A 43,621-nucleotide genomic window follows, 5' to 3' on the forward strand; every position below is an offset into this window, starting at 1 on the left:
TCAACTTCACGGATGATGCCAAAACGGTCACCCGTGAGGAAGTGTTGGGTTCGAGTGCCGTGGACAATGCTCCACCAAACATCCGTTGTCATTCGACATCGGATTTTTTATTTATCAGAATTTGTTGAATGGAAAACGCAGCGGCATGGAATGGAATGCCGCTGCGTTTTTCTTGTTTGAGATCAGGCGGTGCTGCCCCGAAAGAGTGAAGACGTAAAATTTTATCGCGGAATTTTGTGCAGGGTGATAAAATTGAACTGCGGGCATGGAATCCTCCAAAAGGAGAGGGAGGATATGCTATAATGAAACTGATTTATGGGATGTCGGATGTGGGCGCTGGGCGCTCACGAGAGGAGGCGGCAGCGGATGGACCTACATTCGGAGCGACTGGAAGCAAAGCTGAACGCGGTGGACTGGGCGGTGCGGGATGTGCTGGTCGGGACGGTGCGCAGCCCGCAGCAGCTGGATATATGCCGGAGGCACCGGTTCTATTATATCCCGGCGGAGCATCTGGGAGACGAAGCCTTTTCGGTCCGCATTGTCGCCCTTTACCAGTCCCAATATGTATTCGGCCCGCAGGCAGGCGTCCAGAACTACGGCGAGGTCACGAAGTGCAGCCCGGTCTGCCGGGGCGACATCACGGAGCTTCGGGCACGGAAGGGGACAGAGCAGAACCTTTATTATCGCTTTGAGATCCGGGAATGGAAGCGGCTGAACCGGCCCATTGCGGCACGGGAGAGCTGCTTTGTAAAAGGCCTCACCAGTCGGTTCCAGCTGGAACACAGTGCAGAAACGCCGGAACTCTGGCTTCGCTCGCAAGAGGAATACCGGCTCTGTCTGAACCTGAGACAAGCGCTCGCCGACACCTCCATCAACGAGGCAGACAACGACCTTGGCTTTGCGTTCCGGGATTTCGCGGTGCGCTTCGAGGGAGGAAAGATCCTTGTTTCGGACAAGGGATGGGTCTTCGCGCAGTACGAGACCGCCGATTTCCTCCAAAATGCGGAGGGCGTGCTCCGGAAGCTGTACAGGGAGTGCGTCCAGAGGGATTCCATGAATGAACTCTCCAAAATTTGAGAGAGGACAGCAGCGTTATTTCTGCACACCGGCGGCGCACTGCTCGATGAACTGCTTGGCGACGCGGGGGCTGCGGCCTCCGGCCCGGATGGCGAAGGCCTCGGCCTTGGTCAGCAGCTGGTCGTGGGGCATCTCGATGCCGTGCTGCTTGGCCAGCTCGGTGAGGATGACTTCGAAGCGGGCTTTTTCGGGCCGCTGGAAGGTGACGGTGAGGCCGAAGCGGGCCGAGAGGCTCATCAGCTCCTGACGGGTGTCGGCCTCGTGGATGTCGTCACCCGAGCGGTCGGAGAGTGTTTCCTTGATGAGGTGGCGGCGGTTGGAGGTGGCGTAGACGGCGATGTTTTTGGCCCGTCCGCCTACGCTGCCCTCGAGGATGGCTTTCAGGGCCGCGAAGTTATCGTCGTTGGCCGTGAAGCTCAGGTCGTCGATGAAGAGGACGAACTTCAGCGGGTTCGCGGCCAGCTTGTCCATCAGGTCGGGGATCTGGTAGAGCTGATTTTTCTTGACCTCCACCAGCCGCAGGCCGTCGGCGGCAAACTCGTTGGCGATGGCCTTGACGGTGCTGGACTTTCCGGTACCGGCGTCGCCGTAGAGCAGCACATTGTTGGCGGGCATTCCGGCCAACAGGGCGCGGGTGTTGGCGATGACCTTCTCCCGCTCCTGCTCATAGCCCGGCAGCTCGTCGAGGCGCTGGGGGTCGGGGTAGTGCACTGGCACCAGTTGTCCGTTCTCAACGGTAAAGACGTGGTGCTTGGCGAACATCCCATAGCCCTTTTTGCCTACCTCGCTCATCCGCTGGGCGTAGGCGGCGCGGAGGTCGATGTCCTTCGTCTCCCACCGGGGCAGGAAAGGCAGCGTGTCGGCGGCGTCGGCAGCTTCCAGCAGACCGTCCAGCGTCAGGCCGCACAGCTGCTGCAAAAAGTCCAGCTCACCGTCCAGCGCCTTCTGAAGGACGGGCGGCACCTTGCTCACCGCTGCCTGCCGGACGCAGACCGTTTCGGCTTCGAGGACGGCGGCGGAGAGATATTCGCCGAAGTTGGTGGTGTGCTCGAAGAGGGCGGATTCAAAGGAGGCTGCAGCACCGCATACTGCCCCTGTGCTCCGGGGGGCTGCCGCCATCCGGTCAGTGAGGTCTACGAGCTTTGCAATGACGTCATCGTCCAGCAGTGTGCGGAAGATGACCAGCCCGTGGAGACGGGCGTTCCATTCGTTAAGATTCATAATGTATCCTCTTTTGTTATACAGTCTCTTGAAATGTGGCAAGGCTCTCCCTTTGGGAGAGCTGGCGCGGGAGCGCCTGAGAGGGCAGGCTTTGCACGATAGAGCCGCTGCACAGCGATCGAAAGCGGCTTTTGTCAGAGCGATGCTATCGCTGCGTCTATGCCTCTCGGCGAGCGACCTTGCCCTCTCCGTCACCTTTGGTGACACCTCTCCCAAGGGGAGAGGCTTTTGCTCGCGTGCAGGCCGCAGCCTGAAAATTAAGCGCGTACTCCCAAAGTATACAGCGATGTAAGTCCCTGTGCAAGATGGTGTTTAATTATCTTCATCTTTGCCGTGATTCACGTTACAAATCGTCGATTGACAACGGCCCGATTTATAGTATAATTGACCCAACAAATGCACAGATGGGAAAAAGTAACGCAGGACACCTGCTTTTCAGAGAGCTGCCGGGGGATGCAAGGCAGCAGGCAGACCATGCGCGAAATCCTCCCGGAGCAGCCTGCTGAAGGACGATTTATGGGACGTCTGCTAAGCAGCGCCGGTGGCAGCCGTTAGCGTGCAGGGCTTTGATGGAAGTCCGTGAGAGGGCGCAGTTGCGTCAACGAGAGTGGTACCGCAGAGAGCTTTTGGATTCATTCCGGGTCTTTGTCTCTTGGATAAGGGGACAGAGACCTTTTATTTATCAGGTGCTGCCCCTGGAGAAGCCGTTTTCTTAGGCGCTGCACGGGCAAGCTCCCTCGTCGTCCGGCGTACCCTGCTCACGGAAACAGCTTCTGAGCGTGTTGGGAAAAAGTGTGTAAAGTGGAAATTGGAACGGAACAGGAGAAACTCACCATGCAGTTGAACGGTTCTCAAATCTTTGTGGAGGTGCTCTGTGAGCAGGGGGTGGACACCATCTTCGGCTACCCCGGCGGCGCAGTGCTGAACCTCTACGACGAGCTGTACAGAAATACCGACCGCATCACCCATGTGCTGACGGCCCACGAGCAGGGCGCCTCCCACGCGGCGGACGGCTACGCCCGCGCAACGGGCCGTACCGGCGTGGTGCTGGCCACCAGCGGCCCGGGCGCAACGAACCTCGTCACCGGCATCGCCACCGCTTACATGGACTCGGTGCCGATGGTGGCCTTCACCGGCAACGTGACCACGGCGGGTCTGGGCAGCGACAGCTTTCAGGAGGCCTATATCGAGGGCATTACGATGCCCATCACCAAGCACAACTTCACGGTGCGCCGGGTCGAAGACCTCGCCGACACTATGCGCGCGGCCTTCCGCATCGCTCAGAGCGGCCGCAAAGGCCCGGTGCTGGTGGACATCCCGAAGGACATTACCGCTGCGGTGTGTGAGTTCACCCCGAAAAAGCCCGAACCCATCCGCACGGTGGTCACATTCGACGAGCAGCAGGTCAAGTGGGCGGCAGACATCATCAACGGTGCCCAGCGGCCTCTGGTCTACTTCGGCGGCGGCGTCCGCTCGGCGGCCAGCTGCCAGCCCCTGCGGGATCTGCTGAAAAAAGCGGAGATCCCCGCCACCCATACCCTGATGGCCGCAGGCGTCGTGCCCTACGGCGACCCGATGAACATCGGCATGGTGGGTATGCACGGCTGCTACACCTCGAACCGGGCCGTGGCGGACTGTGACGTCCTCATCGCGGTGGGCACCCGCTTCTCGGACCGTGTGGCCCTGAACCCCAAGACCTTTGCTAAGAATGCGACCATCATCCAGATCGACATCGACGCCAGCGAGCTGGGCAAAAACGTGGACGTGGACCTGTCCATCGTGGGCGATGCCGCCTATGTGCTGAACGCCATGCTGCCGCTGGTGGAAGAGAAAAAGCACCCCGACTGGATGAGGATGATCCACGAGTGGCAGGCGCAGGATTACCACCCGGTGTCCGACGCCTCCCGACTGATGCCCCATCAGGTCATCGGCGAGGTCTGCAACCAGTGCGGCCCCGAGGCCGTCTACGTCACCGACGTGGGCCAGCACCAGATGTGGGCAGCACAGTATATCCGCCACGCCAAGAGCCGCGGCTTCATCACCAGCGGCGGTCTGGGCACCATGGGCTTCGGCTACGGTGCAGCCATCGGCGCACAGATGGCACTGGGCCGTGACCAGCGGGTGGTCATGTTCACCGGCGACGGCTCCTTCCATATGAACCTCAACGAGGCCTGCACTGCCGTCAGCTACGAGCTGCCCATCATCACCGTCATTTTCAACAATCAGGTGCTCGGCATGGTGCGCCAGTGGCAGACCGCTTTCTACGGTAAGCGCTTTTCCCAGACCGACCCCCACCGAAAGACCAACTTCGTCAAGCTGGCCGAGGGCTTCGGCCTCAAGGGCTACCACTGCGAGAACCTCGCCCAGTTTCAGGAGGCTTTCGCCGACGCCCTCAAGCAGAAGGGGCCGACATGGATCGAGTGCATGATCGACAAGGACGAAAAAGTCCTGCCCATGATCCCCGGCGGCGGCGACATCAACGACATCATCATGAAATAAGGAGGACACAGCGACATGGAATCCAATCAGCGCAGGGTCATCAGCCTGCTGGTGGACAACCAGAGCGGCGTTCTGGCCCGGGTGTCCAACCTGTTCTGCCGCAGAGGCTTCAACATCGACAGTCTGACCGTCTCGGCCACCAACGACCCCACGGTCAGCCGCATCACCGTATCCGTCTCGGGCACGGAGAAGGAGCTGCAGCAGCTCATCCTCCAGACCGAGCGGCTGGAAGTCACTCGTCAGGTCTTCGTGCTCAACGAGTCCACCGCCCTCGAGCGGGAGCTGCTCCTGCTCAAGGTCGTGGCGAACGTCACCAACCGCGCCGAGCTGCGGGAGATCGCCGGTATCTATAAGGCAAAGATCATCGACCTGTCGCCGGACAGCATGGTCTTTGAGCTGACGGGCCGCCCTGAGAAGATCGACGCCTTCCTGAAGCTCATGACCGACTACCAGATCCTCGAGCAGTGCCGCACCGGCGTCACCGCCCTCGAGCGGGGCGGGATGCATCAGCATATGCAGAAGCCCTCGCAGGAAGTCCGGGCCGCGCAGTTCCCTCTGCCGGGCACGCGGTGCCATTAAACCTCTCCGTCAGCGCTGACGCGCTGCCACCTCTCCTATCGAGGAGAGGCTTTGGCATTCCGGAAAGCTTCGCCTCTTCGCCAGAGGCTCCCCTCGGTAGGGGAGCTGTCGAGCGAATGCGAGACTGAGAGGTTGTCTCAGCTTTTCCGCTCCCCAGTGAGCGAAAAATATACGATGCTTACATTTATCCTACACTGAAATAACGACATCAAAAGGAGAACACTATCATGGCGATCAAGAAATACTACGATTCCGACTGCAACCTCGGCGTGCTGGACGGCAAGACCGTTGCTGTCATCGGCTTCGGCAGTCAGGGCCACGCTCATTCCGAGAACCTCGCCGAGAGCGGCGTCAACGTCGTCGTCGGTCTGCGCAAGGGTTCCGCTCACTGGGAAAAGGCTTCGGAGTTCGCAGCAACGCACGAGAACTTCAAGGTCATGGAGGTCGAGGAGGCTGCCAAGGCAGGCGACGTCGTCATGATGCTGGTCCCCGATGAGCTGTGCGCTGACATCTACAACAAGCAGGTCGCTCCTTACATGACCGAGGGCAAGGCTCTGGCCTTCGCACACGGTTTCAACATCCACTTCAAGACCATCACCGCTCCGAAGAACGTCGATGTCATTATGATCGCTCCCAAAGGCCCCGGCCACATCGTCCGCCGCCTGTACACCGAGGGTGAGGGCTGCCCCTCTCTGATCTGCGTCGAGCAGGACTTCACCGGTAAGGCAAAGGACATCGCTCTGGCATACGCTTCCGGCATCGGTGCCGGCCGCGCAGGCATCCTCGAGACCACCTTCAAGGAGGAGACCGAGACCGACCTGTTCGGCGAGCAGGCAGTGCTCTGCGGCGGCGTCTGCGAGCTGATCCACGCAGGCTTCGACACGCTGGTCGAGGCTGGCTACGAGCCTGAGATGGCCTACTTCGAGACCTGCCACGAGATGAAGCTGATCGTTGACCTCATCAACGAGGGCGGCTTCTCCAAGATGCGCTACTCCATCTCCAACACCGCAGAGTACGGCGACTACCGCACCGGCAAGCGCCTCATCACCGCCGAGACCCGCAAGGAGATGAAGAAGGTCCTGACCGAGATCCAGGACGGCACCTTCGCTTCCGAGTTCCTGACCGAGATGAGCCCCAACGGCGGCCGCAAGGTTCACTTCCTCGCTCAGCGCCGCATGGAGGCCGAGCATCCCATCGAGAAGGTGGGCGCAGAGCTGCGCAGCATGATGAGCTGGCTGAAGAAGTAAGAAAATCAGCAAAACCTCTCCGTCAGCGCTGACGCGCTGCCACCTCCCCTAGCGAGGGGAGGCCTTGGCATATCGTAAAGCCTCATCTCTTCGCCAGAGGCTCCCCTCGGTAGGGAAGCTGTCTGCGAAGCAGACTGAGAGGTTGAGTTTTTGAGCGTCGGTTTTAGCAGAAAAGCTGCTGATTCTGGCGCTTTTTGCATCAGGAGGATAAAATGAGAAGTGACAACGTGACCAAAGGCTCGGAGCGCGCGCCCAACCGCAGCCTGTTTTACGCTTTGGGCTACACCCCGGAAGAGCTGGACCGCCCCCTCATCGGCGTGGTGAGCGCCTACAGCGAGATCGTCCCCGGCCACATGAATCTGGATAAGGTCGCCGAGGCCGTCAAGGCCGGTGTCCAGATGGCAGGCGGCACCCCCATCCTCATCCCGGCCATCGGCGTCTGCGACGGCATCGCCATGGGCCATGTGGGCATGAAGTACAGCCTCGCCTCCCGCGAGCTGATCTGCGACAGCGTGGAGACCATGCTGATGGCCCATCAGCTGGACGGTCTGGTGCTGGTGCCCAACTGCGATAAGATCGTCCCCGGCATGGTCATGGCCGCCGTCCGGATGGATGTGCCCGCCGTGGTCTGCTCCGGCGGCCCCATGCTGGCCGGCACCTACGGCGGCGAGGAGGTCAGCCTCTCCAAGATGTTCGAGGCCGTCGGTGCCTATAAGGCCGGCATGATCTCCGACGAGCAGCTGGAAGACTGCACCTGCAACTGCTGCCCCAGCTGCGGCAGCTGCTCCGGTATGTACACCGCCAACAGCATGAACTGCCTGTGCGAGGCCATCGGCATCGCCCTGCCCGGCAACGGCACCATCCCCGCCGTCTACTCCAAGCGCCTCCAGCTGGCAAAGCACGCCGGTATGGCCATCATGGAGATGGTGAAGAAGGGCATCACCGCCCGCCAGATCATCAACGAGCGCTCCATCCGCAACGCGCTGACCTGCGATATGGCACTGGGCTGCTCCACCAACACCGTCCTCCACCTGCTGGCCATCGCCTACGAGGCCGGTGTGCCCATCGACCTGAAGCTCTTCAATGAGATCAGCGCCAAGACCCCGAACCTCTGCCATCTGGCCCCCGCAGGCCCCACCCATATGCCCGACCTCTACGCCGCTGGCGGCATCCCCGCCGTGCAGGCTGAGCTGGCCAAGAAGGGCCTGCTGGACCTCGATGTCCCCACCGTCACCGGTAAGACCCTCGGTGAGAACATCAAGGGCGCTCATATCCTGAACGACAAGGCCATCCGTCCCATCGAGGATCCGTATTCCCCGACCGGCGGCCTGCAGATCCTCTGGGGCAACATCGCCCCCGACGGCTGCGTCGTCAAGCGCAGCGCCGTCGCCCCCGAGATGCAGGAGCACTCCGGCCCGGCCCGCGTCTTCAACAGCGAGGAGACGGCCATCGCCGCCATCTATGCGGGCAAGATCGTCCCGGGCGACGTGGTGGTCATCCGCTACGAAGGCCCCAAGGGCGGCCCCGGTATGCGTGAGATGCTGAATCCCACCTCCGCGCTGGCCGGCATGAAACTGGACAAGACCGTGGCCCTCATCACCGACGGCCGCTTCTCTGGCGCTTCCCGCGGCGCGGCCATCGGCCACGTCAGCCCGGAGGCCGCTTCCGGTGGCCCCATCGGCCTCATCGAGGAGGGCGATACCATCCACATCGACATCCCCAACGCCAGCATCACGCTGGAGGTTTCGGATGAGGTGCTGGCCGAGCGCAAGGCCAAGTACGTCGCCCCCGAACCCAACATCAAGACCGGCTGGCTGTCCCGCTACGCCCGCATGGTCACCAGTGCAAACCTCGGCGCAGTGCTGAAGTAAGCACGCCGTAGAACCAGACAGCTACAGAAAAAGCGCCCTGCCGATGACCCGGCAGGGCGCTTTGGTCTGCTATGATATTCCAGCTTACTTGGTGCCGTAGATACGGTCGCCTGCGTCGCCCAGACCGGGGACGATGTAGCCATTCTCGTTCAGGTGGTCGTCCTGTGCGCCGAGGTAGATGTCCACATCGGGGTGTGCCTCGTGCAGGGCCTTGATGCCTTCGGGAGCAGCGATGAGGCCGATGAACTTGATGCGCTTTGCGCCGTGCTTCTTGATCTGGGTGATGGCGTCGATGGCGCTGCCGCCGGTCGCCAGCATCGGGTCAAGCACCAGAACGTCGCGCTCGGCGATGTCCTGCGGCAGCTTGCAGAAGTACTCCACGGGCTGCAGGGTGGTCTCGTCGCGGTAGAGGCCGATGAAGCCCACCTTTGCAGCGGGCAGCAGGGTCAGCATACCGTCCAGCATACCCATGCCGGCGCGGAGGATGGGCACCAGAGCCAGCTTGCGGCCTGCGAGGACCTTGGTCTTTGCCATCGTGATGGGAGTTTCGATCTCCACCTCTTCCAGAGGCAGGTCACGGGTAGCCTCGTAGCACAGCAGGGTTGCGATCTCGCCCACGAGGTCACGGAACTCCTTGGTGCCGGTCTGCTTGTTGCGTAGAATGCTCAGTTTGTGCTGCAGCAGCGGATGCTCAACGATCATAGGGGTCATAATACACGCTCCTTATATTGTGAATAAAAATATGGAACACGAAGGGATAACCTCTCAGTCTCGCTCGCGCTCGACAAGGCCGGGACGGAGAGGTTAACGGTTTTCAATGGCCATCAGCTTGGCGATGCGCTTTTCGTGGCGGCCGCCCTCGAACTCGGTGTTGAGGAAGAGGTCTACCAGCTGGCAGGCGAGGCCGGGGCCGACGACGCGGCCGCCCATGCACAGGGCATTGGCGTCGTTGTGGCGGCGGGTATACTCACAGCTGAAGCTGTCAGAGCAGCAGCAGGCGCGGATGCCCTTGACCTTGTTGGCCGCCATGCTGATGCCCACGCCGGTGCCGCAGAAGAGCAGCGCCTTGCTGCACTGGCCGCTCACCACAGCGTCGCAGGCGGGCAGGGCCATGTCGGGGTAGTCCACGCTGGCGGTGCTGTGGGTGCCGAAATCGATGTATTCCAGCCCCAGCTCGTCCAGATGTGCCTTGACGGCCTCTTTCAGTTCAAATCCGCCGTGGTCGGCGGCAAGTGCGATGGGTTTTGCCATTGGTGTCAATCCTTTCCCTTTGCAGTATCTTCGGGTGTTTCGGTACGGGCGGCCTCTGCGGCCAGACGCTCGGCCCGCTCCCGCTCGGCCTGACTCAGCCGGTGGTAGTCCGGCAGCAGGGCCTCGGGCAGGACGGCTTCGCCCCGCTGGGCCATCTGCTTTGCCACATAGGCCACCGCAGCGGCGCGGCCATTGCGGAGGGCCGGGGGCACGCAGAGCACGCCCGGGACGCCGCTGTATTTATTATAGCACAGAGCCGCGCCATCACCAACAAAAAACAGGGGCTTTTTGCAATTTTCTACGAACTCTGCAAGGTCTGCCACGGCCCGGGCGTCGTCGTCCAGCAGGCGCTCATGGGTCTCGAGGTCAAAGGCGGCGCTGTATACCTGCGCGCGGCGGGCGTCCAGCGCACAGAGCACGGTGCCGCTGCCGGTGTGGGCCGCTGCCAGCGCTTCCAGCGTGGACACCGGGGCACAGAGGGTCTCCCGGGGGAAGGCCAGCCCCTTGACCGCCGCCAGCCCGATGCGCAGCCCGGTGAAGCTGCCGGGGCCTGCATTGACGCCGTAGAGGTCGATGTCCCCGCAGCCCATGCCGCAGAGGCTGAGGCAATGATCGACGAGGGGCATCAGGGTCTCGCTGTGGGTCATGCCCGCGTCGAGATAGCATTCGTAGAGCAGGCGGTCATCCTGCAGCAGGGCCACGCCCAGCGTCTTGCCCGCCGTATCCACGGCTAAGATGTTCATACTTCTGCCCCCTCGATGGTGATGCGGCGGGTGGTGTCGTCCACACGCTCGATGTTGATGCGGATGGGGTCTTCCAGTGCCAGCAGGTCGGCGAAGTTCTCGCTCCACTCTGCCGCCACCACAGCGCCCTCATCCAGATAGTCGTAGAAACCGGCCGCGCACAGGTCGTTCTCCGTAGAGATGCGGTATAGGTCAAAGTGCGCGAAGGGCCGCGGCCCTCGGTAATAATTCACGATGGCGAAGGTGGGGCTGCTGACCGGGTCGGTACAGCCGAGGCCTTTGGCCAGACCCTCACAGAAGGCCGTCTTGCCCGCGCCAAGCCCGCCGGTGAAGGCGATGAGCGCGCCGGGTGCAAGATGCTGTGCCAGCCGCTCGCCCAGCGCCACCGTCTCCTCGCGGGAGTGGGTGATAAATTCAGACATGGGTATCCTACCTCATATGTTCCGATGTAAAAAGGGATGGCATATCACTGCCATCCCTTAGTATAAACGATTTTCATCAAAAGTGCAACGCTCAGGCGGCACGATCCAGAACTTCTCCGAGGATGTCGTCCACGGTGATCTCGTCCGCACGCTGGGCCAACGAGTAGTTGGCCGGCACGTTCAGGCGGGCGTTCGGGTCGCCGTAGAGCACCAGATAGGCCGCTGCGGCGTGGGGGCGGCGGCCGCCCTGCTCGGTGTACCAGATGATGTCGTTCTCGCCGTAGGTGTCCTTGGCGTGGGTCACGGCCCCGCCGATGGTCATTCCCATGCCGAGATGGTTGACGGTGTCCCAGAGCATACTGCGGGAGTAGACGGTGTAGACGTTGTTCACATAGCCCAGCACGGCCCGTGCGCCGCCGGCCAGCAGAGCCTCGGCCATCGACTCGTCCACGCTGCCCGTGACGCCCAGAAACTCGCAGGTCTCGGAGTAGACGATGGTGCTGCTGAGCTGGCCAGCGCGGTAAGCATTGCGGAAGAAATCCGCTGTGGCGCAGTAGAGGCCGTTCATCTTGATGACCCGGTGGGACAGCAGCTCGAAGCTGTAGATGATGTCCTTATAAAATGTGGACTCCTCCGTCAGCAGGATGATGGGCTCGGTGCGGGTGCGCTTCCAGAGGGCACCGTAGCTGTAGGTGTAATAGGCACCGTGGGCGCTCAGGATGCACAGGTCGTACCGGTCCATCCGGCGCAGGTCAGCCAGCGTCACCCGGGTGTTCATGGTCGTGCGGATGCCCATGCCCTCCCAGAAGCCCTGCATATAGGAATAATAGGGAAAGCGGGAGCTGTTCACCGTGTTGTCAAAGGCGTAGTAAATGGCAGCGCGGCCAATGGTGTCGGGCAGGGCGTTTTCGTCGCTCTGCCGGGCGTTCTGCCGGGCCGCTGCAGCCTCCCGGACGTCCTCCGTCAGGGGCATCTCCGCACAGGGGGAGGCCTCGGCGAGGCCGCGCGGGGGGCGCAGGCCGTTCTCCCCGGCATCAAGGGTCATCTCCTCCAGCTCGTCGGCGGGGGTGAACAGGATGCCGCCCAGCACGCCGCAGCTGTAGGTGAAGCTGACGATGCCGTTCTCCTCATCGGTGCGGATGGAGCTGCGCCGCACCAGCCCTTTCCGGGCCAGCCCGTCCAGCTCATCCAGAGCCGCAGCGCGCCGCTGCTCCCGGGACATCTGCTCGTATTCTTCGCTGCCGGTGAGGGCTGTGACAGCGGCGTCCGCCTGCTGCATCTGGGCGGCATCGGCGGCAGTGAGGGTGGTCTTTGCCTCAGCCTGTGCCTCGTCCGCCCCCTCGGCTGCCCACGCAGCAGGGGCCAGAACGGCCGTCAGCACCAGTGCCAGTGCGCAGACCGCGCACAAAAATCGATGGCGTTGTTCCTTCATATATAATATTTGTTCCTCCAAGAACGCCGGACAGCGGCCATCTGCCGCCCCGGTATGTCTCATTGTAGAGGCCCGGTCTGCCTTTGTCAAGCGTTCTGCGCCGATTTTGCAAAGCTGTCACAACCGGCCATCTTGCGCCCCCTCTCTGCCTGCTGTATAATAAAGCAGAGGGATATTGCGCCCGGCTGTGAGGCGGGGCTTTTGAGATACCAGAAAGGTGGTGCTTTTTTGGAAAGCATTCAGCGATATTGGAAGCGGACGGACAAGGTCTATCTTCTGCTCTGCCTGTTCAGCAGCGGGATGGCCGTGCTGGCACTGGCATCGTGGGCCGCAAAGCAGGGAAACGGCTTCGCCGTGGATGGTCTGACCGGCCAGATCACCGGCGTCGGCGACTACCGCCGGGCCATGGTGCAGGCGGGCGCGGCCGCCATCGGCATCGTGGTGGCCATCCTCCTGTCCAACATCGACTACCGCAGCCTCGTCAATGTCTGGCCCGTCCATGTGGCCCTTACGTGGGGCCTCGTGCTGCCCACGCTGGTCATCCGCAACGTGAGCATCGGCCCGCTGACCATCGGCTACAACGCAGGCGACACCGACAACTACTCGTGGTATAAGCTGGGCGGCTTCACCTTCCAGCCCACTGAGCTGGCGAAGATCAGCTTCATCCTCACCTTTGCCATGCACCTGAACAACGTCCGCAGCCGGCTCAATGAGCCGAAGGAGCTGGGCAAGCTGCTGCTCCACCTCTTTGTGCCCATCGCCATCATCCACATTCAGGGCGATGACGGTACGGCCATCATCTACGGCATCATCGGCTGCTGTATGCTGTTTGCAGCCGGTCTGAGCTGGAAGTATATCGTCGGGGCGGCGTCCGCCCTCGCGGCGGCGATGGCCGTGGCCTTCGCCTTTTTCAGCGACAAGATCGGCAAAGGCTACCAGTGGTACCGCATCCTCGCGGTCATCGACCCCAACAATGAGACAGGCTGGGCACCCAGTGAGACGGTCTGGAAGAACATCATCTATCAGCAGCAGCGGGGCGAGATCGCCATCGGCTCGGGCGGCATCTTCGGCAACGGTTTTTTCGAGGGCCGCTACTACAGCGTCCCCAACGCCCACAACGACTTCATCCTTTGCTGGATCGGCAACGCGGCGGGCTTCGTAGGCTGCTGCGTGGTGCTGGGCGTCCTGCTGGCCATCATCATCAAGACCTTCGCCACCGGCGCAGGCAGCGAGGATATGCTGGGTTCCTTCATCTGCGCGGGCATCGGCGGCGCGCTCATGGCCCAGATCTTCGTCAATGTGGGGATGAACCTTCGGGTCCTGCCCGTCATCGGTGTCACCCTGCCCTTCTACTCGGCGGGCGGCAGCTCGGTGCTCATGCTGTATATCTGCGTGGGTCTGGTGCTGTCGGTGTATATGCACAACACGAAAAAGCTGTTTGGGTAACGCACTCGCAAAAAAAGCAGGCGCTGGTTCACAGTGCCTGCTTTTTCGCGCCCTTATTGCCCCAGAAGCCTTGTAATACGACGAAAGTCGTGATAAAATGTTCGAGTATTTTATCTATATTTCTTGACTTTTTCAGGAGGTCTCCATGAAGCGTAACTCTCTTTCTAAGCTGCTGCGCCGCATCGCCTGCGCGCTGGCGGCACTGGTCATCGCGCTGGCCGTCGCCGTGTTCGCCCTCTGGCACAACGAGCTGACGACCCTCGCCTCGTTCCAAAAGCTCTCCGACCGGGACGAAGCCCACCGCGACGGCGCGGTCTACCAGATCAACTTCTCGGGCGATTACTTCTTCGATGAGTTTCTGTCGCAGGGCGGCGCATCCAACGATGCGGAGCTGATCTCTTTCGTCACCCGGAGCATCACCAAAGGCATCATTCCCATGCACATCAAGACCAGCAGCATCGCCTGCTCGGCCTTTACAGCGGACACCCAGAGCGGCGACCGGGTCTTTGGCCGCAACTACGATTTCTCGGCCACCAATACGGCCATCGTCTATACGGACCCCGGCGAGGGCCGCCATGCCTCCTACTCCACCATCGACCTGAGCTTCCTCGGCCTCGACGCGGACAAGGACGTGGAGACCATCGGCCAGAAGTTCCTGACCCTCGCGGCTCCCTATGTGCCGCTGGACGGCATCAACGACGCAGGTGTGGCCTGCGGCATCTTCATGTCCTATCAGGGCGAGGGCAAGGGCACGCCCACCGATACCCAGACCGACAGGCCCGACATCACCTCCACCACCCTGCTCCGCCTCATCCTCGACTATGCGGACTCGGTAGAGGACGCCGTGGCGCTGGCCCAGCAGTACGACCTTCATGACTCGGCCAGCAGCTGCTTCCATTATATGGTCGCCGACTCCACCGGCCGCAGCGCCATCCTCGAGTGGGTGGGCACCGACGCAGACCACGACGTCGACGGCGCACAGCGCCAGCTGAACGTCCTCTGGAACGACACCGACGCCCTCTCGGATTCCGTCGACTGGCAGGTCGTGACCAACTTCATCAAGACCCCCGGCTACTACGACGGCACGACCGCAGAGAGGAAGGGCCTCGACCGCTACGAGCACCTCACCGCAGCCCTGCGGGAGACGGACGGCATCGTAGCGGACAAGGACGCCGCAATGGACCTGCTGGCCTCGGTGGGACGCCGCACCTGGGACAACGACGACTCCAACAGCAACACCGTCCACAGCGTGGTCTATGACCTTACCGACAAGTCCGTCCTCTGGGTGGGCAACGAGCATTACGGCGAGGAGGCCTACACCTTCGAGTTCCAGCTGGGCAGATAAAGAGCCGCTTATCGGCGGCGCTTTAAGATCTCGTCCAGAATGGCGTCTGCCACATCGTCCTTGCTCATCAGGGGCAGCTCCCGTGCGCCGTCCGGGGTGATGAAGGTGACGACGTTGGTGTCCACGCCGAAGCCGGCACCGGCCACCTTCAGGTTGTTGGCCACCACCATGTCGAGGTTCTTCTTCTCGAGCTTGGCCGAGGAGTTGGCCAGCATATCCCGCGTCTCCATCGAGAAGCCGCAGAGGAACTGTCCCTTCTTTTTGGGGCCGATGGTGCCGAGGATGTCGGGCGTCCGCTCCACGGCGATGGAGAGGTCGCCGTCCTTCTTCTTGATCTTGTCGTCGGCCACGGCGGCGGGACGGTAGTCGGCCACGGCAGCGGCCATGACCAGCACGTCCATCTCGTCAAAGCGGCTCGTCACAGCCTCGTACATCTGCTGGGCCGTCGTGATGGGCACATCCTCCGTGAACCGCACCGGCTGCAGGGCCGTGGGGCCGTGGATGAGGGTGACGGCTGCGCCCCGCATCGCGGCGGCGCGGGCCACGGCGTAGCCCATCTTGCCGGTGGAGTGGTTGGTCAGGTAACGCACAGGGTCCAGCGGCTCCTGCGTGGGTCCGGCGGTGACAGCGATGCGCAGACCGGCCAGATCCTTCGGCTTTGCAATGGCCCGGAAGATATAGTCCAGCAGGACGTCCTCCTTCGGCAGGCGGCCGCTGCCCACATCCTTGCAGGCCAGCACGCCGCTCTCGGAGGGGATGACCGTGAAGCCGTAGCGCTCCAGCGTGGAGATGTTGTCCTGCGTGATGGGGTTCTCCAGCATCCCGGTGTTCATGGCGGGGGAGACCAGCTTTGGGCACTTCGCAGCCAGCACCACCGTGGTGAGCATATCGTCGGCGATGCCGTGGGCCATCTTGGCGATGACGTTGGCCGTGGCCGGGGCCACGAGGATGACGTCGGCCTTCTTTGCCAGCGAGATGTGGGTGACTTCGAACTTGAAATCACGGTCAAAGGTGTCCACCATGCACTTGTGGCCCGTCAGGGTCTCGAACGTGATGGGGGTGATGAACTGGGTGGCGTTTTTGGTCATGATGACCTCCACGTCGGCCCCCAGCTTGCGCAGTGCGCTGGCCACGTTGGCCATTTTATAGGCGGCGATGCCGCCGCTGACGCCCAAAAGGACGCATTTTCCCTTCAGATCCATCCAGATGCCTCCTATAAACAGGGATGATATAGCTACAGTATAATGCAAAAATGCTCAGAGCACAACAAAATCTTTGGTTGGGGTTGTATCTTGGCTCAAAATGCGGTAAAATACAGCTTGACTTATCAATAGAAAATCTCTCCGTCGGCGCAGACGTATGCAGGCCTCTCCCAAAGGGGGAGCCTTTCAGGGAGAGGTTCGACCCTACGAGGAACTGAATTATGATTTTAGCCATTGATATAGGCAACACCACCGTCGCCCTTGGGGGCATCCGGGACGGACGTGTATGCTTTGTGGCCCACATGGACACGGTGCGCACCCGCACGGCGGCGGAGTACCGCGCCGAGATGGAAAAGGTGTTCGCCCACCGGAGGCATCCGGAAAAGCCCATCCGCTTCGAGGGCGCTGTCCTCACCAGCGTCGTCCCCCAGATCACGGGGGCGCTGGCCGAGTGCGCCCGCTACTACACCGGCAAAAAGCCGGTCATCGTTTCGCCCGACATCCGCACCGGACTGACGATGGGGGTGCCCGACCCCCACGCCGTCGGCAAAGACCGCCTCGTGGATGCGGCCTACGCGGCGGCGAACTTCCCGCTGCCGGTGGTCACGGTAGACCTCGGCACCGCCACCACCTTCAACGTGGTGGATGAGGACAAGGTCTTCCGGGGCGGCGTCATCTGCCCCGGCCTTTCCACCGGTCTGCGGGCGCTGGGGGAGAGGTGCGCCCAGCTGCCACAGGTGCATCTTTCGTCCCCCAAAAGCGCCATCGGCGTCGATACCGAGAAGTGTATGCTTTCCGGCTCGGTGCTGGGGGCGGCTGTCCTGCTGGACGGCATCACCCAGCGCATCGAGGAGGAGCTGGGCCGTCCGGTCACACTGGTGGTCACGGGCGGTCTGGCAAAGTACGTCATCCCCCTCTGCCGCCACCCGCTCACCTACGACCCTGAGCTGCTGCTGAAGGGGCTGGCCCTCCTGTATCAGCTCAATGCCCCCCAGCATGAGCACCGCCATGAGCCGCGGAACGAGGGAGAGCACCGTCGTCCCGGCCCCCGCCCGGCGGGACGCCGCCCCCACAGCGGAAGCAGCCCCCGCCGCCATGGCCGCAGCGGCCGCCGTCCCCGCCGGGACGGTGAGGCCAAGGCGGGCTAAGACTGAAAAGGAGAAACCTTATGATGAAATTAGGCATTCTCGGCGCAGGCATGATCGTCCGGGAGTTCCTGCCTTGGCTCACAGGGCCGGAAAGCCCCTTCAAGGTCGAGGCCCTCTGCAGCACTGAGCGGAGCGCTGAGGAGGCGCAGGCCCTCTGCGGTCAGTACGGTGTGGCCCGCCACACCACCCGCTACGACGAACTGCTGAGCTGGGTAGACGTGGTGTATATCGCAGTGCCGAATGTCCTGCACGTAAAATACACCCGTGCCGCCCTCGAGGCCGGACGCCATGTGATCGTGGAAAAGCCGATGGCTCCCACGGCGGCACAGGCCGAAGAGCTGGCCGAGCTGGCCCGGAGCAAAAAGCTCTTCCTCTTCGAGGCCGTCACCACCCAGTATCAGGACAACTACGCCAAGCTCCGTGAGATGCTGCCCAAGGTGGGCGCTGTCACCATGGTGCAGTGCAATTTCAGCCAGTATTCCAGCCGGTATGACGATTTCTGCATCGGCAGGGTCTGGCCGTCCTTCGACCCGGCCTGTGCCGGCGGCGCGCTGATGGACCTCGGCGTCTACAACGTCAGCTATGTGGTGGGCCTTTTCGGCGCACCCAACAAAGTCCACTACGCGGCCAACATTGCCCGCGGCATCGACACCAGCGGCGTGCTGACGATGGAGTATCGCAGCTTCAAGGCCGTGAGCATCAACGCCAAGGACAGCAGCTCTCCGGCCCGGTACATCATTCAGGGCACCAAGGGCTATCTGCTCCAGAAATCCACCGCCAACTTCTGCGGCGGCGTCACCTTCCACCCCTATAAGGGCAGGGAAGAGCACTTCAACCTCAGCGCAGGCCGCCCCCGGCAGGCGGCAGAGTTCCACGCCATCGCCCGCGCCATCGAGAGCGGGGATCAGGAGCTGTGCAGCCGGATGCTGGACACCTCGGTGGCCGTCAGCCGTGTGCTGGAGACAGCCCGCCGCGACGCGGGCATCCGCTTCCCCAGCGAATTTTGATGCTATCCCCGGGAGTTCCCTGACACAACGACCGGTATATTTTAGATTCGATTCAACAAAAGACCCCGTGTGATTCACGGGCAGGTTTGCGCCGTATCCGATAGTTAAGGCGGAACGGCAGCAAGGAGGAAAACTGAATTATGAAAAACAACGATCTTCGCACCCTCACCCGGCTGGCACTGCTGGTCGCCATTGAGCTGGTCATGAAGGCCATCGGCCTCGGCAGTGTGCCCGTAGGCCCGCTTTACATGAGCTTTTTGACCCTGCCGATCGCTGTGGGTGCCATCACCATGGGTCCTGCAGCAGGTGCCATCCTCGGCGGCGTGTTCGGTGCGGTGAGCTTCTATGACGCTGTCACCGGCGCCTCTGCCATGACCGGCGCGCTGTTTCAGGTCAGCCCCGTCAACACCTTCATCCTCTGCGTGGGTATGCGTGTGCTGATGGGCGTGTGCGTCGGCCTCATCTTCAACGCCATCAAGGGCCTCGACAAGGCCGGTACCTGGAGCTACCTTATCAGCGCCATGTGCGCCCCGGCCCTTAACACCCTGTTCTTCATGGGCTACATCGTGCTGGCCTTCTACAGCTGCGATTACGTCCAGAACCTCGTGTCGGTCAAGGGCGCAGCCAACCCCCTGATGTTCGTCGTCCTGCTGGTCGGCGTGCAGGGCGTGGCCGAGTTCCTCGTGTCCGGCATTCTGGGCGGCATCGTCGCCCGTGCCGTTCGCAAGTTCCTGAAGTAACAGGCGGTGTCGGTCAGGGACGTCCGCTGATATAAAGTTTACAAGCCCCTCTCCCGGCAAAAATGCTGAGAGAGGGGCTTTTCTGTTGATTTTAGCCTACCAGTGCGGTATACTTATTCTACTTCAGTCAAAAGAAGGAGGCGGCAAAAATGCCCATCGGGCCGAGCAGACCCTTACATCTAACAAAGCCGGAGTCCATCGACATCCGGCAGGCCGCGCGGTATTTCGGCGCGCGGGGCGAGGCCGACAGCGCCACCCTCGCTCTTCTGGAACGGTGCGCTGCACCCCTTCTCGCCGCCGCCACCCCCCGGGCCGTCTGGCTTGAGGCCGATGTGGAGAGCCTTGCGCAGGTCGGCATCCTGAAGGGGGAGGACATCTTCCGCCACCTTGAGGGGTGCCGGGAGGCCCTGCTTCTGGCCGTGACCCTCGGCCCGGGCGCAGACAGCCAGATCCGCCGCGCCGGAGTGGGGGATATTGCTGCCGGTGTGGCCTCGGATGCCCTCGGTTCGGCGCTGGCCGAACAGGCCGCAGACGCCGCCGAGGCCGAGCTGCGGCAGTGGGCCGCAGGGCAGGACAGGTATCTCACGGGCCGCTTCTCGCCGGGCTATGGCGACTGGCCCATCGGGGTGCAGCCGCTGGTGGCGGCGGCGCTGGATACCGCCCGCCGAGTCGGGCTTTGCGTGACCGAAAACGACCTTATGACGCCCCGCAAGAGCGTGACCGCTCTGCTGGGGCTGAGCGACCACCCGGTGAAGGGACATCTCGCCGGGTGCGGCCACTGCGTGCTGAACACGCGGTGCGAATACAGAAAGAGGGGCAAGACCTGTGCAAGCGAATGAACTGTTTACCCAGTCCAACACCATCCTTCTGGACGGCGGTATGGGCACCATGCTGCAGGCAGCGGGCCTGAAGCTGGGCGCACGGCCCGAGGAGCTGAACATCACCGACCCGCAGCTCATCGAGAGCATCCACAGCCGCTACGCCGCCGCTGGAAGCCGCATCATCAACGCCAACACCTTCGGCGCGTCGGCCCACAAGCTGGCGGGCAGCGAGTACACGCTGGAAGAGATCATTGCGGCGGGCATCGCCAACTGCAAGCGGGCCTGCGCCCCCTACGGCGCGCTGGCGGCGCTGGACGTCGGCCCGCTGGGCGAGCTGCTGGAACCCAACGGCACGCTGGCCTTTGAGGACGCCGTGGCCGAGTATGGCCGCATCGTCCGGGCCGGTGCGGCTGCCGGGGCCGACCTCGTCTTCTTCGAGACCTTCACCGACCTCTACGAGCTGAAGGCTGCCCTGCTGGCCGCGAAAGAGAACTGCACGCTGCCCATCCTCGCCAGCATGAGCTTTGAGGCAGGCGGGCGCACCTTTACCGGCTGCACCGTCGAGAGCTTCGCCGTCACGGCCCGGGGCCTCGGCGCAGATGCCGTGGGCATCAACTGCTCCCTCGGCCCGAAGGAGATCTTCCCGATGGCGAAGCGTCTGGCCGAGGCCCTGCCCGGCGATTTCCCAGTCTTCGTCAAGCCCAACGCGGGCCTGCCCCGGGCCGACGGCAGCGGCTACGACATCACCCCCCAGCTCTTTGCCATGGAGATGAAGCCCTACCGGGAGCTGAAGCTCTTCGCGGCGGGCGGCTGCTGCGGCACCACCCCCGATTTCATCCGGCTGCTGAACGGCGTCTTCGCCGACTGCAGGCCGGGCCGGGCTGCCCACGCCATGCCCTCGGTGCTCTGCTCGCCGATGGATTTCGTCACGGTGGACGGCATCACCGTGGTGGGAGAGCGCATCAACCCCACCGGCAAAAAGCGGTTCCAGCAGGCCCTCCGCGAGGGAGATATGAACTACATCCTCGAGCAGGCCGTCAGCCAGTCCGAGGCCGGCGCACAGGTGCTGGACGTCAATGTGGGCGCTCCCGGTGTGGACGAGCCTGCCGTCATGGAGCAGGTGGTCAAGGCCCTGCAGAGCGTGGTGAGCCTGCCTTTGCAGCTGGATTCCTCCCACGCCGATGCCCTCGAGCGGGGCCTGCGGGTCTATAATGGCAAGCCCATCGTCAACTCGGTGAACGGCGAGACGGAGGTGTTGGAGCGGGTCCTGCCCCTCTGCAAAAAGTACGGCGCAGCCGTGGTGGGCCTCGCCATTGATGAGCGTGGCATCCAGCCCAGCGCCGACGCCCGCTTTGCGATCGCAAAGCGGATCGTGGATGCCGCGCTGGCTCATGGCATCCCCCGGGAGGACATCTACATCGACTGCCTCACCCTCACCGCCAGCGCCCAGCAGGAGGACGTTCTGGCCACCGTGGAGGCGCTGGCCCGCTGCAAGAAGGAACTGGGCGTCCGCACCATCCTCGGCGTGTCCAACATCAGCTTCGGCCTGCCCTGCCGCCCCTACCTCAACACCGCCTTTCTGACCATGGCCATGTATGCGGGCCTCGACCTCGCCATCATGAACCCCTCCAGCGAGGAGATGATGGCGGCGGTCTACGCTTACAACGTCCTGACCAACCGGGACAGGCAGAGCATGGCCTACATTGCCCGCTATGCCGATAAAGTCCCCGCCAGCACCGCGCTGGCACAGGCCAGAACGGCGCAGGCGTCCCAGACGGCAGACGCACCGGCAGAGGCGGATGCGGCTCACAGCGGCCCCTTTGCCGCCCTCATGCAGGCGGTGGAAAAGGGCCTCAAGGGCGAGGCCGCTGCCCGTACCCACACTCTGCTGGACACCACCGAGCCGCTGACGCTGGTGGACGAGGCCCTCATCCCGGCGCTGGACGTGGTGGGCGAGAAGTACGAGAAGGGCAAGCTCTTCCTGCCCCAGCTGCTGCAGGCCGCCAGCGCCGCGCAGGCCGCCTTTGAGGAGATCAAGACCGCCATCGCCAAGCGGGGTGGGGCCGGAGCCAGCAAGGGCCGCATCGTCCTCGCCACCGTCAAGGGCGATGTCCACGACATCGGCAAGAACATCGTCCGGGTCATCCTCGAGAACTACGGCTTCGAGGTCATCGACCTTGGCCGTGATGTGCCGGTGGAGACGGTGGTAGATACCGTCCGGGAGAAGGATGTCCATCTCGTGGGCCTCTCGGCTCTGATGACCACCACCCTCAAGAGCATGGAGGAGACCATCGCGGCCCTCCGTGCGGCCAAGCTCGACTGCAAGGTCATGGTGGGCGGCGCAGTCCTGACGCCGGAGTACGCCGAGAAGATCGGCGCGGACTGGTATGCCAAGGACGCCAAGCAGAGCGCCGATATTGCCAAGAAATTCTTCGGAGAATCATAAGAAAACAGAAATGAGCCGGTGCATTCCGCACCGGCTCATTTCTGTTTTTGTTCGAACTACGCACGCACGTCCGTCAGAGGCATGATGCTCCCGGACAGTGCGGCGAGGCAGGCCGGGGCGGCAGGCTCGGCCATCGACAGGGTCGTTTTGGAGACCTTCCACCACAGGCGGGAGCCGCCCGGCAGCCGGAAGATGAGGTTCCAGTCGAAAGGGTTCTCACTGGCGGAGAGCAGCTCCACCGGCAGGGCGTTGAGGGCTTCGGCGGCACAGGGTGCGAGATCGTGGGCGCGGATGCCCACGGCAGTGCAGCCCTCCGAGACCTCAGCGGCCAGATGCAGCAGGCACTCGCAGCCTGTCAGACGGACGGTGTGGGCGTCCACCCGGGCGCAGGGCAGGATGTTTTTGCAGCCGGTGAGTCGGGCGGCGGCGGTACTGCGGGGGTCGGCGAAGACGGCCTTGGTCGTGCCGGTGCGGAGCACCCGCCCGCTGTCCATGACGATCATGTCCCGGCACAGGCGGTAGGCCTCGTCCCGGTTGTGGGTGACGAGGAGGGCCGTGCCCTCAAAGCCTGCCAGCAGGCTCCCCACCTCGCCCTCTACCTCCTCCCGGAGGTAGCTGTCCAGTGCGCTGAACGGCTCGTCCAGCATCAGGAGGCGGGGTCGGCCCACGAGGATGCGGGCCAGCGCGGTGCGCTGCTGCTGCCCGCCGGAAAGCTCGGCGGGGCGGCGGCCTGCCAGCTCTTCCAGCCGCATGGCCCGCAGCATTTCGGCGCAGCGGGCTTTGCGGGCGGCTCTGTCTTTTTCTGCGTTCAGGCCGCAGAGGATGTTCTGCTCCACGGTCATGTTCGGGAAGAGAGCGTAGTTCTGGAACAGCAGGCCCACGCCCCGCTGCTGGGGCGGCAGGTCGATGTGCTGCTCGCTGTCGAACAGCACCCGCCCATCCAGCAGGATGCGGCCCTTGTCGGGCTTCACGATGCCCGCGATGCAGCGCAGGGTCATGCTCTTGCCGCAGCCGGAGGCGCCCAGAATGGCCGTGGCAGTGTTCCCGGCGGTGAAGTCAGAGCGGAGGGTAAAGCCATTCAGCTTTTTCTCGATGTGCACTTCCAGACTCATGGGCATCCACCTGCTTTCTGCTTCTTTTCCAGCAGATTGACGGCCAGCAGCACCACCGCCGAGATGACGATGTCCACCAGCACCCACCGCATGGCCCCCAGCTCGTCGTTGGTGCGCCAGAGCTGGTAGACGGTAGTGGCAATGGTAGCCGTCCTGCCGGGGGTGTAGCCTGCGATCATGCTGGTAGCGCCGTACTCGCCCAGCGCCCGGGCAAAGGCCAGCACCGTACCGGCCAGAATGCCCTGCCGACAGCAGGGCATCCGCACCCGCCAGAAGATCCATGTGTTGGACTGTCCCAGCGTCTGGGCCGACCAGGCCAGCGTCTCATCGAAGCTCTCGAAGGCACCCCGGGCCGTGCGGTACATCAGCGGGAAGGCCACCACGATGGAGGCGAAGATGGCGCTGTACCAGTTCATGACCAGCTTGACGCCGAAATGCTCCAGAAAGAAGAGGCCCAGAGGCCGCTTTGCACCGAAGAGCAGCAGAAGAAAATAGCCCACCACGGTAGGTGGCAGCACCATTGGCAGGGTGAGGAGCACGTCCAGCACGCCCTTGACGGTGCGGGGCAGTTTTGCGATATAGTAAGCGGCAAAAATGCCGAGGAAGAACACCGCCGCGCAGCTGATGAGCGCGATGCGCAGGCTGTTCCAGAGGGGATACCAATCCATATGTCTATCCTCAAATATAAGCAGGCTTGCCCTCTCCGTCATTGCTTGCGCAATGCCGCCTCTCCCAAGGGGAGAGGCTTTGCTTTCCCGCCACGCTTTAAGGCTCTCCCTTTGGGAGAGCTGGACGCGAAGCGGCCTGAGAGGGCAAGGATGCTCATAATTTACACCGCCGCAAATCCCACGCTCTCGAAGACCTGAGCGGCGGCATCGGTGCGCAGGTAGGCGAGGAAGGCCACGGCAGCGTCGGGGTGGGGAGCAGCCTTGAGGACGGCGGCGGGGTAGATGACCTGACCGCACATCTCGGCGGTGGCCTCGTCCACGGGGGCCAGACCGGCGCTGTATGCGTCGGTGCAGTAGACGACACCGGCGTCCACGCTGCCTTCGCTGATCTGGGTGGTGACTTCCTTGACGTTCGAGCCATAGGTGATGACACCGGCAGCGGCCAGAGCAGCCTCGTCGAGGCTGTAGTAAGAGAGGATCTTCTGGGTGTACTGGCCCACGGGCACGTCGCTGTTGCCCATGCAGAACAGGATGTCCTCCGCCTTCAGGTGCTCGGCCAGAGCGTCGAAGCTGTCGATGCCCTTGTCGCTGCCCTCGGGCACGCAGAGGACGACCTTGTTTTCCAGCAGGTCCACGCGGGTGGCGGGGTCCACGAAGTCCAGACCGTCGGGGTTCACGTCGGCAGAGGCGGTGATGTCCAGCTGGTTCATCTGCTTCTGGCCGGCGGAGAGGAACAGGTCGCAGTCGGCGCCCTCCTGAATCTGGGTCTTCAGCGTGCCGGAGGAATCGAAGTTGAAGCGGAAGGTCACGCCCGGGTTCTGGGCAGAGTACGTTTCGGCGATGGCGTTCAGGGTCTCGGTCAGGGAGGCGGCGGCGAAGACGATCAGCTCGACGGATTCGACGGAAGCCTCGGAGGACGCAGCCTCAGAAGAAGCGGCTGCGGAGGAAGCGGTGCTGGAAGCAGCGCCGCTGCAGGCGGTCAGGGCAGCAGCAGCGCCGACTGCGCCGACCACGGACAGAAAGCTGCGGCGGGAGATGAGGTTGGTTTTCATGAATTTCTCCTTTTACTTCCGGGCACACTCGCCGTCCAGCCCGGCGGCGATGCGGATGCCGTGCTCAAGGCTGGGCAGGATGTACTCGAGGTTCTCTTTTACGGCCTTGGGGCTGCCGGGCAGGTTGACGATGAGCGTCTTGCCGCGCAATACGCTGGCGGCGCGGCTCAGCATCCCGCGGGGGGTGATGGACAGGCTGTGGTACCGCATGGCTTCGGCGATGCCGGGGGCGCTGCGGTCGGCCACGGCATAGGTGGCCTCCGGGGTGATATCCCGGGGGGAGAAGCCGGTGCCTCCGGTGGTCAGGATGAGGTTCACCTGACGGCCGTCGGCCAGCCGGATGAGCTGGGCTTTCAGGGCCTTGGCCTCGTCGGGCAGGATCATGGTCTCCTCCACCACATAGCCTGCGGCGGTGAGCATCTCCACGATGAGGGGGCCGCTCTTGTCCTCCCGCTCGCCCCGGCTGCCCTTGTCGGACAGGGTGATGACGGCGGCCCGCAGGGGCGGGTCGGCTGCCGGGGGCAGAAGGGTCACTTCGTCGCCCACATGGATCTCGCCGCCCTCCAGCACCCGGGCGAACACGCCCTCCCGGGGCATGATGCACTCGCCGGTCTGCTGCTTGATGATGCAGTCGTTGTGGCACTCCTTGCCGATCTGGGTCATCTCCAGCACGACGCTGCCGATGGCAAACCGGCTGGTGACGGGCAGATTGCGGAAGTCGAAGCCCTCGATGACCAGATTTTCGCCAAAGGCGCCGTAGTCCACCCAGATCTTCTTGCGGAACGCCTCGATCTTCTCGGCGCTCAAAAGGCTCACCTGACGGTGCCAGCTGCCGCCGTGGGCGTCGCTGATGATGCCCCACTCCGGGGTCAGAACAGCGCTGGGCACCTCAGTCTTGACGGTGCCGCGCTTGGGGCTGGTGCAGATTGCCAGAAGTTTTCCCATAGATCGTTATCCTCCGATGCGATACATGCCGCGGGTCGCGGGCATGGAATTGTCTCCGAAATGATGTTCCCGGGGCTTTGCCCAGATGGTCTGCCAGATGGCCTGTGAAAGTGCGGCGTCGGTTGCACCGCTGCGCAGAAGCTCCCGCAGGTCGCAGCCCGCCTCGCTGGCGAGGCAGGGGCGCAGGAAGCCTTGGCTCGTCAGCCGCACCCGGTTGCAAGAGGCACAGAACTTGCCGTGGACGGCGGCGATGAAGCCCACGTCACCCTCCCAGCCGGGGACGGTGTAGTAGACTGCCGGGCCGTCGCCGAGAACTGCGCTCTGTGCCGCAGGCAGAGGGGCGAACTCCGGCCAGCGGCGGGCAAACCGCTCCCGCAGCGCAGGCCCCGAGATGCAGGGCATGGCTGCGCCGTAGCCGATGGGCATCATCTCGATAAAGCGCACCTGCAATGGGTGCGCCTCGGCGAGGGCGGCAAGGTCTTCCAGCTCGCCCTCGTTGACGCCCGCCTGCGGCACGCAGTTCAGCTTGACGGGGATGCCGCTGTCCAGCGCGGCGCGGAGGCCCTCCATCACATGGGAGAACTCGTCCCGGGCCGTGATGCGCTGGAACACCTCCGGGCGGAGGGTGTCGAGGCTGATGTTCACGCTGTCCAGCCCGGCGTTCAGAAGGGCGGGCAGCTGCCGGGCCAGCAGGATGCCGTTGGTGGTCAGGGTGACTTTGTGGATGCCGGGGATGGCTTTCAGCCCCGCCACCAGCTGGTCCACGTCTTTGCGCACCAGCGGCTCGCCGCCAGTGACCCGGACGGTATCGATGCCGCACTGGGCAAAGAGAGCCGCGAGGCGGAGGAACTCTTCGTAGGTCAGCACGGCCTCCCGTTCCAGCTTCTCCACGCCGTCTGGCATACAGTAGCGGCAGCGCAGGTTGCACAGGTCGGTGACGGAGAGGCGGAGATAGTGGATATTGCGGCTGGAAGAATCAAACATAGCCGCCCTCCGCCCGGACATAGTGGCCGCTCTTGCCGCCGGTCTTTTCCACCAGATGGATCTCGCCCAGCTCCATCCCCTTGTCCACGGCCTTGCACATATCGTAGATGGTCAGCAGGGCCGTGGAAACGCCGGTCAGAGCCTCCATCTCCACGCCGGTGACACCGGCGGTCTTGACGGTGCAGAGGGCTTCCACAGCCCGCCGTTGAGGCAGGAGCCTGAAATCCACGCTCACCTTGGTCAAGGGCAGCGGATGACAGAGGGGGATCAGCTCGCTGGTGCGCTTGGTGGCCATGATGCCGGCGATGCGGGCGACGCCCAGCACATCGCCCTTCTTGACGGTGCCGCTCTCTACAGCGGCAAAGGCCTCCGCGTTCATGGTGATGATGCCGTGGGCCACAGCCTCCCGGAAGGTGACGGCCTTTTCGCTCACGTCCACCATCACGGCGTTGCCGGAGGCATCGAAATGGGTCAGATTGGTTTCAGTCATGATCGTATCTTTCTGCTTAACAAAAATAAATCGTATTGGAAGCCGGGCTTGCCCACCGCATTAAGGCTCTCCCTTTGGGAGAGCTGGCGCGAAGCGCCTGAGAGGGCAAGGGCGCTGACGGAGAACCACGAGCACTGCGGGATAGTATTGCTCTGACAAAGGGACAGCTTATCGCTGCGAGGTGGCTCTGTCGTAATAGGCTTGCCCTCTCCGTCATCGCAAGCGATGCCACCTCTCCCAAAGGGAGAGGCTTTTCCGCTGCGCTAAAAAATCAGCAATGCCCAAACCCGCAGTTGGGCCAGTGGCACTCGGCGCAGCCCAGACACAGGCCGCCCTCACCCAGACGGGCGATGTCCTCGGCGGTGATGGGGTCATCGGCCAGCAGGCGGGGCAGCAGCAGGTCAAAGATGGTGCGCTTGGCGTACATGACGCAGCCGGGCAGGCCGCAGACCGGCACGCTGCCCAGATAGCTCACGAGGAACATCGCCCCCGGCAGCACCGGTGCGCCGTAGGTGACGATGTCCGCGCCGGTGTTCCGGATGGCCAGCGGGGTGCGGTCGTCGGGGTCCACGCTCATGCCGCCGGTGGTGAAAATAAGCTCACAGCCTGCGTCCCTCGCTTCCAGAATGGCGGCAGTGATGCCCGCCGGGTCGTCGTCGCAGACCTTGTGGAAGACCATCTCGCAGCCGTACTCCGCCAGCTTGCCCACCAGAATGGGGGTGAACTTGTCCTCGATGCGGCCCTTGAATACCTCGCTGCCGGTGGTGATGACGGCGAACTTCTTGGGCTGCATGGGCAGCACGTTCAGGATGGGCGTGCTGCCGGCTGCCGCCTGCATGGCGTCCATCTTTTCCTGCTCGATGACCAGAGGGATGATGCGGGTGCCGGCCAGCTTCTGGCCCTTTTTCACGGGCAGGTCGCCGTGGATGGTGGCGATCATCATCTGGGGCGTGCGGTTGACGGCCAGCAGGGCGTCGCGGTCGATCTTGAGAAGGCCGTCGCAGTCGGCGATGAGCTCGATCTTGCCCTCCTTCGGCTCGGTGCCGTGGATGTTTTTGCCCGCAGCAGCTTTATACAGCAGGGCGGCAGCCTCGTCCTCGTGGAGGATGCCGGGCTTCTTCTCCCAGACGTAGAGATTCTCTTTGCCGATGGAGAGCAGCACGGGGATGTCCTCGGGCTGGATGACATGGCCCTTGCGGAAGCGGGCACCCTTGAACTCGCCGGGAATGATCTGGGTAATATCATGGCAGAGCACCTGCCCTGCCGCGTCTTCGGTGCGGATGAGTTTCATTGTGGTTTTCCTCCTTACAGCGTCGGCATCTGGGCCACGAGCCAGTCGGCCAGCGCCTGCGTTTCTTCGAGGCCGAAATCGGCATCCGGGATGTCGCCCACGACAGCCAGCGGCTGGAAGGACACCGGCGTGTCCGAGATCTCCCGGCGCACGACCTCGATCTTCGGCCAGCCGCTGTCCTTGAAACCCTCCAAGAGGACGAGGTCGTAGCCGTGGCGCTCGAACAGGGCCAGAAGGTCCTGCTCCGTCAGGCGGAAGGCCTCGGTCAGCAGGTAGCGCTGGCTTGAGTAGACGGCTACGCCCTCGGCCCCGGCTTCCCGCAGACGGTAGCTGTCGGTGCCGGGCACATCGGGGGTGAAATCGTGGCCGTCGTGCTTGATGACGCCCACTTTCAGCCCCCGGCTGCGCAGGGCAGGCAGGAGCTTTTCGAGAAGAGTCGTCTTGCCGCTGTTATGCAGGCCGCTGACGGCCAGCACCGCCGGGCGCTTCAGCTCCAGCTGCTCGGCAAGGATCTGTTTCGGTTCACTGTACAAAGAAAAGCACCTCCACTTCTTCGCCCGGGGCCACCGGGCCGCTGCCCGCAGGCAGCTCCACCAGACAGTTGCAGCCCATCATGGCCGACAGGCTGCCGGACGAATGGGCCTCGGCACTGCCCTCGCCGGGGATGGTCACACTGCCGCCCATGGCCTTGGCCCGCAGGTAGCGGGCGACCTTGCTGGGCTTGGAAAAGCCGGTGGTCAGGGTGCAGGTGGTGCGGGGGAGGAGACAGCCCTCCTCGCAGCGTCCCGCCGCCCGCAGCAGGGCCGGGATGGCGTATTGCTCCAGCGTCGCAGCGGCGGCGAAGGGGTTACCGGACAGGCAGAACACCAGCTTGCCGCCGACCGTTCCGGCCAGCATGGGGCTGCCGGGCTTCTGAGCCACGCCTGCGAAGAGGAGGTCTGCATCCAGCGCTTCCAGCACAGCGGGCAGATAGTCCTTCTGCCCCACCGAGACGCCGCCGCTGGTGATGACGGCGTCACATTCCGCCAGCAGCTCCTTCATCTGGCCTGCGATCTCCTCCGGGTCGTCCGAGCAGTGCCGCCGCCGGACGCCGAAGCCCAGCTGCCGCAGCCGGGCGGCGTTCTGGATGCCGTTGGCGTCGTAAATTTTGCCGGGCGTCCAAGCTTCGCCCGGGGCCAGAAGCTCGCTGCCAGTGGCCAGAACGCCCACGGTGAGCGCTTTGCAGACCGGCACAGCGGCATAGCCCTGCCCGGCCAGCACCCCGAGGTGGGCCGGGGTGAGGACGGTGCCCGCCCCGGCGATGACAGTCCCGGCGGCGATGTCCCCGCCCCGGAACACCACGTTCTCCTCCGGCTTCAGGGCGGCATAGAGCCGGACGGCGTCCTCGCCGCCGTCGGTCAGCTCCTGCATCAGGACGCAGTCCGCGCCCTCGGGCAGGGGCGCACCGGTCATGATGCGGGCTGCACAGCCTGCGGGCAGGGGAGAGGCGGGGGCATCTCCGGCGTAGAGCTTCATGACCACCGGCAGGGTGACGGGAGCTTCGCGGCTGGCCCCGGCGGTGTCGGCGCTGTGCAGGGCGTAGCCGTCGAGGGGGCTGCGGTCAAAGGGCGGCTGGTCCATCCGGGCCGACAGGGTCTCGGCGGCGATGCGGCCGACCGCATCGTCCAGCGGCAGGGTCTCCGCCGCCGGTCTTGGCAGGGCCGCAGCTGCATCCAGCACGCGGCGCAGCGCCTCAGAGGGCGCACAGAAAGGCTGTTTCATAAACTTCCTCCAAAAGCCCACAGCGGCGCAGCCTGCTATGGCTCAGGCGGGCCGCGGCGGGGTGTTCTCTTTATCAAAAAGGCAGGTAAAAAAGAAGCGGAGACGTCTTGACCGAAAATCAAAACGCCTCCGCAGAAGCTCCGCACGTTCCGGACGAAAGACAGCTTGCAGGCTGTCTTTGCCGATGGCACTCCCCGGGCAGCGCCTGTCCTTGCAGTGACAGTGCGGCCCGGAAAGCCCCTGTGTGGATGGGAGGAGTTCTTTTTTTCAAATTGCAGCGTTTCTTCTGCGGGAAGGCGGCGGGGTTTCCCCCGCCACCCTTGAATGCCGGCTGATACAGCCCTTAGCATTGCGGCGCGGTGTCGGAAGCTGTTTTCGTAAGCAGTGTGCGCTGCTTATAGAAACGGCTTCGATTGCCGGACGGTTTAGACACCTTTGCTCAAAGAAGCTCTTATCCTGTTCAGTTGTGATGGACGGCTCAGTCCGTCCACTCGTCCACGTCGCTGATGGCTTTTGCATAGCGGCGGGTGAGGTGCTTGGTGGAGAAGAGGAACCGCTCATTCTGGTTGTTGGTCAGCTCCTCGATGTCGGCGTACTCCGGCCTGCCCTGCATGGCCTGCCACGTCTGCTCGATGGCCTCCTGCGTCAGGTCGTAGGGCGAGCGGCGGAAGTAGCGCAGCGGGGTGGCGCTGGGGTAGACGCGGGCGTTGAACCGCACCATCTCGGCCACCATGACGCAGAGGTCCCTGTCCTCGATGAGTTGGGCGATCATCGCGTAGTTGTCGCTCATGTTGGCGCTGGAATAGTAGTAGGTGTCCTTCGTGCCGGTGCGGGAGACGATGTCTGTGCACTGGGGGTCAGCCGGCATCTGGGTCAGCAGCTCGTCGGCGTTCTCCACCTCGCTGACCAGCAGCGCGTGGGGCGTGACCAGAGCCGCCGCCGAGCGGGACCGGATGTAGCCTGCCAGCTCCTGCGCCGGGGTCAGCTCAGGCAGCTCCGGTGCGGTGACGGTGGGCTGGTCGGCGTAGGGGTCGCCCTCCGCCTCCGGCGCAGCGGCCAGAAAATCCAGCAGCTGCGGCTTTTCGGCATCGTCCGGGGTGCTCGTCTGGGCGGGCGCGGGCTGTGCCCCGGCCTGCTTTGCGGCCAGCGCGTCCGTCTCCCGCTCCACTGCGGCGATGACGTCCTCACCGGTCTTGGCGGCGCTGCCGTCGAAGATACTTCCGGTCTCCTTCAGGCGGCGGGCCGTCTCGCTGGCTGCGTCGATGTCAAAGACCTCGGCCTTCGGCTTCTTTTTCGCGGCCATCTCTGCCTTTTGCAGGTCGAGGATGACCTGCTCCGGGTCAGCGGCGGCGTCCACTGTGGTGGTGTAACCGGGTTTGCGTCTGCCAAACAGCATGATAATTCCTCTCGTTTCTGTGAATTACTGGGCTGCAGTCTCCTCAGCGGGAGTCTGGTCGTAGATGCCGCGTGCTTCCAGATCGTCGGCCATGTCGCCGAGGTCGAACTTCTCCAGCGTCTCGCGGGTAGGCACACCGGTGGTCTTGTCCCAGCCGAAGATGTCATAGAAGAGGTCTTTTGCCTTCTCCATGTCGGCGCGGTCCAGCTTGGTGGTGCCTTCCTCGAATGCCTTGAAGTCGGGTTCCTTGTCGAAGACCCAGTCGCAGATGGCGTCGTGCTCCTGACGGAGGTTTGCGCTGCCGCAGTTCTTCTGGAAGCTGATGGCGGTCATGGCGCGGAGCATCTGGGTGATGCGCTCGCCTGCTTCCTGCAGACCGGCCTGGGTGTAGGTCTCGCCGGTGACGGCGGTCATGAAATCTGCCTGCAGGTCCAGGTCGCCGTGGTAATTGCGCTCCTTGGAGGGAGACTGGGTCATGGGCCACATCCAGTTGCAGAGGGTAGCAGAGTCGTGGAAGTTCTTATCGTTGACGCAGTAGGCGGCCAGCTTTGCCTTGTTTTCGTTGATGGGCGTGTAGGCCTTGGCCTTGTCGTAGCAGCCCTCGCCGAAGAAGTCCTCCATGACCTTTTTGGTCACCTCGTAGGGTGCGCCGGAGCCGGTCTCGCAGACGATCTCGTGGATCATGCAGTCACGGTTGTAGACGAGGTTGTACAGCATACCCACCTGCCATGCCTCAGCAGGGCCGTGGTGGTTGGGGAAGCCGTTGTAGATCAGGTTGGAGTTGGTAGCGCCGTCGTTGCGGTCCAGCCAGCTCTTGGGCAGGCCGAACTTCTCCATCATGGCCAGCGTGCCCTTTGCGATGACGGACAGGTCGCCCTCGCCGTAAGCCATGCGGCGGATCAGCTCCACCTCCCAGCGGGGATCGCCGGCCTTCTCCCACTCCCAGGGCAGAGAGTCGTACTCGGCCTCGCTGATGTACTTGGTGGCTTCCTCGCGGGGCATCCGCAGGATCCACAGCAGGTCGCGGTTCAGGTTGCCGTAGTTGTCCCACAGGCCCATATCGTCCACAGCATGAGACCATGCCAGATTGATGACCATGGTGCCGTCGCCCTCGTACTTGAAGTCGTGGACGCCGTCCGGGTAGACGCGGGTGCCGTACAGCACGGGCATACAGGTGTTGGAGTTGTGGGTGGGCAAGTCGTAATCGGCCAGCGGGTCCACATCATACTCGGTGTAGCAGCGGATGGGGCAGGAGGAGCAGCCGCCGTTCTTGACGGTGTACTCTGCTGCCGGTGCGCCGAAGTCGAAGTAACCCTTGAAGCAGCGCAGCGCGATCTTGTTGATGTCGTTGTAGGGCTGCTCGCCGGTATCCACGGGGCCGCCGGGAGCCTTTTTCCACATACGGCCCGGTGCGCCGGACCAGCGGTTCTTGCCGGAGGTGGCGCTGTACTCCGCCCAGCTCTGGGGCTGTGCGGGGACGTTGTGGTTGTTGTTGCCGCCGATGAGGTTGCCCATCATGTAGTTGGACAGCTCCAGCACCTTCTTGGGGTCGGCGACCTTGACGCTGCCGGTGCCGCGGATGGCCAGACCCTTCAGCTTCTTGTTGCCCATGGCAGCGCCCAGACCAGCGCCGCCGGAGTTGCCAAAGCTGGTGTTCAGGGTGGAGTAGTCCACCAGATTCTCACCGGCAGGGCCGATGGAAGCGGTCTCGAACTCACGGCCGTTCTGCTCCACCATCCACTTGTTGGACGCGAACGTACCCTTGCCCCAGATGTCAGAAGCGTCCTCAAGGGAGACCTCGTCGTCCTCGATGCGCAGGTAGACGGGCTTCGGGGAAATGCCGGTGATGACGATGCCGTCCCAGCCCGCATACTTCAGCATGGGGCCGATGTGGCCGCCCATGTGGGCGTCGATGATGGAGCTGCCCTTGGACCAGGTGGAGCGGAAGGTGACGTTCATGCGGCCGGAGCAGGGCACGCCGGCACCGGTCAGGGGGCCGACGCCGAAGATGACCTGTGCCTTCTCGTCGTAGGGGTCGAGGTCCATGGGAGCTTCCTCATACATGATGCGGTAGGCCATGCCCATACCGCCGATATACTTATGGTATTTTGCGTCATCCTGCGTGGTGATCTCGCCAGTGGTCAGGTCAACGCGCAGGATCTTGCCTGCCCAGCCATACGTTTCAGCCATTGTTGTTCCTCCTTACAGGTCCATGTAGGCAGCCTGTGCTGCGCTGGTGACGGCATCCCAGTCCACGATGGACAGAGCGCCGGACGGGCAGCCTGCCACGCAGGCACCGCAGGCGATGCACTTGGACGACTTGCCGGTCTCGGGGTTGACGGTGGGCATATGCCAGGGGCAGGCCTCGTGGCAGGCCCCGCAGCCGATGCACTTGTCGGTGTCCACCACGCGGATGCCCTGCTCGTTGGTCGTAATGGCCTTTTGGGGGCAGGCGTTGCCGCAGGCGGGGTCCTCGCACTGGCGGCAGGTGTCCGGGAAGTAGACAAAGCAGTTGTCGTTGCCGGACAGCAGGCCGTTGCCGGCGCCGTCCAGATTCAGGCGGCGCTGGATCTTGACGCGGCTGATGTAAGAGGAGCACACGCCGTCGTTGGTCAGGGTGCAGTTGATCTCGCAGCGCTGGCAGCCGGTGCACAGGTCGGCGTTGACCACCAGCAGGCCCTGCGGCAACGCCCAAGTGGCCACTGCGCCGCTGTCTACCTGCTTCTGCGAGCAGCCGAAGAGGGACAGCATGGATGCGGAGAGGGTAAGCCCTGCAAGGCTCTTGCCCGAGATCTTCATGAACTGGCGGCGGGTCATATCAGCCGTCAGAAAATCAGTTTTTGCCATAGGTTCCATTCCTCCGTTGAGGTCACTCTGCGCGGAGCACCTCAGTTACATAGAAATACGAATCGTTGACCACGGTGGTCACTGCCGCCGAGGTGATGGTCGCACCGGAAAGGGCGTCCACCTCGGTGAGGTCTGCGCTGACAGCGCCGCTGTCGGACGGCCCGGCGGTCAGCCCGGCCTCGGCAAGACGGTAGGCCGACTGCTTTTCAGCCGACCAGTCCGCGTAGGGCAGAGCCTGCGCCTCGCCGTCCTGTGCGCTCTTGCTCAGGCCCGCAGCGTACAGCTTCCGGCGTGCCACGGCCTCGGCGCTGGAATCCAGCGGGGGCGGCAGCTCGTCATCCAGAGGCTGTCCGTTCAGGGCCGAGAGGGTCAGCCCCGCCGCATACATCCTGCGGGTGGCCTCTGCCTCGGGAGAGGTGTCGGACACGTTCCACTGTGCGGGGTCGAAATCCTGTGCCGCAGCGGACGCATCAGATGCACCGGCTGCTGCATAGGCTGCGCCGGTGGCCGGGTCGGTCACAGTGTAGCTCTTGCCTGCCAGCGTAAAGGGAGCCGCACCCTGGTACTGGGACGTGAACTCCGGAGCGACACACTGGCCGCCGAGGCTGTCCGTCTCCGCCTGCGAGAGGATCTCTACAGCGGAGACATTGCCCTCGGCGTCGATGGTCACGGCAGCCTGCACATCGCTCTGGAAGCCCTTCTGCACGCCCTCCACGCGATAGCTGCCGTCGTCGAGCTGGTACACTGCGCTGATGCCGTAGGTGGCTGCATCCGCCTCCGACACCGGCAGCAGGGTGCCTGCGACCGTGGTGCGTGCGTTCTGCATTGCGATGAGGCCGACCGCCATGGCGATCGTCGCAGCGCCCATGGCCGCGTAGCCCGGCAGCCGTCTGCGCCACAGCGGGACGGGCGCAAACGGGTTGGTTGCCTGCTTCATGTTATCACCTGCCTGTTTTTTGGTTGTGAGGGAAAAGTTTCCCAGACACGAAAATGACCGCTCAGCCTGCTGCAACAAGCGGAGCGGTCCCTTCGTTAATATATTATCACATGGACGAGAAGTAAGTCAACGCGAACCGATGCCACCCCACACTTTTTGACGATGTTGGTGGATGTTTCCGGCCGCAGAGCAGCTGTAAGCCATATTCCTGCGCCAGCTCCAGCGACTGCACGGTGGGCATGGTCTTGCTCACCAGTGCCGGGACGCCTGCCCGGATGGCCTTGCGCACCATGTCCACCGGCACGCGGCCGCTAGTGTAGAGGATACATTCGTGCAGCGGAATGCCGGCCAGCATCACGCTGCCCACGGCCTTGTCCAGCGCATTGTGCCGCCCGATGTCCTCGCAGGCGCAGAAGATATGGCCCCGGTGCAGCACGAAGCAGCTGTGGACTGCGTGGGTGGCCTGATAGAGGGGCAGGCCCGCGCTCATGGCGGCGGCGAGGGCGTCCACCCATTCCGGCGGCAGGTTCAGCTGGGGCGCGCCGCGCAGGGGCTGCAGCTCCACGGGGCTGCCCAGCGTGATGTTGTCGGTGCAGCAGCTGGACACCTCCTGCGCCGCTGCGCTCCGCGCCGTCAGCGGGTGGGTGAGGTGGACGCTGATCTTCAGCCCCTCGGCACAGACGGCGATCTGCTCCACTTCCCCGGCGGATGCGATCCACCCCTCCGTCAGCAGCCGCCCCAGCGCCAGCTGCGGCAGCAGCTCCGGTGTGCACACCACCCGGAATGCGGGCTGCTCATTGACATAGAGGGCTGCTGCGTGTTCTGTCGGTACGGCGGCTTCGGTGCCGTCCGGCAGGGATACGGTCTCAAAAGCGGCGGCTGCGCCGAAGCGGTCGTTGATCTGCATGGGGATATATCCTTTCTCCGGGCGGGGACTTTCTTTTATACATCATGGAACGATGACACGTTCTTTCATGGACTGATTTTCGTATGATGTATATACCATAACTGGAAAGAGATTGCAAGAAGGAGTTTCAAATCAGAAAGAGCGGGGTCGCCATAGGAAGAGAGCGATGCAACGAAACGGTGCGTGCGCAGGCTCATCGGCTCCGATATTCCACTCTCGGTCTGCCGCCTGTGGAATAATCCACCTGACTTTCGGCTTCACTCGTGCCGATCAAGTAGTTCAGATACAAGGAGGGCGTCTATCTGGGATTCATGGGTCCCTGCTACGAGACTGCTGCCGAGATCCGTGCCTTTGCAGGCATGGGCGCAGATGCCGTGGGCATGAACACCGTACCAGAAACGATGGTCTGCAACTATATGGGAATGAAGGTGCTTGCGGTCAGCTACATCACCAATATGGCCACCGGCATCCAGACCGTGAAGCACAGCCATGCCCGTGTGCTGGAAATTGCAAATCAGGCGGGAGATACCATGTGCCGCTGGCTTGGTGCCGTCATCCAGAAGATGTAAAAACAACCAGAATGAATGCCAGACCCCTGCGCCATGGTCACGTCCAATTCATCCTCGACCCCGGTGCAGTCAATGTGGATGTGAAAGTGGAAACCACGAAGATCCTGAAGCAGCACAAGGCGTATCTGGCACAGTTTGAAGAAATGTTGAACGATGAAAGAATCGCATAACGGCAGGCAGAGCAGGCTCATCATGCCCCCAGCAAAGAAAAACAGAGTGTTCCCGACGGGGAACGCCCTGTTGTACATATCGCTTTTGGCAGGGTGCGTCCGGGTGGACGCACCCTGTTTTTTTTTACTATGCTTCATCATTTTCTGCGCGCAGCATCCGGTATCCGACACCAACATGGGTCTGAATCAGATGCGGCGCATCCGGGTATCGTTCCAATTTTTTGCGCAGGGATGCCATGTAAACTCGCAAGGAGGCAATGTCATTTTCCTGCGTACTGCCCCATACTTTCTGCGTGAGGGAGGTATGCGTCAGCACTTTGCCCACATTATGCGCCAGCACACACAGCAGCTTGTACTCGATGGGGGTCAAATGCAATTCATTCTCGCTCAGCCAGACGCAGCCTGCCGAGAAGTCAATCTTCAAAGGACCATTGACAAAAACCGGACTATTCATGCCGTCAGAAGCCAGCAGATTCAATCGGCGCTGCGTTACACGCAGTCTTGCCAGCAGCTCATCCACGGAAAACGGCTTTGTCAGATAATCGTCTGCGCCGTTGTCCAGTGCCTCGATCTTATCAGAATCTTCGCTCCGGGCACTCAGGACGATGATGGGCAGGTTCGACCATGTGCGGACGCTGCGGATGACCTCGATGCCGTCTATATCGGGCAGCCCAAGATCCAGCAGCATGATGTCCGGGTTGTGGCTGGTAGTCATCATGATCGCCGTTTCCCCATTGGAAGCAGTCAGATATTTATAGCCGTGGGTTTTCAGGGTCGTTGTGATCAGACACCGTACAGGAACATCATCCTCTACGACCAGAATGGACGGCTTATTCATGAATGTTCACCTCACTTTGCGGCAGTGCAAAGGAAAAGACACTGCCATTGGGAATGTTGTCACGCAGGGTCAATGTTCCGCCGTGAGCCGTCAGGATCGCTCGGCAGAGGGGTAAGCCCAGTCCAAGGCTGCGGTGGCTGTCTGCGATGCGGCTCTGCCCGGTATAAAACATCTCGAACACCTGTGCTTTTGCGCGATCCGGAATGCCGGGACCGTTATCTGCAACGTCCACTACGACCTGATGGTCTTTCCGGTAAGCCGAAATCTGAATGACCGAGCCCACGGGGGTGTATTTGATGGCGTTATCCACCAGATTGACAACGACCTGCATGATCAGCCGTGCATCTACATTGACCAGAAGGATCTCGTCCCCATACTGTGTTGTGATGGTATGTTCGCAGCTTTTCCGGTTGACATGATGCAGAGCTTCTTCGATCATTTCGTCCATCAGCTGCGGCGAGATCTGCAGATTCATCCGCCCATCTTCAATGCGGGTGATGGAAAGCAGATTTTCCACCAGACCGATCAGCCATTGCGCATCGTCAAAAATATCGGTGCAGATCTTGTTCCGGGTCTCTGTATCCAGCGTTTCTCCGTTGGAAAGCAGATTGCTGGCATTGCCGGAAATGGAGGTCAGCGGGGTGCGCAGGTCATGGGAAATCGTGCGCAGCAGGTTTGCCCGCAGTTCTTCATTCCTTGCCTGCAATGCAGCTTGCTCTTTTTCCAGCGCGTTTCTGCGGTTTTCGATGGCCAGCGCACCTTCGCCCAGAATGGAAAGCAGCACACTGTTTTCAAAGGCATCCAGCGGTTTTTCGGACAGATCGATTCCGATTACTCCAAACACGCCGCCTCCGGTCCGAAGCGCAAGATAAAGCCCCTTTGCATCCGGGTAGCTATCCGTGCCTGCGCCGGAACGCTTTTTGTTGGCAAACGTCCAGTTTGCTGCATCACGTTCTTCCGGTGCAGAAAAGATGTTACACGGCACTTCCCCATCAATCTCAAAAACCTGTTCTGACCCAAGATCTCCGTTTTGTTCCGGGTAAACGATCAGACTCCGGTTCAGCAGCTTCATCAACTGGGACGCTGTCTGAGAGAGGATTTCTTCCTCGCTTTTTGCTCTCTGTAAAAGCTGATTTGTATCAAACAGTATTTTTGTACGGAACGCTGCCTGCGCAGACATTTTTGCATGATCCTTCAGCCGCGTTGTCAGGGTGCAGGTAATGATTGCAGAGGTCAGCATCAGGGCAAATGTAACCTGATAACCGGGATCATACGCATGGAATGTCAGGTATGGCTCGGTCATGAAGAAATTGTACAATGCTACACTGGCGACGGACCCCAGCACACCGCAGGTGTAGCCGCTGGTAAACCATGCGGTGAACAGCACCCCCAGCATATAGAGCATAATAATGTTATAACGTGCAAAGTCCAGTTGCAAGAAAAAGAAGCCGATGAGCGTGATGCAGCTCAGGATGCCTGCGGTGATCAGCAGATCACGGACAGACGGCAGAAGCGGACGGGTGAACAGCTTCCGTCCTGAACCGTAGCCGTTCTCTGCAGAAGCATCCGGGATGATATAAATATCCAGATTGGGTGCAGTCAGCGTCAATTTTTCAGTCAGTGACGGCCCGCTCCAGAAATGGCGGCGATGTACGCTGGAGCGCCCCAGTACGATTTTTGTAATGCCGGAGATGCGGGCAAACTCTGCGATCTGCTGTGGAATGTCATCCCCGTAGATCGTAGAAATGTCGGCACCTGCCTGCTCTGCCATACGAATGTGCTGCTGCAAACGCCGACAGTCTTCTTTTCCCATCTGATCCGAATCCGGAGTACGGACATACAGAGCTGTAAAGGTCCCGCCGAACGCCTTTGCCATCGTTGCCGCCGTCCGCACGATCTTTGCATTGGAGGGAGAGGACGACAGACACGCCAGAATATGTTCAGTGGGTGGGTCGTTCTGATTCATAAAGATCACCTGCCTTGCCCACAGTATAGCACAATTTGATGGTCACGACCACCAGCCACGTCTTTTTCCTTCTTGTCGAATGATCTCCTTCCGCATGTGATCCAGCGCATCTGCTGCCCGGAAACCACTCAACATGACTCCAAGAACCATCAGCAACAAAACGACATCCATATGATCTGTCCTATCTTTTCAGAGTCGGAAACACTTCTGAATCGATGCGTACTTTCCCAAAACCAGCATACTTTCATCCCGGCACAGCTGCGTATCCGGCGTGATGTTCATATCGAGCTTTCCGTCTTTTTTCAGCGCAAGAATATTGATGTTATACTTTTTTCGGATATTGATCTCACCGATCGTACGATCCATCCATTCCGGCGGAATGGTCACTTCCATGATGGCGTGGTCGTCCTGCAGCTCGATATAATCCAGAATGTGTTCGGAGCTGTATCGGATCGCTGCCCACTTTGCCAGCTGCTTTTCCGGGTAGACCACTTCATCCGCACCGTTGCGCAGCAAAAACTTAGCTTGTACATCCCGCTCTGCACGCGAGACCACAAGCTTTGCGCCCAGTTCCTTGAGCAGCGATGTTGTTTCCAGTGAGTTTTGAAAATTGCCGCCAATGGTTACGATACACACATCAAAATTGCCGACACCAAGGGAACGCAGAAAGTATTCGCTGGTGCTGTCACCGATCTGTGCATTCGTCACATAGGAAAGCACAGCGTTCACACGGTCTTCGTTGCTGTCGATCGCCATGACCTGATGACCCAGCTCATTTAGTTCCTGCGCAATATGGCGGCCAAAACGGCCAAGTCCGATCAAAAGAATCGATTTCATAGTTGTCTCCTTTATCCGATTGCAATCTTCTCCTGCGGCAGACGAGAGTGGGCAGGGCTGCTGCCAAATGCCGCATAGATCAACGTCAATCCGCCAACACGTCCCAAAAACATCAGTGCGATCAGCACCCCCTGCGAAAGGATGCCCAATTGCGGCGTGATACCCAATGTCAGACCCACCGTTGCCACAGCCGAAGCAGTCTCATACAAACAGACTGACATCGGCAGCTGCTCTGCCGCAGCAATGACAAAGGCTCCGAGGAAGAACAGCGTCAAATACATCCCTGCGATCGTGGCAGCATTCTTGACCGCAGAACTATCTATGCGCCGCCCGAAAAATTCCGCATCTTCTCTGCGGCGGAAGGTCGCCCACATATTGGCCAGCAGAACGGCAAATGTTGTGGTTTTCATGCCGCCTGCCGTAGAGCCGGGCGAACCGCCCAACAGCATCAGAACCACCATCAATGCCTGTGAAGTGCTGCCCATCGCAGCAAGATCAGCGGTGTTAAAGCCGGCAGTACGGGGGGTGACGGATTGGAACATCGACAATAAAATGCGCTGCCGGGCAGAGCCTGCCGTGAACTCGAAGCAATAAAAGTACAGCGACGGCAGTACCAGAAGAAACGCCGTTGTGACAAGGATCACCTTGCTCTGCATCCGATAGCGGTGAAAGTCAAGGCGATATGTACAAATGTCCTCCCATGTCAGAAAGCCAAGGCCGCCAAAGACGATCAGGGCCGCGATCACTGTGGTAAGCAATGGGTCACCTGCATACTGTGTCAGCGAAACAAATTTTGCACCCTCTGTTCCCAACAGGTCAAACCCGGCATTGCAGAACGCCGAAATGGAATGAAACAGTGCATACCAGATCCCGCGCAAACCATAATCGGCGCAAAATGTCGGCAGCAGCAGTGCAGCACCGACCAATTCAAACAGGGCGGTGATCCGCAGAATAAAGCCTGTCAGCCGCACGATGCCGCCCATCTGTGGGGCAGCGGTGGCTTCCTGCATCGTGCTGCGCTGCTTGAGGGAGATCTTTCGCCCGGAAAGCAGCGCAAAGGCAGCGCCCACTGTAATGACGCCCAGTCCTCCGATCTGAATCAGAAGAAGGATCACGCTCTGCCCGAATGCCGACCAGTAGCTGCCGGTATCCTGTACCACAAGCCCGGTCACGCAAAGGGCAGAGGTGGAGGTAAACAGCGCCTCATGGAACGGTGTAACGCACCGCTGCTGTGCAGCGATTGGGAGCATCAGAAGCAATGCGCCCACCAGATCAACTGCCGCAAAACCTGCAATAATGACCTGAAAAGAAGAAAAACGGTGCTGCCTGTAACGAGGATATTGAATCATAAAAGCTCCTTTACCTATCCGTGTGAATAAAGATTAGCATGGAATAGATAAAAGAGCCGTAAAGAAAATTGTAGAAGTATAAAGATTCCATTAAAATTGATCGGGCAACACCAAATAACAAATGCTGGACATCACCAGCGCAAAAAACGGTAATGTCCAGCATTCATTCAGATTTCTAGTCCATGGCTTCCAGCCATATTCTTCAAATATTCCTTTGGATCGCCATCCAGAATCAAATCCGCATAGCCCAGCGGGTCATTATAGATGAGGTAATCCAATTCTGCCCTCTGCGCTATGGTCACATCCAACGCATCCTCGACTCCGGTGCAGTCAATGGAAATCATTCTCCAATCCCGGAGCAGCAGTTCCACGCAACCGGTGTCCATATTGAATTTGCAAGCTCTTTCATCGTACTTCATGTTTATGTCCTTTCCGCCTTACGGCACCTTTACAGTTGTGACTTTCGTTACACGGTTTTTCTTCTGATAAGGTTTCGGACACACAGCGGTTGGAAAAGCACCTTCGTTCTGCTTTCCGAAGAAAACAAAAAATCCGGACCCTTCTCCTATCGAGAAAAGGTTCGGATTTTCTATTTTAGCGGTAGTCCTCCCGGTAGACATTCCTACGGGTTGGGAACCGCGCACTAACAAAAGCCCCACCGGGGCTTTTGTTGCCCCGCCTGCGGTGGGGCCGTGCTGTTCAAGTCCTCTTATCCGCTGTTATAGGTAAAGGAAAAATGCTATACAAAACAAAAAAGACAGCTACCAAAAGCTGTCTTCCTTGTGGTGCAGTTACGCAATCAAAATCCGAACCATTTCCCTTTGCTTTGGATTCCTCTACTTTTTCAAAAGGAATGGTCTGTGTACCCTCTTTATAGTTAAAGGTAATCAAAACCTTATCGTCATACAGGTAAATCGAATTGATGAATGTATCCACCAATGCCTGCCGCTGATCTTTCTGGTTCATGTTGAGCTTACGAAACCGCAGCAGCCAGAAGCGGATGAA

General features: G+C 61.6%; 39 protein-coding genes, 2 pseudogenes and 1 other annotated feature. Of the genes and pseudogenes, 14 read left to right on the forward strand and 27 right to left on the reverse strand.

Going from position 1 to position 43,621, the window contains the following annotated elements; genetic code table 11:
• Positions 1–366: 366 nt before the first annotated feature.
• A complete protein-coding gene (locus LKD23_RS08080) occupies positions 367–1,077 on the forward strand; it encodes a DUF8743 domain-containing protein (protein ID WP_227621198.1) in 711 nt (236 codons plus the stop codon).
• 15 nt (positions 1,078–1,092) lie between these two features.
• Here LKD23_RS08080 and LKD23_RS08085 read toward each other — a convergent pair whose 3' ends face one another.
• Positions 1,093–2,298: an ATP-binding protein gene (locus tag LKD23_RS08085; RefSeq protein ID WP_227621199.1), complete on the reverse strand. Its 1,206-nt coding sequence runs from the start codon at positions 2,296–2,298 to the stop codon at positions 1,093–1,095.
• 392 nt (positions 2,299–2,690) lie between these two features.
• Positions 2,691–2,954: a binding site (T-box leader), on the forward strand.
• A gap of 178 nt (positions 2,955–3,132) precedes the next feature.
• Between LKD23_RS08085 and ilvB the strand changes: the two genes are divergently transcribed.
• The 4 genes from ilvB (at position 3,133) to ilvD (ending at position 8,494) form a co-directional block, all read left to right on the forward strand.
• A complete protein-coding gene (gene ilvB / locus LKD23_RS08090; RefSeq protein WP_227621200.1) occupies positions 3,133–4,797 on the forward strand; it encodes a biosynthetic-type acetolactate synthase large subunit in 1,665 nt (554 codons plus the stop codon).
• A 15-nt stretch (positions 4,798–4,812) separates the two neighbouring features.
• On the forward strand, positions 4,813–5,376 hold the full coding sequence (gene ilvN, locus LKD23_RS08095; RefSeq protein WP_227621201.1) for an acetolactate synthase small subunit: 564 nt from the start codon (positions 4,813–4,815) through the stop codon (positions 5,374–5,376).
• A 227-nt stretch (positions 5,377–5,603) separates the two neighbouring features.
• Positions 5,604–6,623: a ketol-acid reductoisomerase gene (ilvC, locus tag LKD23_RS08100; protein WP_227621202.1), complete on the forward strand. Its 1,020-nt coding sequence runs from the start codon at positions 5,604–5,606 to the stop codon at positions 6,621–6,623.
• 212 nt (positions 6,624–6,835) lie between these two features.
• Positions 6,836–8,494, forward strand: coding sequence for a dihydroxy-acid dehydratase (gene ilvD, locus LKD23_RS08105; RefSeq protein WP_227621203.1), 1,659 nt, complete (start codon positions 6,836–6,838; stop codon positions 8,492–8,494).
• Between the two features lie 84 nt (positions 8,495–8,578).
• Here ilvD and upp read toward each other — a convergent pair whose 3' ends face one another.
• The 5 genes from upp to LKD23_RS08130 form a co-directional block, all read right to left on the reverse strand.
• A complete protein-coding gene (gene upp, locus LKD23_RS08110) occupies positions 8,579–9,205 on the reverse strand; it encodes a uracil phosphoribosyltransferase (protein ID WP_015565513.1) in 627 nt (208 codons plus the stop codon).
• Positions 9,206–9,298: 93 nt separating this feature from the next.
• Positions 9,299–9,745, reverse strand: coding sequence for a ribose 5-phosphate isomerase B (gene rpiB, locus LKD23_RS08115; protein WP_227621204.1), 447 nt, complete (start codon positions 9,743–9,745; stop codon positions 9,299–9,301).
• A 5-nt stretch (positions 9,746–9,750) separates the two neighbouring features.
• Complete coding sequence (gene tsaB / locus LKD23_RS08120; RefSeq protein ID WP_227621205.1) at positions 9,751–10,488, reverse strand: tRNA (adenosine(37)-N6)-threonylcarbamoyltransferase complex dimerization subunit type 1 TsaB; 738 nt, start codon at positions 10,486–10,488, stop codon at positions 9,751–9,753.
• Positions 10,485–10,910, reverse strand: a complete 426-nt coding sequence (tsaE, locus tag LKD23_RS08125; protein WP_227621206.1) for a tRNA (adenosine(37)-N6)-threonylcarbamoyltransferase complex ATPase subunit type 1 TsaE — start codon at positions 10,908–10,910, stop codon at positions 10,485–10,487. The genes tsaB and tsaE overlap by 4 nt, the downstream gene beginning before the upstream one ends.
• Positions 10,911–11,001: 91 nt before the next feature.
• Complete coding sequence (locus tag LKD23_RS08130; protein WP_227621207.1) at positions 11,002–12,342, reverse strand: C25 family cysteine peptidase; 1,341 nt, start codon at positions 12,340–12,342, stop codon at positions 11,002–11,004.
• Positions 12,343–12,570: 228 nt separating this feature from the next.
• On the opposite strand from LKD23_RS08130, the gene LKD23_RS08135 reads away from it, so the two are divergent.
• Positions 12,571–13,788 carry an FtsW/RodA/SpoVE family cell cycle protein gene (locus tag LKD23_RS08135; protein ID WP_227621208.1) on the forward strand — a complete coding sequence of 406 codons (1,218 nt, stop codon included), beginning with the start codon at positions 12,571–12,573 and terminating at the stop codon, positions 13,786–13,788.
• 145 nt (positions 13,789–13,933) lie between these two features.
• Positions 13,934–15,133 carry a carcinine hydrolase/isopenicillin-N N-acyltransferase family protein gene (locus LKD23_RS08140; protein WP_227621209.1) on the forward strand — a complete coding sequence of 400 codons (1,200 nt, stop codon included), beginning with the start codon at positions 13,934–13,936 and terminating at the stop codon, positions 15,131–15,133.
• 8 nt (positions 15,134–15,141) lie between these two features.
• Here LKD23_RS08140 and coaBC read toward each other — a convergent pair whose 3' ends face one another.
• Positions 15,142–16,335: a bifunctional phosphopantothenoylcysteine decarboxylase/phosphopantothenate--cysteine ligase CoaBC gene (gene coaBC / locus LKD23_RS08145; RefSeq protein ID WP_227621210.1), complete on the reverse strand. Its 1,194-nt coding sequence runs from the start codon at positions 16,333–16,335 to the stop codon at positions 15,142–15,144.
• Positions 16,336–16,556: 221 nt separating this feature from the next.
• Here coaBC and LKD23_RS08150 point away from each other — a divergent pair, with 221 nt between their 5' ends.
• The 5 genes from LKD23_RS08150 to LKD23_RS08170 all read left to right on the forward strand — a co-directional run bounded on the left by LKD23_RS08150 (position 16,557) and on the right by LKD23_RS08170 (position 22,497).
• Positions 16,557–17,483, forward strand: a complete 927-nt coding sequence (locus tag LKD23_RS08150; protein WP_227621211.1) for a type III pantothenate kinase — start codon at positions 16,557–16,559, stop codon at positions 17,481–17,483.
• Between the two features lie 20 nt (positions 17,484–17,503).
• Positions 17,504–18,490 (forward strand): Gfo/Idh/MocA family protein, encoded by a 987-nt coding sequence (locus tag LKD23_RS08155; RefSeq protein ID WP_227621212.1) that lies wholly within the window; start codon positions 17,504–17,506, stop codon positions 18,488–18,490.
• Between the two features lie 140 nt (positions 18,491–18,630).
• Positions 18,631–19,230, forward strand: coding sequence for an ECF transporter S component (locus LKD23_RS08160; protein WP_227621213.1), 600 nt, complete (start codon positions 18,631–18,633; stop codon positions 19,228–19,230).
• A 149-nt stretch (positions 19,231–19,379) separates the two neighbouring features.
• Positions 19,380–20,069, forward strand: coding sequence for a methionine synthase (locus tag LKD23_RS08165; protein WP_227621214.1), 690 nt, complete (start codon positions 19,380–19,382; stop codon positions 20,067–20,069).
• A complete protein-coding gene (locus LKD23_RS08170) occupies positions 20,056–22,497 on the forward strand; it encodes a homocysteine S-methyltransferase family protein (RefSeq protein WP_227621215.1) in 2,442 nt (813 codons plus the stop codon). Before LKD23_RS08165 ends, LKD23_RS08170 begins: the two co-directional genes overlap by 14 nt.
• A 56-nt stretch (positions 22,498–22,553) precedes the next feature.
• Here LKD23_RS08170 and LKD23_RS08175 read toward each other — a convergent pair whose 3' ends face one another.
• From LKD23_RS08175 to LKD23_RS08240, 14 genes are all read right to left on the reverse strand, one after another.
• Positions 22,554–23,609: a sulfate/molybdate ABC transporter ATP-binding protein gene (locus tag LKD23_RS08175; RefSeq protein ID WP_227621216.1), complete on the reverse strand. Its 1,056-nt coding sequence runs from the start codon at positions 23,607–23,609 to the stop codon at positions 22,554–22,556.
• Entirely contained in the window at positions 23,606–24,277 is a 672-nt protein-coding gene (gene modB, locus LKD23_RS08180; protein ID WP_227621217.1) for a molybdate ABC transporter permease subunit, read from the reverse strand. The genes LKD23_RS08175 and modB overlap by 4 nt, the downstream gene beginning before the upstream one ends.
• Positions 24,278–24,438: 161 nt before the next feature.
• A complete protein-coding gene (modA, locus tag LKD23_RS08185) occupies positions 24,439–25,329 on the reverse strand; it encodes a molybdate ABC transporter substrate-binding protein (protein ID WP_227621218.1) in 891 nt (296 codons plus the stop codon).
• Between the two features lie 12 nt (positions 25,330–25,341).
• Entirely contained in the window at positions 25,342–26,274 is a 933-nt protein-coding gene (locus LKD23_RS08190; RefSeq protein ID WP_227621219.1) for an MOSC domain-containing protein, read from the reverse strand.
• Positions 26,275–26,280: 6 nt separating this feature from the next.
• Positions 26,281–27,258 carry a GTP 3',8-cyclase MoaA gene (moaA, locus tag LKD23_RS08195; protein WP_227621220.1) on the reverse strand — a complete coding sequence of 326 codons (978 nt, stop codon included), beginning with the start codon at positions 27,256–27,258 and terminating at the stop codon, positions 26,281–26,283.
• Positions 27,251–27,748 carry a cyclic pyranopterin monophosphate synthase MoaC gene (moaC, locus tag LKD23_RS08200; RefSeq protein WP_227621221.1) on the reverse strand — a complete coding sequence of 166 codons (498 nt, stop codon included), beginning with the start codon at positions 27,746–27,748 and terminating at the stop codon, positions 27,251–27,253. Before moaC ends, moaA begins: the two co-directional genes overlap by 8 nt.
• Before the next feature lie 271 nt (positions 27,749–28,019).
• Entirely contained in the window at positions 28,020–29,039 is a 1,020-nt protein-coding gene (locus tag LKD23_RS08205) for a molybdopterin-binding protein (protein WP_227621222.1), read from the reverse strand.
• Between the two features lie 14 nt (positions 29,040–29,053).
• The gene (mobB, locus tag LKD23_RS08210) at positions 29,054–29,572 is read right to left on the reverse strand and encodes a molybdopterin-guanine dinucleotide biosynthesis protein B (protein ID WP_227621223.1); all 519 of its coding nucleotides are present in this window, start codon (positions 29,570–29,572) and stop codon (positions 29,054–29,056) included.
• Positions 29,562–30,800, reverse strand: a complete 1,239-nt coding sequence (locus LKD23_RS08215) for a molybdopterin molybdotransferase MoeA (protein WP_227621224.1) — start codon at positions 30,798–30,800, stop codon at positions 29,562–29,564. The genes mobB and LKD23_RS08215 overlap by 11 nt, the downstream gene beginning before the upstream one ends.
• 478 nt (positions 30,801–31,278) lie before the next feature.
• The gene (locus tag LKD23_RS08220) at positions 31,279–32,196 is read right to left on the reverse strand and encodes a YdhW C-terminal domain-containing protein (protein WP_227621225.1); all 918 of its coding nucleotides are present in this window, start codon (positions 32,194–32,196) and stop codon (positions 31,279–31,281) included.
• Positions 32,197–32,220: 24 nt separating this feature from the next.
• Positions 32,221–34,386 (reverse strand): aldehyde ferredoxin oxidoreductase N-terminal domain-containing protein, encoded by a 2,166-nt coding sequence (locus tag LKD23_RS08225; RefSeq protein ID WP_227621226.1) that lies wholly within the window; start codon positions 34,384–34,386, stop codon positions 32,221–32,223.
• A 12-nt stretch (positions 34,387–34,398) separates the two neighbouring features.
• Positions 34,399–35,043, reverse strand: coding sequence for a ferredoxin-like protein (locus LKD23_RS08230; protein ID WP_015565531.1), 645 nt, complete (start codon positions 35,041–35,043; stop codon positions 34,399–34,401).
• 22 nt (positions 35,044–35,065) lie between these two features.
• The gene (locus tag LKD23_RS08235) at positions 35,066–35,980 is read right to left on the reverse strand and encodes an FMN-binding protein (protein WP_227621227.1); all 915 of its coding nucleotides are present in this window, start codon (positions 35,978–35,980) and stop codon (positions 35,066–35,068) included.
• Between the two features lie 106 nt (positions 35,981–36,086).
• Entirely contained in the window at positions 36,087–36,887 is an 801-nt protein-coding gene (locus tag LKD23_RS08240; protein WP_227621228.1) for a formate dehydrogenase accessory sulfurtransferase FdhD, read from the reverse strand.
• A 281-nt stretch (positions 36,888–37,168) separates the two neighbouring features.
• Between LKD23_RS08240 and LKD23_RS08245 the strand changes: the two are divergent.
• Together LKD23_RS08245 and LKD23_RS08250 are read left to right on the forward strand one after the other, a co-directional pair.
• Positions 37,169–37,456, forward strand: a pseudogene (locus LKD23_RS08245) (phosphorylase family protein); the annotation flags it as partial.
• Positions 37,457–37,467: 11 nt separating this feature from the next.
• Complete coding sequence (locus tag LKD23_RS08250) at positions 37,468–37,626, forward strand: hypothetical protein (RefSeq protein ID WP_227621229.1); 159 nt, start codon at positions 37,468–37,470, stop codon at positions 37,624–37,626.
• A gap of 127 nt (positions 37,627–37,753) precedes the next feature.
• Here the strand turns inward: LKD23_RS08250 and LKD23_RS08255 are convergent, their stop codons facing one another.
• From LKD23_RS08255 to LKD23_RS08280, 6 genes and pseudogenes are all read right to left on the reverse strand, one after another.
• The gene (locus LKD23_RS08255; RefSeq protein ID WP_227621230.1) at positions 37,754–38,464 is read right to left on the reverse strand and encodes a response regulator; all 711 of its coding nucleotides are present in this window, start codon (positions 38,462–38,464) and stop codon (positions 37,754–37,756) included.
• A complete protein-coding gene (locus tag LKD23_RS08260; protein WP_431834210.1) occupies positions 38,457–40,340 on the reverse strand; it encodes a DUF4118 domain-containing protein in 1,884 nt (627 codons plus the stop codon). The genes LKD23_RS08255 and LKD23_RS08260 overlap by 8 nt, the downstream gene beginning before the upstream one ends.
• A 279-nt stretch (positions 40,341–40,619) precedes the next feature.
• Entirely contained in the window at positions 40,620–41,267 is a 648-nt protein-coding gene (locus tag LKD23_RS08265; protein ID WP_227621232.1) for a potassium channel family protein, read from the reverse strand.
• Between the two features lie 11 nt (positions 41,268–41,278).
• Positions 41,279–42,616, reverse strand: a complete 1,338-nt coding sequence (locus LKD23_RS08270; protein ID WP_227621233.1) for a TrkH family potassium uptake protein — start codon at positions 42,614–42,616, stop codon at positions 41,279–41,281.
• Positions 42,617–42,783: 167 nt separating this feature from the next.
• The gene (locus LKD23_RS08275) at positions 42,784–43,035 is read right to left on the reverse strand and encodes a DUF6061 family protein (protein WP_227621234.1); all 252 of its coding nucleotides are present in this window, start codon (positions 43,033–43,035) and stop codon (positions 42,784–42,786) included.
• A 280-nt stretch (positions 43,036–43,315) separates the two neighbouring features.
• A pseudogene (locus tag LKD23_RS08280) lies at positions 43,316–43,621 on the reverse strand (recombinase family protein); the annotation flags it as partial.

Source organism: Faecalibacterium butyricigenerans (genome assembly GCF_020687345.1).
Taxonomy (GTDB): Bacteria; Bacillota; Clostridia; order Oscillospirales; family Ruminococcaceae; genus Faecalibacterium; species Faecalibacterium butyricigenerans.

Excerpts from the sequence above, each read along its gene's own strand:
- LKD23_RS08080 (WP_227621198.1), top strand. The coding sequence starts at position 367 with ATGGACCTACATTCGGAGCGACTGGAAGCAAAGCTGAACGCGGTGGAC.
- LKD23_RS08085 (WP_227621199.1), bottom strand. The coding sequence starts at position 2,298 with ATGAATCTTAACGAATGGAACGCCCGTCTCCACGGGCTGGTCATCTTC.
- ilvB (WP_227621200.1), top strand. The coding sequence starts at position 3,133 with ATGCAGTTGAACGGTTCTCAAATCTTTGTGGAGGTGCTCTGTGAGCAG.
- ilvN (WP_227621201.1), top strand. The coding sequence starts at position 4,813 with ATGGAATCCAATCAGCGCAGGGTCATCAGCCTGCTGGTGGACAACCAG.
- ilvC (WP_227621202.1), top strand. The coding sequence starts at position 5,604 with ATGGCGATCAAGAAATACTACGATTCCGACTGCAACCTCGGCGTGCTG.
- ilvD (WP_227621203.1), top strand. The coding sequence starts at position 6,836 with ATGAGAAGTGACAACGTGACCAAAGGCTCGGAGCGCGCGCCCAACCGC.
- upp (WP_015565513.1), bottom strand. The coding sequence starts at position 9,205 with ATGACCCCTATGATCGTTGAGCATCCGCTGCTGCAGCACAAACTGAGC.
- rpiB (WP_227621204.1), bottom strand. The coding sequence starts at position 9,745 with ATGGCAAAACCCATCGCACTTGCCGCCGACCACGGCGGATTTGAACTG.
- tsaB (WP_227621205.1), bottom strand. The coding sequence starts at position 10,488 with ATGAACATCTTAGCCGTGGATACGGCGGGCAAGACGCTGGGCGTGGCC.
- tsaE (WP_227621206.1), bottom strand. The coding sequence starts at position 10,910 with ATGTCTGAATTTATCACCCACTCCCGCGAGGAGACGGTGGCGCTGGGC.
- LKD23_RS08130 (WP_227621207.1), bottom strand. The coding sequence starts at position 12,342 with ATGAAGGAACAACGCCATCGATTTTTGTGCGCGGTCTGCGCACTGGCA.
- LKD23_RS08140 (WP_227621209.1), top strand. The coding sequence starts at position 13,934 with ATGAAGCGTAACTCTCTTTCTAAGCTGCTGCGCCGCATCGCCTGCGCG.
- coaBC (WP_227621210.1), bottom strand. The coding sequence starts at position 16,335 with ATGGATCTGAAGGGAAAATGCGTCCTTTTGGGCGTCAGCGGCGGCATC.
- LKD23_RS08150 (WP_227621211.1), top strand. The coding sequence starts at position 16,557 with ATGATTTTAGCCATTGATATAGGCAACACCACCGTCGCCCTTGGGGGC.
- LKD23_RS08155 (WP_227621212.1), top strand. The coding sequence starts at position 17,504 with ATGATGAAATTAGGCATTCTCGGCGCAGGCATGATCGTCCGGGAGTTC.
- LKD23_RS08160 (WP_227621213.1), top strand. The coding sequence starts at position 18,631 with ATGAAAAACAACGATCTTCGCACCCTCACCCGGCTGGCACTGCTGGTC.
- LKD23_RS08165 (WP_227621214.1), top strand. The coding sequence starts at position 19,380 with ATGCCCATCGGGCCGAGCAGACCCTTACATCTAACAAAGCCGGAGTCC.
- LKD23_RS08175 (WP_227621216.1), bottom strand. The coding sequence starts at position 23,609 with ATGAGTCTGGAAGTGCACATCGAGAAAAAGCTGAATGGCTTTACCCTC.
- modB (WP_227621217.1), bottom strand. The coding sequence starts at position 24,277 with ATGGATTGGTATCCCCTCTGGAACAGCCTGCGCATCGCGCTCATCAGC.
- modA (WP_227621218.1), bottom strand. The coding sequence starts at position 25,329 with ATGAAAACCAACCTCATCTCCCGCCGCAGCTTTCTGTCCGTGGTCGGC.
- LKD23_RS08190 (WP_227621219.1), bottom strand. The coding sequence starts at position 26,274 with ATGGGAAAACTTCTGGCAATCTGCACCAGCCCCAAGCGCGGCACCGTC.
- moaA (WP_227621220.1), bottom strand. The coding sequence starts at position 27,258 with ATGTTTGATTCTTCCAGCCGCAATATCCACTATCTCCGCCTCTCCGTC.
- moaC (WP_227621221.1), bottom strand. The coding sequence starts at position 27,748 with ATGACTGAAACCAATCTGACCCATTTCGATGCCTCCGGCAACGCCGTG.
- LKD23_RS08205 (WP_227621222.1), bottom strand. The coding sequence starts at position 29,039 with ATGAAACTCATCCGCACCGAAGACGCGGCAGGGCAGGTGCTCTGCCAT.
- LKD23_RS08215 (WP_227621224.1), bottom strand. The coding sequence starts at position 30,800 with ATGAAACAGCCTTTCTGTGCGCCCTCTGAGGCGCTGCGCCGCGTGCTG.
- LKD23_RS08220 (WP_227621225.1), bottom strand. The coding sequence starts at position 32,196 with ATGCTGTTTGGCAGACGCAAACCCGGTTACACCACCACAGTGGACGCC.
- LKD23_RS08225 (WP_227621226.1), bottom strand. The coding sequence starts at position 34,386 with ATGGCTGAAACGTATGGCTGGGCAGGCAAGATCCTGCGCGTTGACCTG.
- LKD23_RS08230 (WP_015565531.1), bottom strand. The coding sequence starts at position 35,043 with ATGGCAAAAACTGATTTTCTGACGGCTGATATGACCCGCCGCCAGTTC.
- LKD23_RS08235 (WP_227621227.1), bottom strand. The coding sequence starts at position 35,980 with ATGAAGCAGGCAACCAACCCGTTTGCGCCCGTCCCGCTGTGGCGCAGA.
- LKD23_RS08240 (WP_227621228.1), bottom strand. The coding sequence starts at position 36,887 with ATGCAGATCAACGACCGCTTCGGCGCAGCCGCCGCTTTTGAGACCGTA.
- LKD23_RS08250 (WP_227621229.1), top strand. The coding sequence starts at position 37,468 with ATGAATGCCAGACCCCTGCGCCATGGTCACGTCCAATTCATCCTCGAC.
- LKD23_RS08255 (WP_227621230.1), bottom strand. The coding sequence starts at position 38,464 with ATGAATAAGCCGTCCATTCTGGTCGTAGAGGATGATGTTCCTGTACGG.
- LKD23_RS08260 (WP_431834210.1), bottom strand. The coding sequence starts at position 40,340 with ATGGCAAAGGCGTTCGGCGGGACCTTTACAGCTCTGTATGTCCGTACT.
- LKD23_RS08265 (WP_227621232.1), bottom strand. The coding sequence starts at position 41,267 with ATGAAATCGATTCTTTTGATCGGACTTGGCCGTTTTGGCCGCCATATT.
- LKD23_RS08270 (WP_227621233.1), bottom strand. The coding sequence starts at position 42,616 with ATGATTCAATATCCTCGTTACAGGCAGCACCGTTTTTCTTCTTTTCAG.
- LKD23_RS08275 (WP_227621234.1), bottom strand. The coding sequence starts at position 43,035 with ATGAAGTACGATGAAAGAGCTTGCAAATTCAATATGGACACCGGTTGC.